46 protein-coding genes and 3 pseudogenes are annotated in these 50,586 nt (G+C 71.7%); 28 read left to right on the top strand and 21 right to left on the bottom strand.

The window, feature by feature from the left end; all coding sequences use genetic code 11:
- Positions 1 to 330 precede the first annotated feature (330 nt).
- Together ACWDA7_RS25320 and ACWDA7_RS25315 are read right to left on the bottom strand one after the other, a co-directional pair.
- Entirely contained in the window at positions 331 to 927 is a 597-nt protein-coding gene (locus tag ACWDA7_RS25320) for a 3'-5' exonuclease (RefSeq protein ID WP_450606473.1), read from the bottom strand.
- Between the two features lie 69 nt (positions 928 to 996).
- Entirely contained in the window at positions 997 to 2,439 is a 1,443-nt protein-coding gene (locus tag ACWDA7_RS25315; protein ID WP_450606472.1) for an MFS transporter, read from the bottom strand.
- Between the two features lie 101 nt (positions 2,440 to 2,540).
- Here ACWDA7_RS25315 and ACWDA7_RS25310 point away from each other — a divergent pair, with 101 nt between their 5' ends.
- Positions 2,541 to 2,942, top strand: a complete 402-nt coding sequence (locus ACWDA7_RS25310; RefSeq protein ID WP_450606471.1) for a winged helix-turn-helix transcriptional regulator — start codon at positions 2,541 to 2,543, stop codon at positions 2,940 to 2,942.
- 10 nt (positions 2,943 to 2,952) lie between these two features.
- Here ACWDA7_RS25310 and ACWDA7_RS25305 read toward each other — a convergent pair whose 3' ends face one another.
- The 4 genes from ACWDA7_RS25305 to ACWDA7_RS25290 all read right to left on the bottom strand — a co-directional run bounded on the left by ACWDA7_RS25305 (position 2,953) and on the right by ACWDA7_RS25290 (position 6,152).
- Positions 2,953 to 3,387: an acyl-CoA thioesterase gene (locus tag ACWDA7_RS25305; protein WP_450606470.1), complete on the bottom strand. Its 435-nt coding sequence runs from the start codon at positions 3,385 to 3,387 to the stop codon at positions 2,953 to 2,955.
- Positions 3,388 to 3,518: 131 nt separating this feature from the next.
- A complete protein-coding gene (locus ACWDA7_RS25300; protein ID WP_432934261.1) occupies positions 3,519 to 4,142 on the bottom strand; it encodes a hypothetical protein in 624 nt (207 codons plus the stop codon).
- Positions 4,143 to 4,196: 54 nt separating this feature from the next.
- A complete protein-coding gene (locus tag ACWDA7_RS25295; protein WP_450606469.1) occupies positions 4,197 to 4,847 on the bottom strand; it encodes a histidine phosphatase family protein in 651 nt (216 codons plus the stop codon).
- A gap of 96 nt (positions 4,848 to 4,943) precedes the next feature.
- On the bottom strand, positions 4,944 to 6,152 hold the full coding sequence (locus ACWDA7_RS25290) for a pyridoxal phosphate-dependent aminotransferase (protein ID WP_359403834.1): 1,209 nt from the start codon (positions 6,150 to 6,152) through the stop codon (positions 4,944 to 4,946).
- Positions 6,153 to 6,238: 86 nt separating this feature from the next.
- Between ACWDA7_RS25290 and ACWDA7_RS25285 the strand changes: the two genes are divergently transcribed.
- Positions 6,239 to 6,865: a winged helix-turn-helix transcriptional regulator gene (locus tag ACWDA7_RS25285; RefSeq protein ID WP_450606468.1), complete on the top strand. Its 627-nt coding sequence runs from the start codon at positions 6,239 to 6,241 to the stop codon at positions 6,863 to 6,865.
- A 120-nt stretch (positions 6,866 to 6,985) separates the two neighbouring features.
- Here ACWDA7_RS25285 and ACWDA7_RS25280 read toward each other — a convergent pair whose 3' ends face one another.
- The 3 genes from ACWDA7_RS25280 to ACWDA7_RS25270 all read right to left on the bottom strand — a co-directional run bounded on the left by ACWDA7_RS25280 (position 6,986) and on the right by ACWDA7_RS25270 (position 11,028).
- Positions 6,986 to 7,795, bottom strand: a complete 810-nt coding sequence (locus ACWDA7_RS25280) for a hypothetical protein (protein WP_450606467.1) — start codon at positions 7,793 to 7,795, stop codon at positions 6,986 to 6,988.
- Complete coding sequence (locus ACWDA7_RS25275) at positions 7,795 to 9,060, bottom strand: VWA domain-containing protein (protein ID WP_450606466.1); 1,266 nt, start codon at positions 9,058 to 9,060, stop codon at positions 7,795 to 7,797. Before ACWDA7_RS25275 ends, ACWDA7_RS25280 begins: the two co-directional genes overlap by 1 nt.
- 459 nt (positions 9,061 to 9,519) lie before the next feature.
- Entirely contained in the window at positions 9,520 to 11,028 is a 1,509-nt protein-coding gene (locus ACWDA7_RS25270; RefSeq protein WP_450606465.1) for an IucA/IucC family protein, read from the bottom strand.
- Positions 11,029 to 11,130: 102 nt separating this feature from the next.
- Between ACWDA7_RS25270 and ACWDA7_RS25265 the strand changes: the two genes are divergently transcribed.
- The 3 genes from ACWDA7_RS25265 to ACWDA7_RS25255 all read left to right on the top strand — a co-directional run bounded on the left by ACWDA7_RS25265 (position 11,131) and on the right by ACWDA7_RS25255 (position 13,896).
- Complete coding sequence (locus tag ACWDA7_RS25265) at positions 11,131 to 12,612, top strand: IucA/IucC family protein (RefSeq protein ID WP_450606464.1); 1,482 nt, start codon at positions 11,131 to 11,133, stop codon at positions 12,610 to 12,612.
- A gap of 73 nt (positions 12,613 to 12,685) precedes the next feature.
- Complete coding sequence (locus tag ACWDA7_RS25260; protein WP_450606463.1) at positions 12,686 to 13,600, top strand: HipA family kinase; 915 nt, start codon at positions 12,686 to 12,688, stop codon at positions 13,598 to 13,600.
- Positions 13,601 to 13,617: 17 nt separating this feature from the next.
- Positions 13,618 to 13,896, top strand: coding sequence for a SelT/SelW/SelH family protein (locus ACWDA7_RS25255; protein WP_450606478.1), 279 nt, complete (start codon positions 13,618 to 13,620; stop codon positions 13,894 to 13,896).
- 1 nt (position 13,897) lies between these two features.
- Here ACWDA7_RS25255 and aceB read toward each other — a convergent pair whose 3' ends face one another.
- Together aceB and ACWDA7_RS25245 are read right to left on the bottom strand one after the other, a co-directional pair.
- The gene (gene aceB / locus ACWDA7_RS25250) at positions 13,898 to 15,517 is read right to left on the bottom strand and encodes a malate synthase A (RefSeq protein WP_450606462.1); all 1,620 of its coding nucleotides are present in this window, start codon (positions 15,515 to 15,517) and stop codon (positions 13,898 to 13,900) included.
- A gap of 198 nt (positions 15,518 to 15,715) precedes the next feature.
- A complete protein-coding gene (locus tag ACWDA7_RS25245; RefSeq protein ID WP_450606461.1) occupies positions 15,716 to 16,315 on the bottom strand; it encodes a nucleotidyltransferase family protein in 600 nt (199 codons plus the stop codon).
- A 186-nt stretch (positions 16,316 to 16,501) separates the two neighbouring features.
- Between ACWDA7_RS25245 and ACWDA7_RS25240 the strand changes: the two genes are divergently transcribed.
- Positions 16,502 to 16,816, top strand: coding sequence for a DUF5955 family protein (locus ACWDA7_RS25240; protein ID WP_359403802.1), 315 nt, complete (start codon positions 16,502 to 16,504; stop codon positions 16,814 to 16,816).
- A 16-nt stretch (positions 16,817 to 16,832) separates the two neighbouring features.
- Here the strand turns inward: ACWDA7_RS25240 and ACWDA7_RS25235 are convergent.
- Positions 16,833 to 17,245, bottom strand: a pseudogene (locus ACWDA7_RS25235) (response regulator transcription factor); the annotation flags it as partial.
- Positions 17,246 to 17,445: 200 nt separating this feature from the next.
- Here ACWDA7_RS25235 and ACWDA7_RS25230 point away from each other — a divergent pair.
- Positions 17,446 to 17,721: pseudogene (locus ACWDA7_RS25230) on the top strand (ABC transporter permease); the annotation flags it as partial.
- A 114-nt stretch (positions 17,722 to 17,835) separates the two neighbouring features.
- On the opposite strand, the gene ACWDA7_RS25225 reads toward ACWDA7_RS25230, so the two are convergent.
- On the bottom strand, positions 17,836 to 18,633 hold the full coding sequence (locus tag ACWDA7_RS25225) for an IclR family transcriptional regulator (protein WP_450606460.1): 798 nt from the start codon (positions 18,631 to 18,633) through the stop codon (positions 17,836 to 17,838).
- A gap of 270 nt (positions 18,634 to 18,903) precedes the next feature.
- Here ACWDA7_RS25225 and allB point away from each other — a divergent pair, with 270 nt between their 5' ends.
- Complete coding sequence (gene allB / locus ACWDA7_RS25220) at positions 18,904 to 20,244, top strand: allantoinase AllB (RefSeq protein ID WP_450606459.1); 1,341 nt, start codon at positions 18,904 to 18,906, stop codon at positions 20,242 to 20,244.
- A gap of 47 nt (positions 20,245 to 20,291) precedes the next feature.
- Positions 20,292 to 21,407, top strand: a complete 1,116-nt coding sequence (gene alc, locus ACWDA7_RS25215; protein ID WP_450606458.1) for an allantoicase — start codon at positions 20,292 to 20,294, stop codon at positions 21,405 to 21,407.
- A 50-nt stretch (positions 21,408 to 21,457) separates the two neighbouring features.
- Here the strand turns inward: alc and ACWDA7_RS25210 are convergent.
- Positions 21,458 to 22,031 (bottom strand): annotated as a pseudogene (locus ACWDA7_RS25210) (SDR family NAD(P)-dependent oxidoreductase).
- Between the two features lie 159 nt (positions 22,032 to 22,190).
- On the opposite strand from ACWDA7_RS25210, the gene ACWDA7_RS25205 reads away from it, so the two are divergent.
- From ACWDA7_RS25205 to ACWDA7_RS25195, 3 genes are all read left to right on the top strand, one after another.
- A complete protein-coding gene (locus ACWDA7_RS25205) occupies positions 22,191 to 23,003 on the top strand; it encodes an AIM24 family protein (protein WP_450606457.1) in 813 nt (270 codons plus the stop codon).
- A gap of 250 nt (positions 23,004 to 23,253) precedes the next feature.
- Positions 23,254 to 23,646 (top strand): ribonuclease domain-containing protein, encoded by a 393-nt coding sequence (locus ACWDA7_RS25200; protein WP_450606456.1) that lies wholly within the window; start codon positions 23,254 to 23,256, stop codon positions 23,644 to 23,646.
- Positions 23,647 to 23,916: 270 nt separating this feature from the next.
- A complete protein-coding gene (locus ACWDA7_RS25195; RefSeq protein ID WP_450606455.1) occupies positions 23,917 to 25,341 on the top strand; it encodes a sensor histidine kinase in 1,425 nt (474 codons plus the stop codon).
- Positions 25,342 to 25,368: 27 nt separating this feature from the next.
- Here the strand turns inward: ACWDA7_RS25195 and ACWDA7_RS25190 are convergent, their stop codons facing one another.
- Complete coding sequence (locus ACWDA7_RS25190) at positions 25,369 to 25,800, bottom strand: N-acetyltransferase family protein (RefSeq protein WP_450606454.1); 432 nt, start codon at positions 25,798 to 25,800, stop codon at positions 25,369 to 25,371.
- A 170-nt stretch (positions 25,801 to 25,970) separates the two neighbouring features.
- On the opposite strand from ACWDA7_RS25190, the gene ACWDA7_RS25185 reads away from it, so the two are divergent.
- From ACWDA7_RS25185 to ACWDA7_RS25145, 9 genes are all read left to right on the top strand, one after another.
- On the top strand, positions 25,971 to 26,642 hold the full coding sequence (locus ACWDA7_RS25185; protein WP_450606453.1) for a response regulator: 672 nt from the start codon (positions 25,971 to 25,973) through the stop codon (positions 26,640 to 26,642).
- 100 nt (positions 26,643 to 26,742) lie between these two features.
- Positions 26,743 to 27,492, top strand: a complete 750-nt coding sequence (locus tag ACWDA7_RS25180; RefSeq protein WP_359403846.1) for a GntR family transcriptional regulator — start codon at positions 26,743 to 26,745, stop codon at positions 27,490 to 27,492.
- Between the two features lie 137 nt (positions 27,493 to 27,629).
- The gene (locus ACWDA7_RS25175; RefSeq protein WP_450606452.1) at positions 27,630 to 28,634 is read left to right on the top strand and encodes a sugar ABC transporter substrate-binding protein; all 1,005 of its coding nucleotides are present in this window, start codon (positions 27,630 to 27,632) and stop codon (positions 28,632 to 28,634) included.
- On the top strand, positions 28,631 to 29,698 hold the full coding sequence (locus tag ACWDA7_RS25170; RefSeq protein WP_450606451.1) for an ABC transporter permease: 1,068 nt from the start codon (positions 28,631 to 28,633) through the stop codon (positions 29,696 to 29,698). Before ACWDA7_RS25175 ends, ACWDA7_RS25170 begins: the two co-directional genes overlap by 4 nt.
- On the top strand, positions 29,695 to 30,507 hold the full coding sequence (locus ACWDA7_RS25165; RefSeq protein ID WP_450606450.1) for an ATP-binding cassette domain-containing protein: 813 nt from the start codon (positions 29,695 to 29,697) through the stop codon (positions 30,505 to 30,507). The genes ACWDA7_RS25170 and ACWDA7_RS25165 overlap by 4 nt, the downstream gene beginning before the upstream one ends.
- Before the next feature lie 127 nt (positions 30,508 to 30,634).
- A complete protein-coding gene (locus ACWDA7_RS25160) occupies positions 30,635 to 31,780 on the top strand; it encodes an ROK family glucokinase (protein ID WP_450606449.1) in 1,146 nt (381 codons plus the stop codon).
- 74 nt (positions 31,781 to 31,854) lie between these two features.
- Positions 31,855 to 32,364, top strand: a complete 510-nt coding sequence (locus ACWDA7_RS25155) for a sugar kinase (RefSeq protein WP_450606448.1) — start codon at positions 31,855 to 31,857, stop codon at positions 32,362 to 32,364.
- A 132-nt stretch (positions 32,365 to 32,496) separates the two neighbouring features.
- Positions 32,497 to 35,301 (top strand): SNF2-related protein, encoded by a 2,805-nt coding sequence (locus ACWDA7_RS25150; protein ID WP_450606447.1) that lies wholly within the window; start codon positions 32,497 to 32,499, stop codon positions 35,299 to 35,301.
- A 452-nt stretch (positions 35,302 to 35,753) separates the two neighbouring features.
- Complete coding sequence (locus ACWDA7_RS25145) at positions 35,754 to 37,985, top strand: SWIM zinc finger family protein (protein WP_450606476.1); 2,232 nt, start codon at positions 35,754 to 35,756, stop codon at positions 37,983 to 37,985.
- 28 nt (positions 37,986 to 38,013) lie between these two features.
- Here the strand turns inward: ACWDA7_RS25145 and ACWDA7_RS25140 are convergent, their stop codons facing one another.
- The 3 genes from ACWDA7_RS25140 to ACWDA7_RS25130 all read right to left on the bottom strand — a co-directional run bounded on the left by ACWDA7_RS25140 (position 38,014) and on the right by ACWDA7_RS25130 (position 42,203).
- On the bottom strand, positions 38,014 to 39,495 hold the full coding sequence (locus ACWDA7_RS25140; RefSeq protein WP_450606446.1) for a multicopper oxidase family protein: 1,482 nt from the start codon (positions 39,493 to 39,495) through the stop codon (positions 38,014 to 38,016).
- Between the two features lie 307 nt (positions 39,496 to 39,802).
- The gene (locus ACWDA7_RS25135) at positions 39,803 to 40,969 is read right to left on the bottom strand and encodes a sensor histidine kinase (protein WP_450606474.1); all 1,167 of its coding nucleotides are present in this window, start codon (positions 40,967 to 40,969) and stop codon (positions 39,803 to 39,805) included.
- A gap of 547 nt (positions 40,970 to 41,516) precedes the next feature.
- Positions 41,517 to 42,203, bottom strand: coding sequence for a response regulator transcription factor (locus ACWDA7_RS25130; RefSeq protein ID WP_450606445.1), 687 nt, complete (start codon positions 42,201 to 42,203; stop codon positions 41,517 to 41,519).
- A 147-nt stretch (positions 42,204 to 42,350) separates the two neighbouring features.
- Here ACWDA7_RS25130 and ACWDA7_RS25125 point away from each other — a divergent pair, with 147 nt between their 5' ends.
- Positions 42,351 to 42,890, top strand: a complete 540-nt coding sequence (locus ACWDA7_RS25125) for a hypothetical protein (protein WP_450606444.1) — start codon at positions 42,351 to 42,353, stop codon at positions 42,888 to 42,890.
- 1,010 nt (positions 42,891 to 43,900) lie between these two features.
- On the opposite strand, the gene ACWDA7_RS25120 is transcribed toward ACWDA7_RS25125, so the two are convergent.
- On the bottom strand, positions 43,901 to 45,175 hold the full coding sequence (locus tag ACWDA7_RS25120; protein ID WP_450606443.1) for a vanadium-dependent haloperoxidase: 1,275 nt from the start codon (positions 45,173 to 45,175) through the stop codon (positions 43,901 to 43,903).
- Between the two features lie 490 nt (positions 45,176 to 45,665).
- On the opposite strand from ACWDA7_RS25120, the gene ACWDA7_RS25115 reads away from it, so the two are divergent.
- A complete protein-coding gene (locus ACWDA7_RS25115; RefSeq protein WP_450606442.1) occupies positions 45,666 to 45,884 on the top strand; it encodes a hypothetical protein in 219 nt (72 codons plus the stop codon).
- A 233-nt stretch (positions 45,885 to 46,117) separates the two neighbouring features.
- Here the strand turns inward: ACWDA7_RS25115 and ACWDA7_RS25110 are convergent, their stop codons facing one another.
- The gene (locus tag ACWDA7_RS25110) at positions 46,118 to 46,618 is read right to left on the bottom strand and encodes a DUF6415 family natural product biosynthesis protein (protein WP_450606441.1); all 501 of its coding nucleotides are present in this window, start codon (positions 46,616 to 46,618) and stop codon (positions 46,118 to 46,120) included.
- Between the two features lie 208 nt (positions 46,619 to 46,826).
- Here ACWDA7_RS25110 and ACWDA7_RS25105 point away from each other — a divergent pair, with 208 nt between their 5' ends.
- The 4 genes from ACWDA7_RS25105 (at position 46,827) to ACWDA7_RS25090 (ending at position 49,177) form a co-directional block, all read left to right on the top strand.
- A complete protein-coding gene (locus ACWDA7_RS25105) occupies positions 46,827 to 48,026 on the top strand; it encodes a helix-turn-helix domain-containing protein (protein WP_450606440.1) in 1,200 nt (399 codons plus the stop codon).
- Positions 48,004 to 48,447, top strand: coding sequence for an N-acetyltransferase family protein (locus ACWDA7_RS25100; protein ID WP_450606439.1), 444 nt, complete (start codon positions 48,004 to 48,006; stop codon positions 48,445 to 48,447). Before ACWDA7_RS25105 ends, ACWDA7_RS25100 begins: the two co-directional genes overlap by 23 nt.
- 92 nt (positions 48,448 to 48,539) lie before the next feature.
- Positions 48,540 to 48,680, top strand: coding sequence for a hypothetical protein (locus ACWDA7_RS25095; protein ID WP_450606438.1), 141 nt, complete (start codon positions 48,540 to 48,542; stop codon positions 48,678 to 48,680).
- Between the two features lie 221 nt (positions 48,681 to 48,901).
- Positions 48,902 to 49,177: a hypothetical protein gene (locus ACWDA7_RS25090; RefSeq protein WP_450606437.1), complete on the top strand. Its 276-nt coding sequence runs from the start codon at positions 48,902 to 48,904 to the stop codon at positions 49,175 to 49,177.
- Positions 49,178 to 49,201: 24 nt separating this feature from the next.
- On the opposite strand, the gene ACWDA7_RS25085 is transcribed toward ACWDA7_RS25090, so the two are convergent.
- A complete protein-coding gene (locus ACWDA7_RS25085; protein WP_450606436.1) occupies positions 49,202 to 49,408 on the bottom strand; it encodes a hypothetical protein in 207 nt (68 codons plus the stop codon).
- A gap of 314 nt (positions 49,409 to 49,722) precedes the next feature.
- Here ACWDA7_RS25085 and ACWDA7_RS25080 point away from each other — a divergent pair, with 314 nt between their 5' ends.
- Positions 49,723 to 50,073: a DUF6233 domain-containing protein gene (locus ACWDA7_RS25080; RefSeq protein WP_450606435.1), complete on the top strand. Its 351-nt coding sequence runs from the start codon at positions 49,723 to 49,725 to the stop codon at positions 50,071 to 50,073.
- Positions 50,074 to 50,586: the final 513 nt, after the last annotated feature.

Raw genomic sequence — 50,586 nt, 5'->3', positions numbered from 1 at the left:
CGGCGGGGTGGTACGGCGCCGGCCCGGTGGCCGTGCACCCGCGCGGGTCATCGGCGCCCGTTCCGGGGCGCGCAGGGACGTGCGCGCCCCGGAACGGACCCCTTCCCCTCGAACGATCCCGTCCCGGTCCCGCACGACCACACGCACCACCTCCTTGACACCCACGTCAGAGCCGACGTGCAACCGACCGGAGGAGCCGCCGTGGCCGCCCACCCAGTTGACGAGAAGATCCCCACCCTCAAGATGGCGACCAGCGGTCTGCAAACGGGTCGGTGCGGGGCGTCCTCGCGGTGGCGCCCGTACCACGGCTTCGGCCGGGTCCCCGGCGCCCTAGGCGCCGGGACCCGGCCACGCCATGAGGTTGGCGAGCAGTTCGGCCTGCTCGACTGCGTCGTCGAGGGCGTGGTGCGTGTGGCGGCGCTTCGACAGGAGGTGACGCGGCATCGTGCCCTTGGCGACCGCCCGCAGGGGCAGGCCCGCCTTCGTCGCGTACAGCGTCTTCATGTCCAGGCAGCCGGAGTGCCCGAAGGGGCTCGCGCCGGTGAAGCGGATCAGGTACCAGTACAGGAACGTCCAGTCGTACGACGCCGGATAGCCGCACATCACCGGCTGCGCACCCGCGCTCACACGGCGCACCCAGTCGGCGAACTCGCCCAGCGCGGCGGCCGGTTCACTTCCCTCGCGCGTCAGCCGCTCCCGGTCCAGACCGCTCACAGCGAGCGCCTCGGGCACGAACTCCGCGCTGATCGGGAGCAGTTCGCGGTAGAAGGTGTGCTCCTCCGGGTCGGCCGCACTGAACCCGACCGCATCCTGGCGCCCGGCCACGGCGGCGCCGAGACTCAGCATGGAGTACGGCCCCGGGATCGGTCCGTCCGCCTCGATGTCCACGGAGATGTACACGCTCGGCTTGATCGTTCGTGGTGCCATGGCTGTGCAGCATGACAGCCGCGGGCGCCCGCTCGCATCCGGGATCCGTGTTGGTCGCCCCCCACGCTGTCACCCCGAACGGGGACGCAGCACGACCGCCGCCAGGACCAGCGCCCCCGCCGCGATCCCCGCCGCCACCCGGAAGGCCAGCCCGTAACCCGCCGCCGTGGCGGGGATCAGCCCCGCTCCCCGCTCGAGCAGTCCGCCGGTCCGGCCCGCCGCCAGCGTCGACAGCGTCGCGAGGCCCAGCGAACCGCCCACCACCTGCGTGGTGTTGAAGAGCCCGGACGCCAGCCCCGCGTCCTCCTCCCGCGCTCCCGACATCGCGAGTCCGGTCAGTGCGGGCATCGCGGCCGCGAACCCGGCGGCGAGCAGCAGCAGCGGCGGCAGTACGTCGGTGAGGTACGAACCGTCGACCGGAGCGCGGCTCAGCAGGCCCATCCCGGTGACGATGAGCACGAGCCCGGTCATGAGCACCCGGTACGCGCCGAACCGGGCGATGGTCCGTGCCGAGAGCCCCAGCATCAGTGCTCCGATCGCGACCGGCGCCGGCAGGAACGCGGTTCCGGTGGCCAGCTCGCTGTATCCGAGGACGCGTTGGAGGTAGAGCGCGCCGAGGAACTGGAAGCCGTACATGGTCCCGATCATCAGAACCTGGATGGCGTTCGCACCGGTCAGCAGCCGCGAGCGGAACAGACGCAGCCGCAGCAGCGGACGTGCGGCCCGTGTCTGCCGAAGGGTGAACGCCACGAAGAGGGTGAGCGCGAGCCCGGCGAGGAGCAGGTCCGCCGTCAGGCCGCGGCCTCCGGAGCCGACGATGGTGTACACGGTGAGCATCAGGGCACCGGTGACGAGGGCCGCCCCGGGGTAGTCGGCGCCGTTGCCGAGTCCGGCACCGCTGTCCGGGGCGAGGACCCGGACCGCAGCGAACCACGCGGCCACCCCGATCGGCAGGTTGATCAGGAAGATCCAGTGCCAGTTCAGGGCCTCGGTCAACGCGCCGCCGAGGAAGGTGCCGAGCGCCCCGCCCGCCGCTCCGACCGCGCTGAACACCGCGATGGCACGGGCCTGTTCACGCGGTTCGGGGAACAGCGCCACCAGCATGCCGAGCACCACGGCCGAGGCCATCGCCCCGCCGACGCCCTGCACGGCCCGCGCCGCGATCAGCACCGCCTGGCCGGTGGCGAGTCCGCACAGGAGGGAGGCGGCGGTGAACACCGCGAGTCCCGTCGCGAACATCCGCTTGCGGCCCACCAGGTCCCCGAGGCGGCCCACCAGCAGAAGCAGCCCGCCGAAGGGGATCAGGTACGCGTTGACGACCCAGGCGAGGCCCGGCCCGCTGAAGCCGAGGTCGCTCTGGATCGCGGGCATCGCCACCGTGACGATGTTGCCGTCCAGGATCGTCATCAGCGTCCCCGCGCACAGGACGACCAGTGACGCCCAGCGGGAGTACGTCCGGTGCGGCGATGTCCGGGCCGGTGACGGCGCCGGTGACTTGATTCCGGTCGACATGGCCTTGTGGCCTCCGCATTCTCCATGGGAACCATAGGTGCACGACTTGTAACGGGGTACATCGTGGGTGACCATGGAGGACGGCGTAAGGAGGCAGTCGGATGTCCCAGGGGAACACCGGTGTTACCGCGCAGGTCGTGAACGCGCATGCGTGCCCCGTCCGCGAGGTTCTTGACAGGGTGGCCGGGAAGTGGAGCGTGCAGATCCTCGTGGCCGCCGCGCACGGGCCGATCCGCTTCACCGAGCTGGAGCGCAGCATCGAGGGCATCAGTCGCCGCATGCTCACGCTGACCCTGCGCAATCTGGAGCGCGACGGACTCGTCACCCGCACCGTCCATCCGACGGTGCCGCCCAAGGTCGAGTACGAACTGACGCCCATCGCCGAGGAGTTGCACGCAACGCTGCTGTCCCTCACCGACTGGGCGGAACGGTACCGGGTGGCCATCGCCGAGGCGCGCGCGGTCTACGACGCCGAGCACCGCCCGGAGTTGCTCGACGCGTAGACCGCGGAACTCACAGGCCGAATGCCCCCGGCTCGTTCGCCATCGCCCGGAAGTGCCCCTGCGGGTCGGACACCAGCTTGCGCAGGTTGAGGTCCATCAGTCCGCCGACCGCCGTGACCTCGGCGGAGACCGTGCCGTCCGTCCTGCGGATCGTCTGCACGACCCGGAACGTCTTGCCCTCGCCCCACTCGAAGGCGCACGTCACCTCCACCTCGTCGCCCGCGCGCAGCTCCCGTAGATAGCGGATCGTCGTCTCCAGGACCACCGGCCCCACGCCCTTGGCGAGCAGCTCGGACGGGCTCACTCCGGCGGCCTGCAGCAGGCTCCAGCGTGCGTGCTCCGCGTACTGCAGATACACGCTCTGGTTCAGGTGCCCGAGGGCATCGGTCTCGTACCCGCGGACGGTGACGGCGACGGAGAACGGCTCCGCGGTGTGCTCGGCCATGCTCTTCCTCCAAGGTGACGGCAACGGACGTGCGAGCGTACGAATGTACGGCAGTGCCCCTGTGTGTTGATCACCCGGCCGCGGTCGGCTCCTCGGTACTCCGCGCGGTTCGCGCCAGGGGCTCATCCGGTTCATGTGCGCCGCGGTGATGCCAGCAGGTACCGCGCCCCGGTGCGCGGCTGCGTGTGCTCGCTCACCTGCCACCCGGCCTTCTCCAGCGTGGCCGCGCAGGCGTGCCGTGCCCCGAGGTCCTGTTCGTACACCGCGACCGCCTCCGGCTGCGGTGTCGCGCGTACCCGGTAGCCGTCGCCGTCGCCCGGGGCGGGCCGGTGTCCGGCCGCCTCCAGGGCGAGCGCCGCGGCCCGCACCAGATGGGCCCGCTCCCAGCCGCACGGGCGGTCCACGGCACCGTCCGGGTTGGTCATCCGGCGCAGTTCCAGCAGTCCTTCCCAGGCGCCGCGCACCTCGCGCAGCCGGGCGGGCCCGGTGTCCGGTGCGTCCTCGCCGCCGACGCGCGCGGCGAACACGCCGGAGTCGGACGGCGCCGGGTCCGCGGTCGGCTGTTCCGGGGGCGACTCGCGTATGCGATGGCCCGAGGGGGTCAGGAAGTGGTCGTGCGGCGGACGCGGATGCCGGAACGCGAGGCCTCGCTTCACCAGCGCGGCTAGCTGGGCGTCCGTCCCCCTGAGCCGGCCGGTCACGGGATCGGCCGCGTCGATGACACGCCGCTGCGCGGCGGTGGGCGGTCGGGTCACGGCGTGTTCCTTCCCCTGGGCGCACCGGGCGGGGGACCGGTGTCCTGGCCCCGGTCAGGGCACGTCCGGCCCCGCCTCTCCTTCCGAGACGGACCCATGGGAACAGTACGCGTCGGGTCTGACATTCCACCCGGCCACGACATGGCGCCGGTGCTCCGTGCCCAGCCGGCTCAGCGTGCCGGTGGAGAGCTGGAACAGCGCGCCCGACGACGCGGGCAGCCCGAGGCGCCGCGCCGTCAGCACCCGCAGGAAGTGGCCGTGCGAGACGACGACCACGCTGCCCTCCGCGTCGCCGAGCGCCGCGTCGATCTTGGCGAGCATGCGCTCCGCGCGCGCCCCGACCTCGTCCGGGCCCTCCCCGGGGTGCTCGGGCGGGCCGGGCGCCACACCGTCCGTGAAGAGGAACCAGTCCGGACGCGTCCGGTGGATCTCGTGGGTGGTGATCCCCTCGTACCCGCCGTAGTCCCACTCGGACAGGTCCGCGTCGACGCGCGCCCCGCCGATCCCAGCCAGCCGGGCCGTCTCGCGGGCCCGCTGCATCGGGCTGACGAACGCGGCGGCGATGTGGTGCCGCGCGATCAGCGGAGCCAGCCGGCGCGCCTGCTCCCGGCCGTTGTCGGTCAGCGGTACGTCGGTCCGCCCGGTGTGCCGCCCGGACAACGACCACTCGGTCTCACCGTGCCGGACGAGAATGAGGTCGCCCACGCCCTGCCCTTCCTGGCCCTTCCGCTTCCGTCTACCGGCACCGTGTCACACGGCCGTGGCGGCGCGCAGGACGAATTGAGCCAGACGGCCGTTCCCCTACTGGCGGTACCCGCTCAGGAACCGCCCGATCCGGCCGATCGCCGCCTCCAGGTCGTCCGCGTAGGGCAGCGTGAGGATGCGGAAGTGATCCGTGGCGGGCCAGTTGAAGCCCGTGCCCTGGACCACCTGGATCTTCTCGCGGAGCAGCAGGTCGAGGACGAACTTCTCGTCGTCGTGGATCCGGTGCACCTTCGGGTCCAGGCGCGGGAACGCGTAGAGCGCGCCCTTCGGCTTCACGCACGTCACTCCGGGGATCTCGTTGAGCTTCTCCCAGGCGCGGTCGCGCTGCTCGTGCAGGCGGCCGCCCGGCGCGGTCAGCTCGTGGATGGACTGGCGTCCGCCGAGCGCGGCCTGAATGGCGTACTGGGCGGGTGCGTTGGCGCACAGCCGCATGGAGGCCAGCATCGTCAGGCCCTCCAGATAGTTCCGCGCGTGCTGCTGCGGACCGGTCACCACCAGCCAGCCGGAGCGGAAGCCCGCCACCCGGTACGTCTTCGACAGGCCGCAGAAGGTGAGGACCACCAGGTCGGGGGCGAGCGCGGCGGCCGAGTGGTGCACGGCGTCGTCGTAGAGGATCTGGTCGTAGATCTCGTCCGCGAAGACCATCAGGCCGTGCCGGCGGGCGAGGTCGAGGATGCCCTCGAGGATCTCCTTCGGGTAGACGGCGCCCGTCGGGTTGTTGGGATTGATGATCACGACGGCCTTGGTGCGGTCCGTGATCTTCGACGCCATGTCGTCCAGGTCCGGGTACCAGTCGGCCTGTTCGTCGCACAGGTAGTGGACGGCCCGGCCGCCCGCGAGAGTCGTCACGGCCGTCCACAGGGGGAAGTCCGGTGCGGGGATGAGGATCTCGTCGCCGTCCTCCACCAGCGCCTGTACGGCCATCGAGACCAGCTCCGAGACGCCGTTGCCGAGGAAGACGTCGTCGACGCCCACCTCCAGGCCGCGCTCCTGATACCGCTGGGCCACGGCGCGGCGTGCGGAGAGGATGCCGCGCGAGTCGGTGTAGCCGTGCGCCTGCGGCAGCATCCGGATCATGTCCTGGAGGATCTCCTCCGGCGCCTCGAAGCCGAAGAGCGCGGGGTTGCCGGTGTTCAGGCGCAACACACTGTGGCCCGCCTCCTCCAGCGCGTCGGCGTGCTCGATCACCGGGCCGCGGATCTCGTAACAGACCTCGCTGAGCTTGCTCGACTGCCGGAACTCCATGCGTCGCTTCCCCTCCGCTAGCTGTGATGCTTGGTTTTACCAAGTGGGAGCTTGGAAAGTCCAACAACGTGTCTAGACTGCGTCGCATGTCACCTCGCCGAAGCTACGACCAGTACTGCTCCACGGCTCGGGCACTCGACGCCGTCGGCGACCGCTGGACCCTTCTGATCGTCCGTGAACTGCTCGCGGGACCGCGCCGCTACACCGATCTGCACGCGGACCTGCCGGGCGTGAGCACGGACGTGCTGGCGTCCCGGCTGAAGGACATGGAGCGCGACGGACTGGCCACGCGGCGCCGGCTGCCGCCGCCTTCCGCCGTGTTCGTGTACGAACTCACCGCTCGCGGCCGGGAGTTGCTTCCGGTGATCCAGGCGCTCGGCGCGTGGGGCGGGCCCGCGCTGGGGGAGCGCAGGCCGACGGACGCGGTGCGCGCGCACTGGTTCGCGCTGCCGCTGCTGGCTTCGCTGGAGGGGGAGGGCCTGGTCGAAGTCCACCTGGACGAGGGCGAGTTCCATCTGCGGCTCGGAGCCGAGGACGGCCCGGTGTACGGCGAGGGAGCCGCCCCCGAGGAGCCCGACGCCCGGCTCTCCCTCGACGCCGGCACCTGCGCCGCCCTGGGCCGAGGTGATGTGACGCTGAATCAGGCCGTACGCGCAGGCCGCGTGGAGGTGTCGGGGGACGGGACGCTGGCCAAGGCGCTGCGCGGGGACTGACCCGCGCGCGTGGCGTTTTCCGGCACCGTCAGCCGTCCGGGTGTGCTGCGCGGGCGTTCAGCGGGAAGGCCCGCCGTGCCGAGACGGCACGGTGGGCCTCCGCTTGCCCCGAATGGTGCCTCAGGCGCCCGGCGGCACCCGGTACGGACGTCCCGAACCACGCGTCAGCGCGTATCCGCCGATGCCCGCGAGGGCCGCGAGGATGCCGCCGACCGCGGTCCACACCCAGCGGTCGGACCACCAGCCGGAGGCCCAGCCGTCGTCGGGCTTCAGCGAGGACAGCACGGCCGAGTCCGACTCGGGCGACTGCTGCTGTGAGGTGGTGGTCGCGATCCCCGGTACCAGCGGCTGCGCGAGCGAACCGTCCACGGCCGCCGAGCCGCCGATCTCCTTGGATTCGACCTGGAGTGCGGCGTTCACCGGCATGCCGAGGTCCGCGGCACCGAGGCCCACGGCCGTCAGCCGGACGTAGTACGTGCCCGGCAGCGGGTCGTCGGACCACTGCTCCGACCAGGCGCGGACCGTGCGCAGCGTGCAGGACAGGTTCGCGGAGGACGCACCCTGCGCCGCCGTGCGCGTCTGCGTGCCGTACTGGCAGGCCTGGCGGCGGCGCAGCCCGTCGTACACGTCCAACTGCCAGGTCTGCGTCCCGCTCTGGGACGCCGAGGGCAGCTTCACCGTCGCCTTCACGGTGGGGCGCTGTCCCGCGTCCGCGGGGAACGACCAGTACAGGTAGTCACCGGTGGAGGCGCTCGCCGTGGCCTGCTGGCCCTGTTCGATCTCCGTCGCCGTACGGAACGACGTGCCCGCCGAGGTGGGCGCGGCGCTGTCGCCGGACGCGCTCGGGGACGGTGAGGAGTCGGCGAGAGCCGGGGAGACGGAGGCGCCCAGCAGCAGGGCCGCCGCGGTCAGAATCGTTCCGATACGCATCAGTTGGTCCTCCAGACCGCGAGCCGCCAGCGGGAAATCCAGCCCCACAGAACACCCGCGAGGAAGCCGGTCAGGACCAGGGCGCCGAGCAGCCACCAGCCACGGCCGAGGCCGAAGGAGGCGACGTCGCCCGCCTGGTCGGGCCCGTCGACGACGTCGACGGTCAGCTCCAGCGGAAACCCGGGCGTCGTCTTCACACCGGCCGCGGGCGAGAAGGAGTTGGCGACCTGGAGACACACCGTCTCGGCGGGTGCGTCCTCCTCGTCGCTCTTCGCCTTCGGATAGCGCAGACCCGTCGACATGACGTCCGTACGGCCGGAGCCCGTCGCCTCGCCGCGCACGATCTCACGCCCGTGCGAGCTGATCGCCCGCAGCGTCACCCCGTAGTCCGGGTTCACCTGCCGGTCGTCGGCCACGCTCACGGAGGCCCGCAGCTCCTGACCGGGCGCCACGTCCACACGGTAGAAGCGGTGCTGACCGATCTCCTCGCGGTCCGTGTAGAGGCCGGACTTCAGCGTGGGCGCCGTCGCGCACTGCCCGGTGCCCTCCACGGCGACCGGTGTGACCACCTTGTCCGCCGTGCGGTCCACCAACTGGTTGACCTTGTCGGAGAGCTGCTCCTTGTGCTGCACCGAGGTGTAGGTGCCGCCGGTGGCCTCGGCGATGCAGCTGAGCTGCTTGCTGAGCTTGGCGTTCGGCACGAGGCCCAGGGTGTCGATGGTCAGCCCGATTCCCTTGGCCGCGATCTCGCGGGCCACTTCGCAGGGGTCGAGCGGGGCGCAGGTGTCCTCACCGTCGCTGATGAGGACGATGCGGCGCGAGCCGTTGCCGCCGTTGAGGTCGTCCGCGGCCTTCAGGAGGGCGGGGCCGATCGGGGTCCAGCCGGTGGGCTGGAGCGTGGCCACGGCCGTCTTGGCCTCGGTCCGGTTCAGCGGCCCCACCGGGTAGAGCTGCGCGGTGTCCTTGCAGCCGGTCTTCTGGTCGTTGCCCGGGTAGTTGGCGCCCAGCGTCCGGATGCCCAGCTGCACCTCCTCCGGTGTCGCGTCGAGCACCTCGTTGAAGGCCTGCTTCGCCGCAGCCATCCGCGAGCCGCCGTCGATGTCCTGCGCCCGCATGGAGCCGCTGACGTCGAGGACGAGATCGACTTTGGGTGCGTCCTGGGCCGTCGTCTCGTCGGCGACGGCGCCGGCCGGGACGGCCATCCCGGCCGCCAGGGCGGCGAGCAGGGCACAGACACCCGTCGCCAACCGTTTTCTTGTGATCATCGGCGGATCCTATTGATCAGAAGCCGCGCGCTTCAAAACGAGCCGTGGAACCTTGGTGGTCTAATCGAACAACCCCGCCAGACGGGCCCGGTAGAGCACCGCGATGGTGAAGGCGTCGGTGATGTCTCCCGTACGCACCATCTCCTCCGCCTCGGCGCAGGTGACGACCTCCGCCCGGCGGATCCCCTCATACTGCTCCAGCTGGCCGAGCTTCCCAGCGCTTCCCAGGTCTGGTCGCCGGTAGTCGCGGAGAACACCGAACCGCCCAGGGTGACCACGACCTCGATGACGGGGACCACCGACTGGTTCCGATCCGCTGCCCGCGCGCCGCCGCGAGTTCCACGATGGCCCGGTCGACCCGGACGTAGTGGTCGCAGACACGTCCCACCTGGTCGTGGAAGGCCAACGGGACGGCGGTCAGCGCGCCGAAGGCCCTGATGTAGGCGCAGGCCGTCGCGGTCACGGACCCGCCCCGGTCAGCGGGTTCGGCAGCAGCGTCCACAGATCGCCGGGCCGCTGCGGGGACAACCGCATCAGGGTCAGGGCCTTGGTGGGCAGAGGCTCCGCACACAGCGCCGTCAGATCGGCCGTGCGCGGCAGGTCCTGCACGGCCGGCTCCAACGCCTCACGCAGCACGGGGGCCGACCCCGCGGCCGAGGCCAGCGCGCCCGCCACGAGCGAGCCGAACAGCTTGCGGCGCAGGGTCGTCTCGTCGTCCGTGACCATCCGGCCGGCCAGGTCCGGGGCCTTGATGCCATGCCGGGCCAGCCGGGCCGGGCTCACCCGGATGTCGGCGAGGTCGCGGTAGACCAGCCGTCGTGGGGCGCCCGTGGGTGAGAGCACGACCAGCAGGTTCTGGCCGTGCGCCTCCAGCGCCACCCCCAGGTCCAGCAGGCGCAGCCCCACGGTCAGGGCGAGACGGGTGAACGCGGCGAACCAGGCCGCGGAGGAGGGCAGGCCGGTGAGCGGCAGAGCGGCGACCGGGACCACCCGTTCACCGATCGCCGTGTCCGTGTGGGTCTCGGGTGACTCGCGCAGCACCGCCGCGAGGTCGGGGGAGTGCGCGCTGACCGCCCCGAGGGTGCGGGTGACGTGCAGCAGGCCGTCGGTGCGCGCGGCGATCGACCCCACGAAGTCGGAGACGGTGAGCGACGTCTCGACGGACTGCACCGAGATGTCCCGCACCGAGGACGTCAGCCGTGCGCTGAGCGCCGTCTTCACATGCGGGCCGTCGTCGGGCAGGGCCAGCGTCCGCAGCGACATCAGCGGATGGGCGGTCGGTCCCTCCTGCGCCGGCATCCCGAGTACGTGCGCGGTCTGCCAGGGATGGACCGGGACCAGTGGGCGCCTGCCGTCCAGCAGCCACTTCGGCCACTCGCCCCGTACGAGACCCCCGTCGTCCAGGGGGACCAGACCGAGGCGTACCAGCGGCCGGTGCTCGGGCCCGTAGGCGAGCTGCTCGGCGACCGAGAAGCCCGGCCGCGACCGGCAGTTGGGGTGGAACGGGTGCCCGTCGACCACCCGCTGCTCCCACGCCCAGCTCGTCACCGGTTCCCCGGTGTCCTGTGGCCGGTCGGCCCGGGACAGTGCGAGCGAGGCGGAGCTGTGGTCGAGTTCGGCGGCGAACGACTCGCCGTGGGGGACGCCGAGCGCCCTGACCAGCGCGCCCGGGCGGTCGTACGCCCGTCCCTCGAGCCGCACCTCGGTCACGTACGCGGCGGTCGCGCAGGGGTCGGCGAGCGGCCCGTGCAGCCTGCGCCCGTCGGTCAGTCGGAGCGTGAGCCCCCCGGCCGCCGGCTCCCGGCGCGCGATCCACGGCAGCGGCTCATGGGCCAGCGCCCGCCACAGGCGCGACAGGACGGCCGAGCGGGCACCGGGGAGCGCGGCCGCGTACGACGCCGACAGGTCGGGCCGTACGGCGTCGAGCTCGGCGGCGAGCTCGGTCTCGGCCGAAGGAGAAGGGGGCACGGTCTGGCTCCTCGGGGGCTGGGTGCGGATCGTGGTCAAGGACCACCAAAGACATACTGATCGCCAGTGCCCGTACGGAACGAATGGACCACCGTGGACCCCATGCACCACAGGGACGAGGTCCCCGAGCGCGCGGACGCCTACGCGGCGGCGCCGCTGCTCAACTGCCTGCTGCGGGAGGCGGCGGAGCCCGCCGGTGAACAGGGTGTCCACCGCCTGCGGGCCGGCGGCCGGCTGCTCCGGGTCCGCGGCGAGCGCCGGCCCCATGACCCCGAGGTGTACGCCGACGGCTGCTGGCACCCGCTCACCCATGCCGAACTGGTCAAACTCACCGCCGACGAGCTGCGCCGCGCCACCGGCCTGTCCAATCCCGAACTGCCGGGCGAGATGCTCGACAGCCGGGAGGCGGTGGCCGCCATCCTGACGACCCGCGCCCGCGCGACGGCGCCGGAGGACCCATATGTGCGTTCCGAACAGTCCCTGATCATGGGACACCCCCACCACCCCGCCCCCAAGGCGCGCGGCGGCGGGCCCGTGGCGAGCTGGCTGCCCTACGCTCCCGAGGCGTACGCCCGCTTCCCGCTCACCCTTCTGGGTGTCCGCGAGGACGCCGTGGTGGAGGAGGGCGACATGACGGCGCTCGACGCCCTCGGCACCGCACCGCGCGGCTACCGGCTGCTGCCCGCGCACCCCTGGCAGCTCGGCCTGGTCGCCGGCCGCCCGGAGATCCAGCAGGCGTTCGCGGACGGGCGCCTGGTCAGGCTCGGCGCGACCGCACGGCCCGTGACGCCGACGGCCGCGATCCGTACGGTGTACGTCCCCGACGACGACCTGTTCGTCAAGTTCAGCCTTGATGTGCGGATCACCAACGACATCCGCCGGCTGTGGCGCCACGACCTGCTCGAGCTGCGGCGCACGGACGAGGCCGTGGCCCGCGCGTTCGCGGCGACCCAGGGCCCGGCGGCCTGGCTGAGCGACCGCGGCTACCGCACGGCCGATTTCGCATTCGAGGAACTGGCCGTGCTGGTCCGTGACGGCCTGCGTCGGCACGTCCTGCCCGGCGCCACCCCGCTGCTCGCCGCCGGCCTGGTGGAGGGCTTCGAGGGCAGCCCGCTCGACGCGCTCAGCGACCCGGAGGCCTGGTGGACGGCGTATCTGCGCCAGGTCGTCCCGCCCACCCTGGAGGCGTTCGAGCGGCAGGGTGTCGTCCTGGAGGCGCACCTGCAGAACACGCTCGTCGCGGTGGACGCCTCCGGTCTGCCGGTCCAGGCGCTGTTCCGGGACGCGGAGGGCGTGAAGCTCCTGACGGACGTGTCGCGTCAGGCGGGCTGGGAGCGGCTGGTCTACTGCCTGGTCGTCAACAACCTCTCGGAACTGGCGGCGCTGCTGACCGAACGCCACCCCGGGTGGAACCCCTGGCCCGCCGCCCGCGCCGAGCTCGCCCGCCACCCGGTCCCCGAGATCCCCGGCCTGCTGGCCGCGCCCACCCTCCCCGGCAAGACCAACCTCCTGCTGCGCTGGACCGGCGCGGACGGCGCCGACGCGCGCTATCTGCCACTGCCCAACCCGCTGGCCTGCCGGTGAACGCCCGCCGGCGGGGCCGGCGGGCAGGCGATCTCCGCGGGCCCCTGCGAGCGGCTGTCCTACAGTGGCCGGTGTGCTGCGCGACGTGACTGCTGTTCGATACGTGAACCCACTCCGGTCCGGCGGCTCCGTGCCCGGAGTCGTCGAGGCCGACGACCTGGGGACGTACGTCGTGAAGTTCACCGGTTCCGCGCAGGGCGTGAAGGCGCTGGTCGCCGAGGTGATCGTCGGGGAGCTGGCCCGCAGGCTCGGACTGCGCGTGCCCGAACTGGTCCTCGCCCACTTCGACCCGGCCATCGCCGCGCACGAACCGCACCAGGAGGTGCGCGACCTGCTGAACGCGAGCCCCGGTCTCAACCTCGGCATGGACTACCTCCCCGGCGCCCGGGACTTCACCCCCGAGGTCGCCCGGGCCTGCACCGTCGACCCGGTGGAGGCGGGCAGGATCGTCTGGCTGGACGCGCTGACCGTGAACGTCGACCGCACCGTGCACAGCTCCAACCTCATGGTCTGGCCCACCTTCGGCACCGCACCCCCGCGGCTGTGGCTGATCGACCACGGCGCCGCCCTCGTCTTCCACCACCGCTGGGACGCCTCGGCGCCGGACAAGGCGTACGACTTCCGGCACCACGCCCTCGGCCACTTCGCCCCGGACATGCGGGCCGCCGAGGACCAGCTCGCGCCCAAGGTGACCGAGGAGCTGTTGCGCGAGGTCACCGGGGAAGTGCCGGACGCCTGGCTGGCCGGAGAGCCGGGCTTCGCGACGCCCGGAGAGGTCAGGGACGCCTACGTCGACTACCTCCTGGCCCGGGTCAAGGCCTCGGAGGCCTGGCTGCCCACCGACTTCCCCACCCGGGAGGAGCTCGCCGCCGAGGAGGCCCGGCGCGCGGCGCGGACCCAGCAGGGCCGGCCGGACTGGCTGAAGCGGGTCCCGGACCTGCACGGCAAGCCGGCCGCGGAACAGGATTGGTCGGTGCATCTGGGATGACGGACACCGCCGGCGCGATGACCCATCGCGTCCAGATCGAGTACTGCACCCAGTGCCGGTGGCTACCCCGCGCGGCCTGGCTGGCGCAGGAACTGCTGACCACGTTCGAGAACGAGCTGACGGAGCTCGCCCTCAAGCCGGGCAAGGGCGGTGTCTTCGTCGTCCGGGTGGACGACGAGGTCGTCTGGGACCGCCGTGAGCAGGGCTTCCCCGAGCCCACGGCGGTCAAGCGCCTGGTGCGCGACCGAGTGGCCCCGGGAAAGCCCCTCGGCCACTCGGACAGGGCGGCGGAGTAGGTCAGCCGGCGAGCTGCTCGTACGCGGGGAGGGTGAGGAAGTCTGCGTAGTCCTCGTCGAGCGCCACCTTCAGGAGCAGGTCGTGGGCCTGCTGCCAGTGGCCGGCCGCGAAGGCGTCCTCGCCGATCTCGGCCCGGATGTTCGCGAGCTCCTCGGCGGCGACCCTGCGGGCGAGCTCGGCGGTCGCCTTCTCGCCGTTCTCGAACTCGACGCCCGCGTTGATCCACTGCCAGATCTGCGAGCGGGAGATCTCGGCGGTGGCCGCGTCCTCCATCAGGTTGAAGATGGCGACCGCGCCGAGACCCCGCAGCCAGGCCTCGATGTAGCGGATGCCGACCTGGACCGCGTTGACCAGGCCCGCGTACGTCGGCTTGGCGTCCAGGGAGTCGACGGCGATCAGATCGGCCGCCTTGACGTCCACGTCCTCGCGCAGCCGGTCCTTCTGGTGGGGCCGGTCGCCGAGGACCCGGTCGAAGGACGCCATGGCGATCGGCACCAGGTCCGGGTGGGCGACCCAGGAGCCGTCGAAGCCGTCGTTCGCCTCGCGGTCCTTGTCGGCCTTGACCTTCTCGAAGGCGACCCGGTTGACCTCCTCGTCGCGGCGGGAGGGGATGAACGCCGCCATGCCGCCGATCGCGTGGGCGCCGCGCTTGTGGCAGGTGCGCACGAGGAGTTCGGTGTACGCGCGCATGAACGGGGCCGTCATGGTGACCGCGTTGCGGTCCGGGAGGACGAACTTGGGGCCGCCGTCGCGGAAGTTCTTGACGATGGAGAAGAGGTAGTCCCAGCGGCCCGCGTTCAACCCCGATGCGTGGTCGCGGAGTTCGTAGAGAATCTCCTCCATCTCGTACGCCGCTGTGATCGTCTCGATCAGGACGGTGGCGCGGACGGTGCCCTGCGGGATACCGACGTAATCCTGCGCGAAGACGAAGACGTCGTTCCACAGGCGCGCCTCCAGGTGGGACTCCGTCTTCGGGAGGTAGAAGTAGGGGCCCTTGCCGAGGTCGAGCAGGCGCTGCGCGTTGTGGAAGAAGTACAGGCCGAAGTCGACCAGGGCGCCGGGCATCGGCTGTCCGTCGACCAGGAGGTGACGCTCATTCAGATGCCAGCCGCGCGGACGCGTCACGACCGTGGCGAGCTCCTCGGCCGGGCGCAGGGCGTAGGTCTTCCCGCTCGCCGGGTCCGTGAAGTCGATGTTCCGGGTGTAGGCGTCGATCAGGTTGAGCTGGCCGAGGACCACGTTCTCCCAGGTGGGCGCCGAGGCGTCCTCGAAGTCCGCGAGCCACACCTTCGCGCCCGAGTTGAGGGCGTTGATGGTCATCTTGCGGTCGGTGGGGCCGGTGATCTCGACACGGCGGTCGTCGAGGGCCGGGGGCGCGGGGGCGACCTTCCAGGAGTCGTCCGCGCGGATCGCCGCGGTCTCCGGCAGGAAGTCGAGGGCCGAGGTGCGGGCGATCTCGGCGCGGCGCTCGGCCCGGCGGGCCAGCAGCTCGTCACGCCGAGGTGTGAACCGGCGGTGCAGCTCGGCCACGAAGGCGAGGGCCGCTTCCGTGAGGACCTCGTCCTGCCGCGGCAGGAGCTCGGCCTCGACGACGACCGGCGACGGCGCTGATGCGGACATGAGCTGTCACTTCCTTCGGCTGACGTGAGTTCGCCGCGGCACTGGGTGCCAGATGGCGCGGATGCGGCTGACGGCACCCGGTGAGCCCGTCAGGCGCTTCTGATCAGTGGATAGTAGTTTCCTCATAGTGGAAGTTCAATGATTTGTTGACGTCGAGATTGTCCGCATCGAGCCAAGGTGGCGCTCGGTGCCACGCCCTCACTCGAGGTGGACCAAGTCGCCCCGGGTGTCGATGTCGTAGTCCTGCGCCACGTCCCCGCACTCCACGAGGGTGATCGCGTCCTCATGGGCTTTGAGGTAGTCGCGCGCCCCCCGGTCGCCCGTCGCCGCCGCCGCGATGCCCGCCCAGTGGCTCGCGCCGAACAGCACCGGATGGCCGCGTACCCCGTCGTAGGCGGCCGAGACCAGCGAGGTCCCGTCCGTGTACGCGGCCAGCACCCGGGCCACCGCCTCCGGACCGATACCGGGCTGGTCGACGAGCAGGACCAGGGCCGCCGACGCCCCCGTCCCGGCGAGCGACGCGAGCCCCGCCCGCAGCGAGGAGCCCATGCCTTGCTCCCAGTCCGGGTTGTCCACCAGTGCGCAACCGGTGAGCTCCGCCCGCTCACGTACGACTTCGGCCGCCGCTCCCAGCACCACGTGCACGCGGGCGCACCCGGCCGCCCGCAGGGCCTCGACCGCGTGCTCCACGAGCGGCCGCCCGCGGTGTTCGAGCAGCGCCTTGGGCCGTCCGCCGAGCCGCCGGCCTCCGCCCGCCGCGAGGAGGAGCCCGGCGATGCGGTCTTCGTTTCGCGTCATACGTCCTGCATACCTGACCCGTGCCGGGCGTGTGGTTTCCAAGGGCTGAATTTCGGTCCGCACGGTGGCGCCCGGCGCACCGATTGGCGTTTACTGACCCGCGTCCCCCGGCGCCTGACCGACGCCACGGGGCACCGGGCGATGTACCGAGGCCGTGCGCACAAAGGGGTGCGAGGGGGGAGAGCTGTGTTGCGGAGCTTGGGGCAAAGGCCAGTGACCGGCAGCGATGAGGACCCGCGAGTGGCGGGACTGCGGACCGCGGTGTACCAACTGCGCCGCGAACTCGCCATGCTCCCGGCCGAGTTCCCCGACCGCGGCATAGCCGAGGACGAACTCGCCGCGCTCGCCTCCATGGCCGTGAGCGGCGCTCCCGAGATCCCGCGCCTGCGCCGGTCCCTGCTGCTGGTCGCCGGTGCGATCGGCTCGGTCAGTGCCCTGGCCCGGGGCCTCGCGGACGTCCGCAGCGCGGTGGAGCTGTTCGGGGAGCCGCCCCGCGACTGAGCGCTCGCGGCCGGGGCTACCCCCGGCGGCGGATGCCTCCCCGCTCCGCGGCCACCGCCACCGCGGCCGTACGCGAGTCGACGCCCAACTTCGCGTAGATGTGGACCAGATGGGACTTCACCGTCGCCTGGCTCAGAAACAGCCGTTTGCTGATCTGCAGGTTGGACAGTCCGTCCCGGACCAGCTCCAGGACCTCCAGTTCGCGGCGGCTCAGTGCGGCCGTGGGCATGCGCATGCGCTGCGTCAGACGGTCGGCGACCGCCGGGGCGAGGGCCGAGTGGCCGGCGGCCGTCGTGCGGACCGCGGCCGCCAGTTCCTCGGGCGGCGCGTCGGGCTGAGCGCCCCCGCCGCGAACACCGCGCCCGTGCCGAGCGCCGCCGCCAGCGGCGCGGGTCCGTCAGCCCGCACCGCGGCGAGGACGAGCAGGCCCGCGAAGAACGCGTACAGGCAGAGGCGGAGGACGGTGACGGCGGGGGAGTGGGGGCGGAGGTCCATGGCCCGTCCAGCCTGAGCGGACCCCCGGGCGGCACCGGTCAACCAAAAGGTTGAAAGACGGCTCGCCCCTGCGATCCGGGAGAAGCCCGCCCGGGAGCGACGCCCGTGCGGCCGTGCGGCCCGAGGGTTGAGGCATGTCCGTCGCATGGAGAGACCTCCGGTTCGCCAAGGGGCGGTTCGCCCTGATGGGAGCCGTGGTCGTGTTGATCACTCTGCTCGTGGGGCTGCTGTCCGGGCTGACGACCGGGCTCGCCCGGGAGAACACCTCGGCCGTCCTCGGGCTGCCCGCCGGCCACCTCGCCTTCGCCGTACCGCCTGGGTGCCGTCCGGTGTCCTTCACCGACTCCGCGCTCCCGTCGGCCGCCTGGCGCACCTGGGCGGGGCGGTCCGGCGTCCGCTCGGCGCAGCCACGGTCCTGGTGACGCACGACCGCGCCCATCCCGAAGGAGTGGACGCGGTGCGGGAGATGACGGACGGGCGGCTGACCTCCCGGGTGGACGGGCGGCCCGTGTGACGGCCGTGGGTCAGGCGGCGGGGCCCGTGCTCGCCAGTACCTCCGACAGTTCGGCGGCCACCTGCTGGAGCACCGGCACGATCTTCTCCGTCGCCGCGTCCGTGACCCGGCCCGCCGGCCCGGAGATGGAGATCGCCGCGGCCGTCGGGGAGCCGGGGACGGACACCGCGAGACAGCGGACCCCCATCTCCTGCTCGTTGTCGTCGACCGCGTACCCGAGCCGGCGTACCTCGGCCAGTGCGGCGAGGAAGGCGTCCGGAGTGGTGATCGTCTTCTCCGTCGCGGCGGGCATGCCCGTGCGGGCGAGCAGCGCGCGCACCTCGCCGTCCGGCGTGTTGGCGAGCAGCGCCTTGCCCACACCCGTGGAGTGCGGCAGCACCCGCCGGCCCACCTCGGTGAACATCCGCATCGAGTGCTTGGACGGCACCTGCGCCACATACACGATCTCGTCGCCGTCGAGCAGGGCCATGTTCGCGGTCTCGCCGGTCTCCTCCACCAGGTGTGCGAGGTGGGGGCGGGCCCAGGTGCCGAGCAGCCGGGACGCCGACTCGCCGAGCCGGATCAGCCGGGGGCCGAGCGCATAGCGGCGGTTGGGCTGCTGGCGGACGTAACCGCAGGCCACCAGCGTGCGCATCAGACGGTGGATCGTGGGCAGCGGCAGTCCGCTGCTCACGGACAGCTCGCTCAGGCCGACCTCGCCGCCCGCGTCGGCCATTCGCTCCAAAAGGTCGAAGGCACGCTCGAGGGACTGGACGCCACCGCCCGCGGCGGACTTTGCGGGGGCGTCGCTGGCGCTGGACGTCGGCACGGCGCGTTCCTTTCGGGGCGGACAGGAAGGGCAGAAGCCTACCCGGCGGCCGGTCCACCGCCCGGTGGTGCGTAGCTACGCCTGCCGTTACGAAAGTCTAATTCCGCTTTGTGGAAACGTCCAGAACGGCCGTGCCGGAGGCGCCGGGAGGGGGCGCACCCTTGACGGTGCGGGAGCCGGAGTGAAGACTCCTTCAACAGAACGTTGAATTCGTTCCGTGGAGGCAACTCCCGTTTCCCGTGGGCAGGACGTCGGCAGAGAGGGGCCGGGGTGTCCGACGCTGAACTGGTGCTGCGCTCGAGGCGCGTTGTCACTCCCGAAGGGACGCGCCCGGCGGCGGTCGTGGTCGCCGGAGGCACGATCTCGGCCGTACTGCCGTACGACGCGGACGTGCCGGCCGGGACCCGACGGGAGGACTTCGGCGACGACGTCCTGCTGCCCGGCCTGGTCGACACCCACGTCCACGTCAACGACCCGGGCCGCAGCGAGTGGGAGGGCTTCTGGAGCGCCACCCGCGCGGCGGCGGCCGGCGGCATCACCACGGTCGTCGACATGCCGCTCAACTCGCTTCCGCCGACCACGACGGTCGGCCACCTGCGCACGAAGAAGGAGGCCGCGGCCGGCAAGGCGCACATCGACGTCGGCTTCTGGGGTGGCGCCCTGCCGGACAACGTCAAGGACCTGCGGCCGCTGCATGACGCCGGTGTCTTCGGGTTCAAGGCGTTCCTCTCCCCGTCGGGCGTGGACGAATTCCCCCCGCTCGACCAGGAGCAACTGGCCCGTTCCCTGGCCGAGATCGCCGGCTTCGGCGGACTGCTCATCGTGCACGCCGAGGACCCGAGGCGGCTCGCCGCCGCCCCGCAGCGGGGCGGCCCCAAGTACGCCGACTTCCTCGCCTCCCGGCCCAAGGACGCCGAGGACACCGCGATCGCCCACCTCATCGCGCAGGCGAAGCGCCTCGACGCCCGTGTGCACGTGCTCCACCTCTCGTCCGGCGACGCGCTGCCGCTGATCGCCGAGGCCAGGGCCGAGGGCGTACGGATCACCGTGGAGACCTGCCCGCACTATCTGACCCTGACGGCCGAGGAAGTCCCGGACGGGGCGAGCGAGTTCAAGTGCTGCCCGCCCATCCGCGAGGCCGCCAACCAGGACACGCTGTGGCGGGCGCTGGCCGACGGCACGATCGACTGCGTGGTCACCGACCACTCGCCCTCGACGGCCGACCTCAAGACCGGCGACTTCGCGACCGCGTGGGGCGGCATATCCGGACTCCAGCTGAGCCTGTCCGCGGTCTGGACCGAGGCCCGCGGGCGCGGCCACGGACTTGAGGACGTGGTGGGCTGGATGTCGACGCGCACGGCACGACTGGCGGGACTCGACGCACGCAAGGGCGCCATCGAGGCCGGCCGCGACGCCGACTTCGCGGTGTTCGCCCCCGAGGAGACCTTCACCGTGGACCCGGCGGCCCTCCAGCACCGCAACAGGGTCACGGCGTACGCGGGCCGGACTCTGCACGGCGTCGTCAAGTCCACCTGGCTGCGCGGCGAGCGCATCGTGGCGGACGGCGCGTTCACCGAGCCGAAGGGACGACTGCTCTCCAGAACCGACTGACCTCCGCACTCGCTGCGGCCGACTCCCGAAAGGAAGACCTGATCACTGTGACGGCGATTCCCACGTTCACCGGCGACGCCGGCCCCTACGGAGGCGGTGACCCGTACGCGGACTACCGCACCGCCGACTTCCCCTTCACCCGCCACGCCGACCTCGCCGACCGGCGGCTCGGCGCCGGGGTCATCGCCGCCAACGATGAGTTCTTCGCCCAGCGCGAGAACCTGCTGGTGCCCGGGCGCGCCGAGTTCGACCCCGAGCACTTCGGGCACAAGGGCAAGGTCATGGACGGCTGGGAGACACGGCGCCGCCGCGGCGGCTCGGCGGAGCACCCCTGGCCCGCGGCGGACGACCACGACTGGGCGCTGATCCGCCTCGGCACGCCCGGCGTCGTACGCGGCATCGTCGTCGACACCGCCCATTTCCGCGGCAACTACCCGCAGGCGGTGTCCGTCGAGGGCACGGCGGTAGCGGGCTCCCCGTCCCCGCGGGAATTGCTGGGCGACGACGTGAAGTGGACGACGCTGGTCCCGCGCACCCCGGTCGGCGGTCACGCGGCCAACGGGTTCGCGGTCGCCGTCGAACAGCGCTTCACGCATCTGCGGGTCAACCAGCACCCCGACGGCGGCATCGCGCGTCTGCGCGTCCACGGCGAAGCGGTGCCGGACCCGGCGTGGCTCGAGGCTCTCGGCACCTTCGACGTCGTCGCCCTGGAGAACGGGGGCCGGGTCGAGGACGCCTCGAACCTCTTCTACTCGCCCGCCACCAACACCATCCAGCCGGGCCGCTCCCGCAAGATGGACGACGGCTGGGAGACACGGCGCCGCCGGGACCACGGCAACGACTGGATCCGCTACCGGCTCGTGGCCGAGGCGCAGATCCGGGCGATCGAGATCGACACGGCGTACCTCAAGGGCAACTCGGCTGGCTGGGCCTCCGTCTCGGTCAAGGACGGCGAGGACGGCGAGTGGCGGGAGATCCTCGCGCGCACCCGCCTCCAGCCGGACACCAACCACCGGTTCGTCCCGCCGGCACCGGCGGTCGGCACGCACGCGCGCGTGGACATCTTCCCGGACGGCGGCATCTCCCGGCTGCGCCTGTACGGCTCCCTGACCCGGGAGGGTGCGGCCCGCCTGGGGGCACGCTTCCAGGAACTGGGCGGCTGAGGCCCCGGCACCCATGGGGCGCACCGGCCACGGGTGCGCCCCATGGGTGTTCAGGCGGCGTGCCCGCCGTCCACGGTGAACTCGGCGCCGGTGACCTAGGCGGCGTCCGCTCCGCGCCAGGTACGCCACCGTCGACGCCACCTCGTGCGCCGTGCTGAAGCGGCCCAGCGCCGTCATCGCCCCTTGGGCGGAGGCGTGGGGGCCGTCCGCGGGATTCATGCCAGCGTCGATCGGACCGGGATGGACGATGCCGGCGCTGATCCCGCGCCCGCCGAGCTCCCGTGCGAGGGCCTTCGTCAGGCCGCCGCCTCGCGCGGGGAACGCGGCGGGCGGATGATCAGCGTCGGCACCGGTATGACCCAGCGCGTGCCGGGTCCCGGGCCGAGCACTCCGACGCCGGCGTTGTCGACCAGGACGTCCAGCCCTCCCAGTGCCTCCCCGGCACGGCCCACCGCGCCCGCGGCCTCGCCCGCGGCGCCTGCGTCCGCGCGCACGGCCACCTGCCCGGCGGCGGCCCAGCGCCTCGACGGCCCGGACGACCTCGGCCGCCTCCTCGCCGCTCGCACAGGTGACGGCCCCGTCCGCCCCCTCGCGGGCCGGCCGCCGTGCCGTCGCCGCGCCCATGCCGCGGTCACCGCCGGTGATCAGGGCCGTCCTGCCGGCAGGGTTCCTTATGGAGTCATGAGCCCGTTCCAGCGTCCCGGCGCGCGGAACACAGGCGGTGGACGGACATCGACTTGGCGTGCCCGGAACTCTTTCACCCGTCCGCCGCGTTCTCCCCCCGTGACTCTTCAGCAAGAAATCGTCGGCAACGCCATGCAGATGGCGGTCGTCAACCTGCATCCGGGACAGACCGTGTACTGCGAGGCGGGCAAGTTCCTCTTCAAGACCACGAACGTCACCATGGAGACCCGTCTGTCCGGCCCGTCGAACAACGGCGGCCAGCCCCAGGGCGGGGGCAGTGGCATGGGCGGCTTCCTGCGCCAGGCCATGGGCACCGCCATGCAGGTCGGCCAGCGGGCGCTCGCGGGTGAGTCGCTGGCGTTCCAGTACTTCACCTCACAGGGCGGCGAGGGCACCGTCGGTTTCGCGGGTGTCCTGCCCGGCGAGATGCGCGCGCTGGAACTCGACGGCGGGCGCGCGTGGTTCGCGGAGAAGGACGCATTCGTGGCCGCCGAGTCGACGGTGGACTTCGGCATCGCCTTCCAGGGCGGCCGTACCGGGATGAGCGGCGGCGAGGGCTTCATCCTGGAGAAGTTCACCGGTCACGGGACGGTGATCATCGCCGGTGCGGGCAACTTCATCGACCTCAACCCCGCCGACTTCGGCGGCCGCATCGAGGTCGACACGGGATGCGTCGTCGCCTTCGAGGAAGGCATCCAGTACGGCGTCCAGCGCGTCGGCGGCCTGAACCGCCAGGGGATCATGAACATGGTCTTCGGTGGCGAGGGCCTGTCCCTGGCCACCCTGGAGGGCAACGGCCGCGTCATCCTGCAGTCCCTCACCATCGAGAGTCTCGCCAACGCCCTCAAGAAGGCACAGGGCGGCGACAAGCAGGGGCCGACGGGCGGACTGTTCTCGACGAACGTGGGCTGAGCCGAGGAGTTCCGGGTGCCGACGGGGCCTTCCGCCGACACCCGTAGGATCGGCGCGTGCGCCGGCTTCCACCCGTACGACCTGGAGGGCCGCCCGCGACACGGCTCCCGCGCGCCTGTGCGACACGCCCTGCCCGAGATGGTCCGCGCTGCGGCGGCAGGTTAACTACGCGAAAATTCAAGGGACTTGACAGGAAACTCTGTCCACTTGTCATTGACATGTCATCGTCTACGCGCGTCATCATGACGGCATGAGATTCCCCCCACGCGCAACACGAATCGGCGCCGCGGCCGCGCTCGCGTCGGCCCTGCTCATGGGCGCCACCGTCACCACCACCGCGGAGGCCGCTGCCACGTCCGTCGGCAGCATCTGCTACGGCGACCTGCCCTCCCAGGCGTACACCACGCTCCGTCTGATCGACTCGGGCGGTCCTTTCCCGTACCCCCAGGACGGGATCGTCTTCCAGAACCGCGAAGGCGTGCTGGCCCGGCAGTCGACCGGCTACTACCACGAGTACACGGTCAAGACGCCCGGCTCCTCCACCCGTGGGGCCCGCCGGATCGTCACCGGCAGGCAGTACGAAGAGGACTACTACACCTCGGATCACTACGCGACGTTCGATCTGATCGACTTCGACTGCTGAGCGAACAGCGCCACCACTGCTGAGCGGACAGCATGACCCTCCAGGCTCCGACCGGCGTCCGGACGGACCTCCGCTCGCAGTCCGCTCCACCGCGGCACAGAACCCGCCCCGCGGCTCCCCCGGAAAACCGGCCGCGGGGCCGGCCGCGTCCTACGGAAGTCCCGCTCCGCCCCGAGGCCCGCTCCCAAAGTCTGCGGCCCCGCGACTTTGGTCTCGGATCGGGTCGGCGGGGGAGGTGCCCAGGGCCGTTCCCGCATAGATTGGCCGACCGTGAGCGGAGACGAGTCGGCACGTCCCGCGGGGACGTCGCCGCCCCGCCCAGAGACGGCCATGGAAGGCGTCCGAAGCGCCCTTGGCCTGTTGCGGACCGGCCGGCTGCGGCGGCCGGGGGCTCCTCTCGTCCCCGCCGCCCGGCCCGCGCCCCAGTCGGTGCCCGCTCCCGCTCCGGTCTCGCGACCGGCGACGGGGCAGGCGGGATACGGGCTGCCCCGGCACCGATGGTTCCTGCCCTCCGCCGTGATAGCGGAGCTGGATCCCGGCACCGGGCGCGAGCGGCCCCGGCGTACCGTGCGGGACTGGGTCGTCGACTTCGGGTGCTTCGTTCTGGCGGTGCTCATCGCTTGTGCCGCCGGAGCCACGGTGGGACACGACCACCACATCTCGCAGGGCCTCGCGGCGGCCGACAGGGGACTCGGCGGGCTCGCCTGCCTCGCCGTCTGGCTGCGGCGCCGCTGGCCGCTCGGTCTCGCCGTGACGATGCTCCCGGTGGGCCTGGTCTCCGATACCTCGGGCGGCGCGTGCATGATCGCCCTCTTCACCGTCGCGGTGCACCGGCCGTTCAAGTACGCCGTCTGGCTCGGCGGCGCGCAGTTCGCGCTCATCCCGGTCTTCTACTGGCTGCGCCCGGACCCGGGCATGCCGTATCTGGCCAGTGTCGCCGTCACCGCCCTGTTCACGGCGGCGGTCGTCGGCTGGGGCATGTTCGTACGGTCCAAGCGGCAGCTCATGCTGAGCCTGCGGGACCGGGCACGGCGGGCCGAGACGGAGGCGGCGCTGCGGGCCGAGCAGGCCCAGCGACTGGCCCGGGAGGAGATCGCGCGGGAGATGCACGACGTCCTCGCGCACCGTCTGACGCTGCTGAGCGTGCACGCGGGCGCCCTGGAGTTCCGGCCGGACGCGCCCCGCGAGGAGATCGCACGGGCGGCGGGGGTGATCCGGGAGAGCGCTCACGATGCACTGCAGGACCTGCGGGAGATCATCGGGGTGCTGAGGGCGGGCGACTCCGACGACGCCGGCCGCCCCCAGCCGACGCTGGCCGCGCTCGACGCCCTGGTCGCCGAGTGCCGTCTGGCCGGCATGAAGGTCGTCCTTGTCGACCGCCTCGCCGATCCCGCCGCCGTGCCGGCCTCCGTAGGCCGCACCGCCTACCGCATCGTGCAGGAGGGCCTGACGAACGCGCGCAAGCACGCCCCCGGGGCCGAGGTCACGGTCACGGTCGTGGGCGGGCCCGTTGACGGCCTGACCGTGACGGTGCTCAATCCGGCGCCGCCCGGAGAGGTCCCGCACGTGCCCGGATCCGGGCAGGGCCTGATCGGCCTCACCGAACGCGCGACCCTGGCCGGCGGCACCCTCGACCACGGCATCGGGGACGACGGCGGCTTCCGGGTGTGGGCGTGGCTGCCCTGGCCCGGGTGAGCGCGGGCCGCGTGGTGTGCGGCCGGTTCAGCCGAGCCGCAGCGTGTGCCACACCTCGTCGACGGCCGCCACATGGCGGTCGACCTCGACGAAGCCGTGCCGACGCGCGAACCGCAGACCGTCCGCGTTGATGCCGAGCACGATCGTCTCGATCACCTCGGCGCCCAGCCCCCGCGCCCGCTCGACGCCCCGCTCGTAGAGCTGCCCGCCGAAGCCCTGCCCGCGGTGGGCGGGCAGGATCCGGGCGATGACCATGGCCGTGCCGTCCTTCGGCGGGCGCACCGTCGAGCAGCCCACGAGGACGTCGCCCAGGTACGCGACCTCCAGGTGATGGCGCGTCACCCGCTCGCGGACGTCGTCCGGGGAGAGCGGGTCCGCCGGGATGATCTCGTTGTGGACGTGACGCCAGTCCTCAAGCGTGGCGTCGTCGTGCGGCTGTTCGAAGCGAAGGCTCGGCATCGCAGCAGAAAACCGGCGGCCCTTCGTCGGCGTCAACCGAATTCCCGCCCCGCACGGCACCTCGGGCCGGGCATCGGAGGTGCGCGGCACCACCGGCTGCCCGCCCCGCCGCCGCGCCCGGCGCGGCAATCCCCTCATCGACGGGGCCGTGCGGTCAATACCGTAGGGCCATGACCGCGATCCGACTGCTCCTCGTCGACGACGACCCCCTCGTACGAGCCGGCCTGTCCTTCATGATGGGCGGTGCCGACGACATCGAGATCGTCGGCGAGGCCGCCGACGGCAGCGAGGTCGAGCGGCTCGTCGAGCGCACCAGGCCCGACGTCGTCCTCATGGACATCCGGATGCCGACCGTCGACGGACTGGCCGCCACCGAGCTGCTGCGCCGCCGCGCGGACGGACCCCAGGTCGTGGTCCTCACCACCTTCCACGCCGACGAGCAGGTGCTGCGGGCGCTGCGTGCGGGCGCCGCCGGGTTCGTCCTCAAGGACACCCCGCCCGCCGAGATACTCGACGCGGTACGCCGGGTCGCGGCCGGCGACCCGGTGCTGTCGCCCGCGGTCACCCGGCAGCTGATGGCGCACGCCGCAGGGGCCGGGCCCGGCACCCGGCGCCATGCCGCACGCGAGCGGATCGCGGCACTGGGCGAACGCGAACGGGAGGTCGCCGTCGCGGTCGGCCGGGGCGCCTCGAACGCGGAGATCGCCGCCGAGCTGTACATGAGCGTCGCCACGGTCAAGACGCAAGTCTCCCGGCTCCTCGCCAAGCTCGGCCTCAACAACCGTGTGCAGATCGCCCTGCTGACCTACGACGCGGGACTGCTGGACGAGCCCGGGCACTGAGCGCGACGCAGGTGTCGATTCCGTTTGTCTGGACAATCGGACTACACAACTTCCCGTCAAGGAATGCCGGAGCTACGCTCGGGCCGTGCCGAAACCACTTGTGGATCCGACCGTCTCGCTCCAGCTCAGCGTCGACCGGAACAGCCCAGTACCGCTGTACTTCCAGTTGTCCCAGCAGCTGGAGGCCGCGATCGAGCACGGGTCGCTGACGCCGGGCAGTCTGCTGGGCAACGAGATCGAGCTGGCCGCACGGCTCGGGCTGTCCCGGCCCACCGTCCGCCAGGCCATCCAGTCCCTGGTCGACAAGGGCCTGCTCGTGCGCCGCCGGGGTGTCGGCACACAGGTCGTGCACAGCCAGGTCAAGCGTCCGCTGGAGCTCAGCAGCCTGTACGACGACCTGGAGGCGGCCGGGCAGCGGCCCGCGACCCGTGTGGTCGTCAACACTTTCATGGCGGCCTCCGCCGAGGTCGCCGCCGCGCTCGGCGTGCCCGAGGGCAGCGAGGTGCACCGGCTCGAGCGGCTGCGTCTCGCGCACGGCGAGCCGATGGCGTACCTGTGCAACTACCTGCCGGCCGGCCTGCTCGACCTCGACACCGAGCAGCTTGAGTCGACCGGCCTGTACCGGCTGATGCGGGCCACTGGCATCACGCTGCACAGCGCCCGGCAGTCCGTCGGGGCCCGCGCCGCCACCGCGGTCGAGGGCGAACGGCTCGGCGAGCCTGAGGGCGCCCCGCTGCTCACCATGCAGCGCACCACGTTCGACGACACCGGCCGTGCCGTCGAGTTCGGCACCCATACGTACCGCGCCTCGCGCTACTCCTTCGAGTTCCAGCTGCTCGTCCGCCCCTGAATTCGGGCCGAATCCGCCCCCGAGCCCGCCCCTGAGACCGTCCTCCCACCGTCCACCAGGCCCCTGACCTGCGGCGTCGATCCGCCGTCGGCGATACTTGGTAGTTCAAAGCAACTACGCAAGAAGGGCACGGCCTCGTGGCACGGACCAGGACCTGGGCAACCATCGCGCTCGCAGGAGCGCTCGGCCTATCCCTCGCGGGGTGCAGCAGCCACGGCGGCAAGCGTGCCGAGGACGCCCGCAATGCCGCTTCCGCCCAGGGCCGCGCAGCGGTGGACACGCCCCGGTGGACCTTTGCGATGATCACCCATTCGGGTGATGGTGACACCTTCTGGGACATCGTGCAGAGCGGCGCGAAGCAGGCCGCTGTAAAGGACAACATCGACTTCCTGTACTCGCACGACGCCAACGCGCAGCAGCAGGCGCAGCTCGTGGATGCCGCGGTCGACCAGAAGGTCGACGGCATCATCGTCACGCTGGCCAAGCCCGAGGCGATGAAGGCCGCCGTGGCGCGGGCCGAGAAGGCCGGCATCCCGGTGGTCACGGTCAACTCGGGCTCCGCTCAGTCCAAGGCGTTCGGTGCGCTCACCCACATAGGCCAGGACGAGACGATCGCCGGCGAGGCGGTGGGCCAGGAGCTCGACAAGCGCGGCAGGAAGAAGGTCCTGTGCGTGCTGCACGAGCAGGGCAACGTGGGTCACGAACAGCGCTGCGCGGGCGTCAAGAAGACCTTCCACGGCACCGTTGAGAACCTGTACGTCAACGGCACCAACATGCCGGACGTGCAGTCCGCCGTGGAGGCCCGGCTCCAGTCGGACAAGTCCGTCGACGCGGTCGTCACCCTCGGCGCCCCCTATGCCGACACCGCCGTGAAGGCCAAGGCCGACGCCGGCAGCGGGGCGGAGATCGACACCTTCGACCTGAACGCCAAGGTCGCGGCCGGGCTGAAGGACGGGACCCTCGGCTTCGCCGTCGATCAGCAGCCGTACCTGCAGGGTTACGAGGCGGTCGACCAGCTCTGGCTCCACAAGTACAACGCCGATGTCCTCGGCGGCGGCAACCCGGTCCTCACCGGACCGCAGATCGTCACCAAGGACCAGGCCGCGGCCCTCGAGCAGTACACGAAGCGGGGGACACGATGACCGTCACGGCACCGGGCTCCGCGCCCAAGACGCAGCAGGAGCGGACGGCGGACGAGCGGCTCCTGAGGACCTCGCCGCTGAAGCGAGTCCTCGGCAGGCCCGAGCTGGGCTCGGTGGTCGGCGCGCTCGCCGTCTTCCTCTTCTTCTCACTCGCCGCCGACAGTTTCCTGCGGGCGTCCAGCCTCAGCACCGTCCTGTACGCGGCCTCGACGATCGGCATCATGGCCGTGCCGGTCGCCCTGCTGATGATCGGCGGCGAGTTCGACCTGTCCGCCGGTGTCCTGGTGACGACGTCGGCGCTGGTCTCCTCGATGTTCAGCTACCAGATGACGGCCAACGTCTGGGTGGGCGTGGGCGTGTCCCTGCTGGTCACGCTGGCGATCGGGGCCTTCAACGGAGTCGTGCTGACCCGCACGAGACTGCCGAGCTTCATCGTCACGCTCGGTACGTTCCTGATGCTGACGGGGGTGAACCTCGGCCTGACCAAGCTGATCAGCGGCACGGTCTCCACCAAGTCGATCTCCGACATGGACGGCTGCTCCTCGGCCAGGGCGGTCTTCGCCTCCACGCTCACGATCGGCGGAGTCCCCTTCAAGATCACCATCCTGTGGTGGTTCGCCCTGGTCGGCCTCGCCTCCTGGATCCTGCTGCGCACCCGGGCAGGCAACTGGATCTTCGCGGTCGGCGGCAACAAGGACGCGGCCCGCGCGGTCGGTGTCCCGGTCGGCAGGACCAAGACCGGCCTGTACATGGGCGTCGCGCTCGGCGCCTGGGTCTCCGGGCAGCACCTGCTGTTCTCGTACGACGTGGTGCAGTCCGGCGAGGGCGTCGGCAACGAGCTGATCTACATCATCGCGGCGGTGATCGGCGGCTGCCTGATCACCGGCGGCTACGGTTCCGCGGTCGGTTCCGCGGTCGGCGCGTTCATCTTCGGCATGACCGGCAAGGGCATCGTCTTCGCTCAGTGGAACCCCGACTGGTTCAAGTTCTTCCTGGGAGCGATGCTGCTCCTCGCGACCCTGCTCAACGCCTGGGTCCGCAAGCGTGCGGAGGCCACGACATGACGACGGACGTCACGGAGCGCACCGCGCTCGTCCACCTCGAAGGCGTCGGCAAGCAGTACGGCAACGTCCGTGCGCTCGACGGCGTCGGGCTGGAGGTCCACGCGGGCGAGATCACCTGCGTCCTCGGCGACAACGGCGCGGGCAAGTCCACCCTCATCAAGATCGTCGCCGGGCTGCACCGGCACGACTCGGGGAGCTTCCGTATCGAGGGCGAGGAGACCCGTCTGTCCTCCCCGCGCGAGGCGCTGGACCGGGGGATCGCCACGGTTTACCAGGACCTCGCGGTGGTCCCCCTGATGCCCGTGTGGCGCAACTTCTTCCTCGGCTCCGAGCCGCGCAGGGGCATCGGCCCCTTCAAGCGCCTCGACGTCGACTTCATGCGGCGTACGACACGCGAGCAGCTGCTGCGCATGGGCATCGACCTGCGCGACGTCGACCAGCCCATCGGCACCCTGTCCGGTGGCGAACGTCAGTGCGTGGCGATCGCGCGGGCCGTGTACTTCGGTGCCAAGGTGCTGGTCCTGGACGAGCCGACGGCGGCACTGGGCGTCAAGCAGTCCGGCATGGTCCTCAAATATGTGGCGGCCGCAGGGGGCGAGGGCCTGGGTGTTGTTTTCATCACCCACAACCCACATCACGCCTACCTGGTGGGCGACCGTTTCGTGCTGCTCAAGCGCGGCGAGATGGTGGGCAGCCACACCCGCCAGGAGATCACCCTGGAGGAGCTGACGCGCCAGATGGCGGGCGGAGAGGAGCTCGACGATCTCCGCCACGAGCTGGAGAACCGCGCCTCTCAAGAGGCGGGCTGAAGGGGCACCGGGCTCCGCCGCATGCGCGCGACGAGCCACGATGCACCCCTACCCGGAGGCCGTGCCGCACCGCCCGCTGCTCCCCCTGCGGAGCAGCGGGCGGCGGCGTGAGGCAGAATCGGGGCCGATGAGCACCTACCGCGACTTCACCCACCGTGGGTCCGCCCGGGCCACCGTCCTGCGGACCGTCGGCACGCGCGAGCGCCGCTCCCATCTGACGGCGCCACGCGTTCCCACGGTCGGCATCGACATCGGCGGTACGAAGGTGATGGCGGGCGTCGTCGACGCCGACGGCAACATCCTGGAGAAGCTCCGCGCCGAGACGCCCGACAAGTCCAAGAGCCCCAAGGTCGTCGAGGACACCATCGTCGAGCTCGTCCTGGACCTCTCCGACCGCCACGACGTGCACGCCGTCGGCATCGGGGCGGCCGGCTGGGTGGACGCGGAGCGCAACCGAATCCTGTTCGCCCCGCACCTGTCCTGGCGCAACGAGCCCCTGCGCGACCGGCTGGCGGGGCGGCTCGCCGTGCCCGTCCTGGTCGACAACGACGCCAACTCCGCCGCCTGGGCCGAGTGGCGCTTCGGCGCGGGCCGCGGCGAGGACCATCTGGTCATGATCACCTTGGGTACCGGGATCGGCGGCGCCATCCTGGAGGGTGGCCAGGTCAAGCGCGGGAAATTCGGCGTCGCCGGCGAGTTCGGCCATATGCAGGTGGTGCCCGGCGGCCATCGCTGCCCGTGCGGCAACCGCGGCTGCTGGGAGCAGTACAGCTCCGGCAACGCCCTGGTCCGGGAGGCCAAGGAGCTCGCCGCCGCGGATTCGCCGGTGGCGTACGGGATCATCGAGCACGTCAAGGGCAACATCGCCGACATCACCGGCCCGATGATCACCGAGCTGGCCCGCGAGGGCGACGCGATGTGCGTCGAGCTGCTCGAGGACATCGGCCAGTGGCTGGGCGTCGGCATCGCGAACCTGGCGGCGGCCCTCGACCCCTCCTGCTTCGTGATCGGGGGCGGCGTCAGCGCGGCCGACGACCTGCTGATCGGTCCCGCCCGGGACGCCTTCCGGCGCCATCTGACCGGGCGCGGCTACCGCCCCGAGGCGCGTATCGCGCGCGCCCAGCTCGGCCCCGAGGCCGGCATGGTCGGCGCCGCGGACCTCGCCCGGCTCGTCGCCCGCCGCTTCCGGCGCGCCAACCGGCGCCGCGTGGAGCGGTACGAACGCTACGAGCGGTACGCGCAGGCCCGCCGCACCGCCAAGGGGACGCTGTGACGGCCGCCGCCTCGATACCGCGTCAGTCGTCGCCGCCGGACGAGCCCTCGAGGCCTCCGGAGAGCCGGTGGCACATGATCCGCCGCCGGGCGCTGACCCTGCTGACCATCGTGTTGCTCATCGGCGTCCCGGCCGGCTACCTGGTGATCTCCGCGAACCAGAGCCGCAACAGCGGCAAGGACAAGGAGGCCAAGTACTCGGCCACCGGCCTCACCGTCGGCTGGCCCTCGCGCGTCCAGCGCCGTATCTACCAGGTGACGATTCCGATGGGCGCCACGAACGTCGCGTACTACGAGACGAACAACTGGAAGACCAGCAGGCTCTACGTCCAGTTCGACACCGACGACGCCGGCCTGACCCGGTTCCTGGGCCACCTGAAGACCACCCAGGCCGCGCTGAAGCAGGACGACATCGCCATCAGCGGGCGCGACCAGAACATCGTCAGCTGGGACTTCACCCGGCCCGGTTCCTGGTACGGCCTCGTCCACAAGCAGAAGAACCCGGCGCCCACCCTGGACATCGTGGTGAACAAGTCCCACCCCCTGCAGCCCACGGTGTACGTGGTGTCCCGCACCATCCCCTGACGCACCGCTCCAGGGGACCCCGGCTCAGGCCCGCCCGTCCGTGCTCCGGCCGGAGTCGGAGCCGATTGTCGGACCCCGCCCGTACAGTCGAAGACGTCTGACGCGACGCGACGGCGGGAGGTGACCGGACGTATGGGAGAGCAGGTGGCCGAGGCCGCCGTGCCCGTGAGACTGGCCGCCGTCTTCCTGCCCGCGCCACTGCCCCGCGAGAGCCGGGTCGCGTTCTGGGACCCGGAGGGCGGACCGCCGCCGTCGGGCGCCATGGAGGAACTGACGGTCGTCCGCCCTCACGGGTCCGGAGTGCGCCGAGGTGGCGTGCCCGCGCTGCTGCTGCCGATCGCCGACGCGCTGCCCCTGCTCGCCCGTGCCCGCCGCGATCCCGCCGCCCACCCGGCCACCGCCTGCTGGGGCGCGGCCACGCTGCACGCGCTGCGGCTGGTCGCGCGGGGGCGCCTGCTGCCCGGGCTCACCCCGGACGGATACGACGCCTGGCGGGCCGGGCCGCTGGAACCGGACGACATCACCCACCTCAGGGCGATCGCCGCCGCGCTTCCGTACGAGGGCCATGCCGTCCCGCTCCCGGGCCGAGGACCCCTGCTGCTGCCCGAGCCCGAGGCTCTGGTGCGCGCCTTCCTCGACGCGGTGGCCGACGCCCTGCCGCGCACCCCGGCCGCCGCCCATACCGCTGGCGGCCCGTTCGCCGGGCGCGAGCCGCAGCGTCTGCCGCACGCGCACGACTGGGCGGCCGAGGTCGCGGCGGGGATGGACGCGGGCGTACGGATCTCGCTGCGCCTGGACCTGTCGGCGTACGACCTGTTCGACGACGGCGAGGGCGCCCACCGCGCCGGGGCTGCCGTCGTGCAGGTGCACAGCCTCGCCGACCCGACCCTCGTCGTCGACGCGGCGGCGCTCTGGGCCGGTGAGGCGGACGCGGTCTTCGGCCCACGTACCCGGGTGGACGCCGCCCTGGCCGTACGGCGCGCGGCCCGGGTATGGCCGCCGCTGGACCGGCTGTGCGAGCAGGACGTGCCGGACGTCCTGGCGCTCTCCGAGGAAGAGCTCGGTGATCTGCTGGGCGCCGCGGCCGGCCGGCTGGGCGCGGCCGGGGTCGCGGTGCACTGGCCCCGCGACCTGGCGCAGGACCTGACCGCGGCCGCGGTCGTACGGCCCGCTCCCGGCTCGGCGACCGACGGCACGGGCTTCTTCGAGACCGAGGACCTGCTCCAGTTCCGGTGGCAGTTGGCGCTCGGCGGCGAACCGCTCACCGAGGCCGAGATGGACGCTCTCGCGGAGGCCCACCGCCCGGTCGTCCGGCTGCGCGACCGGTGGGTTCTGGTCGACCCCGCGCTCGTCCGCAAGGCCCGCAAGCGCGAACTGGGCCTGCTCGATCCGGTGGACGCGCTCTCCGTCGCGCTCACCGGCACCGCGGAGGTGGACGGCGAGACGGTGCAGGCGGTGCCGGTCGGCGCGCTGGCCGCACTCCGGGACCGGTTGACGGCGGGCACTGGCCCCGCGGAGCCGCCCGCCGGCCTCAGCGCACGCCTGCGGGACTACCAACTGCGCGGCCTGGCCTGGCTGGACCTGATGACCTCCCTCGGCCTCGGCGGCTGCCTCGCCGACGACATGGGCCTCGGCAAGACGGTCACGGTCATCGCCCTGCATCTGCGCCGGGCGCGCCGCGAGCCGACCCTGGTGGTCTGCCCGGCCTCCCTGCTCGGCAACTGGCAGCGGGAGATCACCCGGTTCGCCCCCGGAGTCCCGGTCCGCCGCTTCCACGGCGCCGAGCGGATCCTGGACGACCTGGACGGCGGCTTCGTGCTCACCACGTACGGGACGATGCGGACGGCGGCGCCCCGGCTCGCCGAACAGAGCTGGGGCCTGGTCGTCGCCGACGAGGCGCAGCACGTGAAGAACCCGTACTCGGCGACCGCCAAGGCCCTGCGCACGATCCCGTCGCCCGCCCGCGTGGCCCTCACCGGCACCCCTGTGGAGAACAACCTCTCCGAGCTGTGGGCACTGCTCGACTGGACGACCCCGGGACTGCTCGGCCCGCTGAAATCCTTCCGCGCCCGGCACGCACGCGCCGTGGAGAACGGCGAGGACGCGCAGGCGGTGGAGCGGCTGGCCCGCCTGGTCCGCCCCTTCCTGCTGCGCCGCAAGAAGTCCGACCCGGGCATCGTCCCCGAGCTTCCGCCGAAGACGGAGACGGACCACCCGGTGCCGCTCACCCGCGAACAGGCCGCGCTGTACGAGGCGGTGGTACGCGAGTCCATGCTGGCGATCGAGACGGCGCAGGGCATCGCCCGCCGTGGGCTGGTGCTGAAGCTTCTCGGCGCGCTCAAGCAGATCTGCGACCACCCGGCGCTGTATCTGAAGGAGGACACGGGCACGGCCACCGGCCTTATCGCCCGGTCCGGCAAACTCGCGCTGCTGGACGAGCTGTTGGACACACTGCTGACGGAGGACGGCTCGGCGCTGGTCTTCACGCAGTACGTCGGCATGGCCCGGCTGATCAGCACACATCTGGCCTCGCGCGCGGTACCCGCCGACCTGCTGCACGGCGGCACACCGGTGCCCGAGCGTGAGCGGATGGTGGACCGCTTCCAGAGCGGAGCGACCCCGGTTCTCGTCCTGTCCCTCAAAGCGGCGGGCACGGGCCTGAACCTCACCCGGGCGGGCCATGTCATCCACTTCGACCGCTGGTGGAACCCGGCGGTGGAGGAGCAGGCCACGGACCGGGCGTACCGCATCGGCCAGACTCAGCCGGTCCAGGTGCACCGCCTGATCACCGAGGGCACGGTGGAGGACCGCATCGCCGAGATGCTGGAGTCCAAGCGGGCGCTTGCCGACGCGATCCTGGGCTCCGGCGAGTCCTCCCTGACGGAACTGACCGACCGTGAGCTGGCCGACCTGGTGTCGCTGAGGAGGACCGAGTGACCGCCCGGCCCGGACCCGGCGAGGAGTCCCACACCGGCGCCGCGGGACCTCCGGGAGAGACGGCACGTCCAGCGGACGTGGCACGCCGCGCGCTACGGGACGCGCGGGAACGGGCCGGTGAGCTCCCCACAGGCGACGTCGAGATCGCCGGTTGTGAGCGGGATGGGCGGGAGCGGGTCGGTGAGCCTCTTGCAGGCGGTGCGGATGTCGCCGGTCGCGAGCGGGATGGGCGACCGGGGGACGCGGCGCGCGCGGCGTTGCGGCGGGCGAACGCGGAACGCCGGAGCGGCGAGGCGGCCGGGGCGGCCGCCATCCGGGCCCCGGAATCCGGCGCGGAGGATGGGGCCGCAGTGAGTGAGGCGGGTGCGCTCACCGGGCCCGTCCGTGCGAGTGGACCGGCGGCGCGTCCCGGTGATGCCGCGCGCGAGGCGTTGCGGGCGTCGCGAGCAGAGGTGGAAGGTGAGCGAACGGACGCCGGGGAGAGGGATTTTGAGCCTCGGTCTGGTGCTGGGACATCGGCGTCCGGGGCGGAGGACGCGGCCGCCGAGAGCGAGGCGGGTGCGCCTACTGTTCCGGCGCGCGCGAGTGGACCTGCGGTGCGACCCGGTGAGGCCGCTCGCGAGGCGTTGCGGGTGTCGAGAGCAGAGGTGGAAGGTGAGCGAACGGGCGCCGGGGAGAGGGATTTTGAGCCTCACTCCGGCGCAGGCACCTCGGAGTCCGGCGCGGAGGACGCGGCCGCCGAGAGCGAGGCGGGTGCGCCTACTGTTCCGGCGCGCGCGAGTGGACCTGCGGTGCGACCCGGTGAGGCCGCTCGCGAGGCGTTGCGGGTGTCGAGAGCAGACGTGGAAGGCGAGCGCACGGGCGCCGGGGAGAGGGATTTTGAGCCTCACTCCGGCGCAGGCACCTCGGAGTCCGGCGCGCAGGACGCGGCTGCTCTGGGCGAGGCTGGTCCGCTCACCCGTCCCGTCCGTGCGAGTGGACCGGCGGCGCGTCCCGGTGATGCCGCGCGCGAGGCGCTGAGGGCGGTGCGGGAAGAAGCGGGGGGTGAGCGAACGGATGTCCGGGAGAAGGGCGTTGAGCTCCGGCCCGGTGCAGGGACCTCGCATTCGTCCGCCGCTCATGGGAGGAGCCGTGACCGGGAGCGCCGCACCCTCCGCACCGGTACACCGGGCGCCCCCCGGCTCCGGGACCTACGGGAACTGCTCGCCGGGGCCTTCGAGGCACCGGCGCCGTCGGCCTCCCGGGACAGGGGGGTCTCCGGCGAAGGGGAGCGCGACGACCGGCGGGAGCCCGGGCGCGCGCGGGCGCGGCAGCCGTCCGCACGGCCCGTGCCCGACACGCCGAGCCGCTCCTGGCAGGACCTCCCGGACCAGGGTCCCGGCTCCGCGGAGTCCGAGCCGCCCCCGGCAACCTCACGCTATCCGCGTTCCATGGCGGCTCCAGGGCGCGACGGCGAACTGCGGCGGACCTTCGCGGCGCTCCCCGCAGGGCCGGTGGCGCAGCGCGACCGGTTCGCCGGGACATGGTGGGGCAATGCCTGGGTCGCCGCCCTGGAGGAGGGGGCCCTCGATGCGGCCCGGCTGGCGCGGGGCAGGGCGTACGCGGGCCGGGGGAACGTGGACGCGATTACCGTCACACCCGGTCTTGTGCTCGCCTACGTGCAGGGGAGCCGTCCGCGCCCGTATCGCGTACAGGTGAGGTTGCGGACGTTCTCCGACGACGAGTGGGAGCGCTTCCTGGACGCGGCCGCCGAACGCCCCGGGCACATCGCCGCGCTGCTGGACAAGCAGGTCCCGCAGTCCCTCGCCGAGTGCGGTGTCCGGCTGCTCCCGGAGGCCGGCGATCTCGAACCGCGCTGCAGCTGCCCCGACTTCGGGCATCCCTGCAAGCACGCGGCCGCCGTCTGCTACCAGACCGCGCGCCTGCTCGACCAGGACCCCTTCGTGCTGCTTCTGCTGCGCGGCCGCGGCGAGCGCGAGTTGCTCGACGCGCTGTCCCGGCGCAACGCGGCGCGCGCGGCCCGGGCCGCGCAGGACCGGGAGGTCCCACCCGTTCCCGGCGTACGCGCCCGTGACGCCGTGGCCCGTGGGGCACTGCCGCCGCTCCCCGCTCCGCTGCCGCCGCCCGCCCACCCCGAGCAGCCGCCGGTCTATCCGGGAGCGCCGGGCGGTCCGGACCCCTTCGCGCTGGACCAGCTGGCCACGGACGCCGCGGCCCGTGCACACGCGCTGTTGACCAGGGGGTACGACCCGGTCGCGGAGCTGACACTGTGGCAGGACGCGGTACGGCTCGCCGCGGCCCGCCCGGGTTCGGGTCTCACCGCGGGGACGCGGGCGCTGTACGCCTCGCTGGCCGCCGCCACCGGACGGACCCCGGCCGACCTGGCGCGGGCGGTCGCCGCGTGGCGACAGGGCGGCCGGACGGCACTGGCCGTACTGGAGGAGCCCTGGGATCCGCCGGCCGGCCGCTTCGACCGGGCCCGCCCCCTGCTGCTGGCGGCGGACCTGCCGGCCTTCCGCCCCTGGCGCAACCGCCTGACCCACCCGGACGGCCATGTCCAGCTGCGCCTCGGTCAGGACGGCCTCTGGTACGCCTACGAGTCGGAACCGGGCCACGAGGACTGGTGGCCCCGGGGCACCCCGGACCTGGACCCGGTCGGCGCCCTGACGGGTCTGGGGGCGTGAGCGCCGTCGGTCCTCCCGCCGGCGGCGGTCACTGACTCTCCGGCTCGTGCTTCTGGTCGACGATGTCGAGGACGGCCATCATGCCGCTGTCCTTGTGGCTGAGGATGCCGCAGTGCAGGACTGTCTTTCCGGGGAAGTCGGCGAAGCGGACCCGGACGACGATGTTGCCCTGCGCGGGGACATTCACCGTGTCGTACCAGCCGTGGGTCGGGTCGTAGGGCTTCCCGTTGACGCTCATCAACTGCAGGCCGTTGGTGTGGAGGTGGAAGGACTGGTCCTCCTCCGTGGCATTGCGGATGTTCCACTCCTCGACGGTGCCGAGTACGGCGGTGAAGTCGGTCCTCTGCGGGTCGTACGTCCGGCCGTTGATGAAGTACTGCGAGCCCCAGTAGTTCTCCGTGAAGACCATGGTCTTGCGGTCCGCGATCGTCGCGTCGGACAGGTCCTCGTGTGGGGCGAAGTCGGTCGGGATGGCGGCCGGAGTCGTGCTCGGGCCGCTGGTGACGACGGTGGCCAGGTTCGCCTGGGGGAACTTGTACCCGGCGGACCCGGTGTCGTACGAGAGGGTCTCCAGTTGGGTGGTACCGGTGTTGCCGCCCTGGACGAGGACATCGAACCGGGCGCCGGCGGGCATGAGCAGGGTGTCCTGGGAGTAGACCTTGATGACGGGGATACCGTCCTGGGCGAGCACATGGAATCTGGTGCCGTTGAGATGGACCTTGTAGTAGATGTTGGCGCCGATGTTGGCCAGACGCCACAGCTGGGTCTCGCCGGGCCGGATGCTGATCACGGGGTTCTGCTGGCCATTGACGGTGCGGTTGGTGGGCGCGCCGATGCTCAGGGGACGGGTCTTGATCGAGTCGCCCTGGATCTGGTTGTCCTTCAGCGCGATCGTGTGCTCGGTGATGTCGCGCAGTGACGGCGGCAGGTACCGCTGGAGCCCGTCGACGATGATGACGCCCGACTCTCCGCCGGCGACCTGGGCGGTGGACCGCAGGTCGGCCTGCGAGTGGTACCAGTAGGTCCCCATGGGCTGACTGCGCGGAATCCAGTACTTGTAGTGGTACGACTGCTTGTACTTGATGGCGGTGAACATGTCGTCGGCGGGGGCGGTCGGTGACACGTGCAGGCCGTGCAGATGCAGCCTCGTGCTCTCGTCGACGTTGTTGGTCATGGTGATGTCGATGTGGTCACCGGGCCGCACCCGCAACGTGGGCGGCATGTACGCCCCGTTGTACGTGGTCGCGTACAACTGACGGTCGCCGACCTGGACCTTGTGCCGTTCCACCTTGATGGTGGTCTTGAGCAGGCCGTCGCGGCTGACCACTTCCGGGGGGTCCTGCAGAGCCGGACCCTGGCCGGTGTCCGCGCCGCTCTCCTTGGGCCCGGTCTGATGATGGCCGTGCTCGGCCGGGTCTGGGCCCGCGCAGCCGGCCAGCACGGCGGTGGCGAGGACCAGGCCGGCAACCAGCCAGGTCAGCGGAGAACGACGAGTAGTAGGCCTGGTCACATCTCTCCCCAGGGAAGCTGCGCCGGGCGGGCGAGGCCCGGTTGCGGAGTCACGACGACCGCCGACGGTCCGTCCTCCGGAGCCTAGGGCGACGGAGGACCACAGCCGGCTGGTGCGCGACCCGGGGCGGCGGCATCCGCTCAAACGGCAGTACGCCGAGCACCTGAATGGGTGTGTCCGATCGGCGGCCCCGTGCGCGAGCGGGCGGCCGATCGGCGGCACTCGTCGCGTCGGCGCGGGCCGTGCTGCCGACCGCTCGTGCGGTACGGCACGGAGGACCCCGCGGGGACGTGCACCGTACTCGTCGTCACTTCGCGCGCGGAAGCCGGGCTCGGAAGACCGCTCCCTCGCCGGGGTCACCCCCGACGGTGAGCGAGCCGCCGTGCCGCAGCACCACGTCCCGGGCGATGGCCAGTCCGAGCCCGGCACCGCCTGCATCGCGGCTTCGGGCCTCGTCCAGGCGGACGAACCGCTCGAAGACCAGCTCCCGGTCCTCCGGAGCGACCCCGGTACCGTCGTCCGCGACGGTGAGGACGATGTCGTCGCCCTCGACGGCCGAGGTCACCAACACCGCACCCTTCGCGTGCCGTTGGGCATTGTCCAGGAGATTGGCGAGGACGCGGACGAGCTGCGTCCTGCTCCCGGTCACCGCGAGCGACTCGCCCTCCAGCGTCACGGCGGGGGCGAACCGGTCCGTCGCCGCTCGCGCGGCCACCTCCTCCCGCACCAGGTCCGCGAGGTCGACACGCGCGTGGGCCGGACTCTCCCCGGCGTCCAGCCGGGCGAGGAGCAGCAGATCGGTGGCCAGGTGCTGCAGGCGTACGACGTCCTGGACGAGGTCGTGGGTGTCCAGCAGCTCCGGGTGCGCGTCGGCGACCTCCAGTTGGGTGCGCAAGTTGGCGATGGGGCTGCGCAGTTCGTGGGAGGCGTCGGCGATGAAGCGGTGCTGCCGCTCCACCGAACTCTCCAGGGCGGCCAGTGTCTGGTTGGTGGTGCGGGCCAGCCGGGCGATCTCGTCCCCCGACCGGGGATCGGGCACCCTGCGGGACAGGTCGCCGCTCCCCGTGATCTCCGCCATCTCGGCGCGGATACCCTCCACCGGCCTCAGCGCGTGCCGGGTGACCAGCCAGGTCACGATCGCCACCACGGCGAGCAGGAACGGCAGACCGGTCAGCAGTGACTTCGTGACCTGGTCAAGGGTGGCTTGCTCCTCCTCCAGGGAGACCCCCGCATAGACGGTGTAGGTGCGGCCGTCGTAGGTCGTGCCCTGTACGGCGGCGAAGCTGTAGTCGTGGGTCGCGCCGGCCACGGTGGCCCGGATCGTGCGCCGCTGCACGTCGGTGCCGACCTTGCCGCGCGGAGGGCTGCTGGTGGCTCCGCCGTGGTCGTCGCCGGTCGGCTCCTCGGTCTTCCCGTCCGGCGTGGCGGAGCCGTCGTCGCTGCCGCCCCGGCCTCGGCGCCCGTGGTCGTCCACGGGGACCACGGTCCGGGCGATCCCGCCGCGGACGGGGACGTACACGGCGGCGAGCACGCTCCCCGGAACGCCCGCACTGGTATTCGCGTGCGTGGCCCTGCCGGTCACGCCCGCCGTCCCGGACGCCGACGGGGAAGGCGGTAGGAATGCCGCTCCCGACCCCGACGGGGAGAGCGGTGCGGACGCCGGTGCCGTAGGAGTGGAGGAGGCGGTGGACGCGGGCGCTGCGGAGCTGTCCACAGCCGGGGCGTAGTCGGCGACGGGGGCACGGCCCGCGAGGGCGGCACCGGCACCCAGCACGTTTCCGGCCGAGTCGACGACCTGGACCACACGTCCGTCCTCGGGCAGGTCCAGCCGGTCGAACCGGCCGTTCAGCGCGTCCTGGGAACCGGCCACCGTACGGGCGGTGACCTCGGCCTCCAGGCCGGCCCGTCCGGTGAGGTTGTGCCGGAGCACCGTGACCACGCCGAAGCCCGCCACGACCAGCGCGAGGCAGACCACCGCGGTGGCCGCGAGCGCCGCGCGCGCCCGGACCGACGCCAGCGGTCTAGACATCGCGTCCCCCTTCGGCCTGAAGGCGGTATCCGGCGCCGCGCACGGTCTTGATGGAGCGGCGTCCGAAGGGGACGTCGATCTTGCGGCGGAGCGCGCTCACGTAGACCTCGACGATGTTCGGGTCGCCGTCGTAGGCGAAGTCCCAGACGTGCGTGAGGATGTCCGCCTTCGAGACCACCTCACCGGCGTGCCGCGCGAGGTGTTCCAGTACCGCGAACTCCTTGGTGGTCAGGGTGACTTCCTCCCCGTCACGGGTCACGCGCCGGGCTCCGGGATCGAGATGCAGGCCGCCGACGCGCAGGACCGGGGAGCCGGTACGGGCGCGGCGGCGCAGCAGGGCGCGTATGCGGGCCTGGAGGACGATGTAGGAGAACGGTTTCGTCAGGTAGTCGTCCGCGCCGGTGTCCAGGCCCTCCGCCTCGTCGTATTCGCCGTCCTTGGCGGTCAGCATCAGGATGGGCGTGTCGTCGCCCTCGTCCCGGAGCGAGGCGCAGACCCGGTAGCCGTTCATGCCGGGGAGCATGATGTCGAGCACGATCAGGTCGTACTCCTGCTCACGGGCCAAGTGCAGCCCGTCGACACCGTCATGGGCCACGTCCACGGCGAAGCCCTCGGCGGCCAGTCCGCGCGCGAGGGCGGTGGCGAGGCGTCGTTCGTCCTCGACTATCAGCAGGCGCATGCCGTCAGGGTGTCAGAACCTTCCTGAAGCCGGGTTCAGGAAGGTTCAGCCTGGCTTCAGGATGCGTGGAGCACGGTGGTTCCCGTCCGACTGAACACGTCGGGCGGGCTCCGCGGACCGGCCGCGGAGCGAAGGAAGGGACACGTCATGAGCATCTTCCGGCTCACCGGCCGCCGTCGTACCGTCGCAGCCGTGTTCGTCGCGGCGGCCGTGATCGGCGCAGGCGCCGTCACCGCCGCGGCCGTCACCTCACCACCCGGCCACCAGGCCCCCGGCCCGGCCGCCTCGTCGGCGCACCACCAGCGGCACGGCACGGACGACCGGGGCCACTCCGGCTCGGACGACCGGGGCTCGGACGACCACGGCCGTCACTCGGGCACGGACGACGGCGCCCGCAACGGCCGGGACGACTCCCGGACCGCATCGCCGCCCCAGGGCACGCCGGGCGCCGCCGTGGCGGACCGGCCGCACGCCGACGACCACCCGACCGCGCATCACGGCGGCTCCGGCGACCGGAGCCCCGAGGTTCGGCACCACGCGGACGACCCGGCGGGCGACGACCGCGGCGGTGTGCGGGGTCGCGGCGTGGACGACCCGATTGGTGACGACCACCATGGGCGTGCCTCGCACGACGGCGGGGACGACCACCACGGCGGCGGCTCGCACGGCGGCCGCGACGACCGCTGACGCTCCGGACGACGAAGTCGACAGGCCGACAGGCCGACAGATCGACAAAGCTCGGCCGTCTGGCGGTCGGCAGATCGGTGAGATCGGCAGCCGGGCCCGTCCCGTGGGTCAGTTGACCCGCAGGGCGGGCTGTCCGGCTGTCCGGCGAACGGGCACAGGCAGACGCGAGACCGACCGGGGCGGGCCGAGGCCGTGCGGGTCGCCACCGTGGCAGCCACGGGCCGCGGCCGGTGGGACTCCCCGGGCAGGGCCACCCACCCCCAGCCCCTGCCCGGGGACCGCCGCCCGGAGTGCCGACGGCGGTCCGGACTCCGCCAGGTGAGGACCGCGGGAAGCACCTGTGAAGGCGGCCGTGAAAGATCTCCGCCAAGCGGCCACGAAGTGGGACGGCTCGCATGGGGTTGCGACCCCCGCACATGAGAAATGGTCGGATGTGAGAGCGTGAGTCGAGTGAGTGAGACGACTGCCGCACCCCTGCAATACCGCTTTGACGGGCCAGAAGACGCCCCGGTCCTGATCTTGGGGCCGTCGCTCGGGACAACATGGCACATGTCATAAGGGCAGTTCAGGGGAGTTGTTGAGCGTCCGTGGCGTCCACTGAGTCCAGGTCAGAGCGCGCGAGTCGCCTGCCTCTCGTCGCGTCTGTGAGACGTTCGTGAGACGGCGGTGAGCCCTCCGCGGCGGCCACGGACGTCGCAAGGCCCCGGCTGATAGAGGTTTCCGGTCCTCTACCCTCCGGGGCCTTACTACTATCGACGATAGTAGAAGGGTTAACAGACCGCTAGGTTTGTTCCTGGCATATTCGCGCCACCTAGCGAACTGCGCCGCCACGTCGAGGCCAGCGGACACACTGCTGACCGCGGCACGCAAAAGCCCAAGGCCGTGAAATTACGGTTGCGCAGGTGGTGGCAAGGGGTTTAGAACGGCGTTGTTACCCAAGACGGATCGTTGGGAGCTCCGCGGTCCGGTCACCTAGGCTGGCGGGGTAGCCCTCGGGGAGAAACACCAGGTCAGAGGTGACCTGCCACGAAGTCGGCCACTTGGGTGCCGAGTTGCTGGCCGGCGCGGTTGTCGAGGGAGGTGTGCTGGCCGGACCAGATCCGGCTGAGCCACGCTTCGGTGGCGGCGTCCTGAAAGCCGGCAAAGGTTCGCGTGACGCCCTTCGACGTCACCGCCAGATGATGCTGCGCCCCGTAGAACCCGGCGAGCGTCGTTGCGGCCGCCTGGCTGAGGGCGCCGTGAGCTCCGGGATAGGACGGATCCGGGGCGGTCGGCAGCAGTGGGGTCCAGTTGGGATCGCCGATGATGCCAGGGTTGTAGCTACCGCCGAGCCGGATGGCGGTCACGGGCCGCCAGACGCGGTAGGCGTACTTGGCGTCGTACATCGCGATCGCGGTGTCGGCGAGGGACAGGTCGAGCCGGGCGAAGACCTTCACCGCCTCCTCCAGGCTCGCGTTCTGGGAGGTGACAAGGTCCTGCGCGACCTCGTTCCAGACGTTCCAGACGGGCGCCGCCGCCCAGAACTTCGCGGCCGCGGTCTGATCGGGGGTGCGGGTGGTACTGGTCTTGCTCCCCAGGCTCTTGACCTCGTTCAAGGCGGCGGCGTACGCGGCGGTGCTCACGGCCGGCGGCGCTGCCGGGCGGAACTGGCGTCCGCTGGCCAGCACGAAGGGCTTGACCGAGCCCCAGTTGGTGAACACCGGTGCCGGGAAGTCGGGAGGGGTGGGCCGGTAGTCACCGGCCTTGTCGCCAGGGCGGAACCGCGGCGGCTTCGCCGAGGACCCGTCATGGGACCGCAGGCTGATCAGTTGGCGGGCGACCGCTGCTCCCACACCAATGCCCGCCTGCTTGCCCGGGCCATTGGGAATCGCGGACAACTGACTGCTCAGCCGCTGGTCCACGCCTGCGCGCTTGGCCGGGTACAGGGCGACCAGCACATCGTGGGCTGCCTGGTCCGCTGCGGCATCCGCACGAGCGCCTCGCGGCGCGGACACCGAGAACTCGTAGGCGGGGCCGGCCCGGGTGATCGATACCACCGCGTCGTACTCGGCAGCCTGGAGGAGCGCGAAGCTGCGCGTAGGGTGGACGGTGGACGGCTGCGCCTTCGGATCGCTGAGGATGGTGATGAGCTCGCGGTTCCACTCCACGACCGACGTCCCCGACCTCGTGGTGGTGGTGCGCAGGGCCGGCGAGTGAGGGGCGGTGGACCCGAAGGCCGGGCTGGTGAGTCCGGCTGCCAGCGCGGTTCCGGTCAGTATGGCGAGTGTTTTCTGCTTTCCACCCATGCTCTGTGACTCCTTGTCGCTGGTGGCGGGCTGCGGCGCCGGTGGTCATGCATGTCGCCCATTTGGGCCACGGCGGACCACACGGTCAGCGGACACCACGGATCGAGCGGGGAGGCCCGCAGCGCGTGCCGCAAAGAAGTACTCCGGACACCTGCTCCGGAGCAGGACGGGGATTGCGAAGCCGGTTCCCGTCCAACTGATGCCTGTGCTGCGCCGGTCGTTGAAGAATCACGACTGGACTCACCGGGATACCGGCTCGTGAGGCGGCACGCGTCACCCACACCAACGTTTCGGAGGGCTGACCGGGCGCGCATGGTCCTGCAACCCGATCACCTCGTTACGTCATCAAGGTCGCTTGCCAGATACAGCCTGCAAGGACCCGATCCCCGCCGCAACTCCGGCATTGTGGTCATCTGCTCGCGTTGGGTACGGCGGTAGCCGACGCGGACCCTGCCTTCGCGTGCTGACAATGGCGTGTTCTGGAAATGGCATGTTGTCGCGCCGGGTGAGGTCGTACGCGAGCAGCCCGCTGCGACGAACGGCGAGCCCCGAATTCGCTACACTCGACCCGGACGGGGCTACGCCTCGGCTGAGCTTCCACCGGGTTCCCGAGCCGAAGTCGGTGAAGAACCGGCTGCGCGTCGACCGCCGCACCTACAAGGCCACCATCAGCATCGACATCCTCTCGACAGAGGCAATCAGCCCGTAACTTCACGGCCTTGCGCAAAAGCCCGCCCCGCCGGAGGTTTCCGGTCCTCCGACAGGACGGGCGATCAGGGGGCGCATCGTTGCAACGCTCAACTTGGCGACCTCTGATCAGAAGTTCTTACCTGGACAGGTAAATCTCGCGATCAAGATCACGCAATTGTTGGTCGGCTGCCAGGGCGGGCCCGCCCCGCCGCGGTTTCCGGACCGCAGCAGGACGGGAGTCTGGTGGGGCCGTCAGCGACGGCGCGTGCCCTTGCAGCGGGCGTGGATACGGCCAGCTCCGGTCGCACCGTCGGAGGGGCTGCCGTGGTCGTACGGCAGCGATGCCTCGTCGCGGATCGGCTGGTCGCAGACCAGGCACATGGCCACCCCGGTCAGCGCCTCGTAGTGGTCGCAGACGGCGTGCAGCGCACGTGCCAGGCGGCGGGCGTGAGCGATAGCGCCGCCCGGTACCGGGCTCGGCGACTCCCTGAGCCTCTGGCGGGCCTCGCCCAGGCACGCGAGTGCGCAGTACCGGGGAATGTCGTTGCTCGGCATCCGCGACGCGGCTGCCTCGACCTCCGGAATGAGCAACTCCAGGTGCCCGCGCAGTAGGAGGGTCAGCGCCTCGAGTTCGGCGCCCTCGGGCGCCGGGCTCTCATCGGGTGGAAGCAGCCGGCAGATCGTGGCGCGCATCGTCACGACGTCCACCGGATGGGTGTCGCTCGCAGTCTTTGGGGCCGTATGGTTCGGCACGTCGGCGCTCCCTCTCAGCGTTGAGCGTTGGCCACACCCGGGGGCGGTCACGCGGTCGCCGGGTTCGACTCACTCCAGGCCATGTCCGTTTCACTGACTTCGCCTGCTGTTGTGAGTAGCGTTTCCTCTACGGGCCGTCAGGCACAGCAGCACAGCGTCCGCTCCAGTCCGCACGCCTGCGGACACCGCGGACAAGGGAGCACCCCTCATGCACCGAGAGACCTTCGGCCAGGCATTACGGCGCCTCCGCGGCAGCCGCTCCGTCCGCGACGTCGCCCAACTCGCCAGCTGCGGAAAGAGCTACGTCTCCGACCTCGAAAACGGCAAGCGATGGCCCACCCCCGAGATCGCCGCCGCCCTCGACCAGGCCCTCGGCGCTGATGGAGAACTCACCGCCCTCGCCGAGGCCCGGCCCGGAGAGAGCACACTCGGCAAGGCAGACGCCCTCCAGCGCGGCCTCAACGAATCACTCGCGGCCGGCCCCATGACGGACGCCAGCCTCGACGAATGGGCCTACACCGTCGGCATGTACGGGCGGGCCACCCGCTACCGGCCGGAATCCGAGCTCCTGGCCGATCTGGTGGATGACTTCAACGACTTACGGTTCGTCATGTCCCACCGCCACACCACGCCGACGCGTAAGAAGCTGAACATCGCCGCCGCGCAGATGTGCGGACTCATGGCGCTCACCCTCCTCAAACTGGGCGACGACCGGGCCCGCTCCTGGTGGCGCACCGGCCGAGCCGCAGCAGCTGCAGCCGACGACCGTGCCACCCTCGCCTGGATCTACGCGCAAGAGGCCTACCAGCTGTACTACGGCGGCGACCTCTACGGTGCCGTCGAACTGGCCTGCCGCGCCCAGCAGCTCGCCGGAGGGCTCCCGTGCGTCGGAGCCGCCCTCGCCGCACCCCTCGAAGCCCGCGCGCACGCCCAACTCGGCGCCCCCGAGCCGAGCACCGCGGCCCTCGCCGCGGCCGAGACGGCCCTGGACCGCCTGCCCGCCGAGGAACGCATCGGGTCCGCCTTCGGGTACAGCGAGAGCCAGCTCCGTTTCCATGCAGGGAACGCGTGGACGCACCTCAGCGAGACTGCCCGAGCTGCTGCAGAGCACGCCCGCGCGCTCGAGTTGTACCCCGCGTCTGACCGTATGGACATCGCTCTCGTCCGTCTCGACCAGGCCATGTGCCGCGCCCTCGACGGCGACCCCGTCGGCGCCGCAGCCAGCGCAACGCAGACCATCCTCGGCCTGCCCCAGCAGCACCGCTCCGCGCTGATCATCTACCGGGCCCGAGAGGTTGCCGCTAAGGTGCCGGAGGCACGGGCGGTGTCAGAAGTGCGGGTGTTGCGTGAGGCGTTGGCGCTGCCCGCTGGTGAAAGGGGCGGCAGTGAGGATCCAGGCGGCGACTGAGGCGGACACCGAGCTCCTGGCCCAGCTGCTCGGCGAAGTCGAGGCCTACTACGGAGGTCCCGACACCCCAGCCGATCCGCACCAGATTCGCGCCGCCCTCTTCGGCGACTGCCCGGTCGCGACCGTCCTCATCGCCCGCGACGGCGACGACGTCCTCGGCTTCGCCTCCTACAGCTTCCTCTGGCCCGCCGCCGGCGCCGACACCTCCATCTATCTGAAAGAGCTGTTCGTGAGGGAGCAGCACCGGCGCGGCGGTGTCGCTAGGCAGCTGATGGAGGCCGTCCGAGACGCGGGCCGGGCCGCCGGCTGCTCGCGTCTTGAGTGGACGGCGGACGCCGACAACCCTCTGGCGCTCGACTTCTACATGGCGCTGGGCGTCGAGCCGCGTGAGGACAAGCCCTTCTACCGCGCTGCCCTGTAGCCGGAGCAGGCCCCGCTGTCAGTGGCCGCCAGTACGCTTGTCCCATGTCCCCCGAGCCTGCGAGCCCTGGTTCCGCACGGTCCGCTGCGGCTGTGAACGAAGACATCCGCCAGCTGCTCCGCCGGGCCTTCGCCCGGCCCCTCACCGACGAAGAACGCACCGAATACCAGCTGCTCGTCACGCAGTGGGCGGCCGCGATCCGGGCCGAGACGGACATCGTCGAGGCGGCGTGAGCCGCCCCGGGTCCCGCCGTCCGACGGCCGCTGAGGCGGGCGCAGCACAGCTCTGATCGTTCAAGCCCGGCCACCGCCGGGACCCCGGGACTCCGCTCTTGAGGGCGCGCGCTGGCCAGTCACGCGCGGGATGCCCCGACCACGAGGAAACGCATGGCGTGTCGTTCCGTCCGGCTGCGGCTGAGCGCGCCGAGATGACGACCGCCGCATAGGATCCATGTGTGGTGCACAGTTTCGATGAACTCGTAGAGATTCAGCGAGCAGCCGACCAGGCACACAACCGGGTCGAGGAGCTCCGCGACAGCTACGGGCCGCCCACCGCCAGCCAGTGGACGGAAGAGCAGACCCAGACCTGGGAGACCGCCTGGCGTGCGTGGCGGGACCTCGCCCGCGACGTCCAGACCGCCGTCACAGAGCACGCGCAGGAGCAGGGCGAGTCCCGCCAAGAGGTCGAGGCCGCACTCCGGAAGGCCGCACGGCACGCGGACGAGGGCTGACCCAGCAAAAGTCCGAGGTCAGCGCTACGACTCCCCAATCCAGCTCGCCAGCAGCTCACCCGTCTCAGTGTCGACGAGGACGACGCGGGCACCAGGGCGGCCGTGCTTGCCGACGATCCCCCTGAACTGATCGACCGCCGTGCTCTCGCGCCACCACCAGCCGTCCATCACCCGACGGTCATCCAGGGCGAGGGTGAGGTGATAGCGGCCCGCGTCATCCACGAGCGGCACCTCTCCTCTCCCGGGGCGACATCGGCGTAGCTGGTTCGGACAGTACGCCCGGCGTGTGGCCGCGGCACAGATCGACCCACCGGGGCCCGCTCCCCATATCGATCACCCAGGCGGTGAGGCAGATGCCGCCGCAGAGCGTGCACCCGGGCATGAGCGCGATGCGGTCCCTGACCTCCGCCCACGTAGGGAGAGGCGGTGCAGGATCGAGCCGGCTGACGTCGACGCCGCGGCGTTGCAACAGCCCGTCCACGTCCATGGCGTCTCCTCCTGTTGCCGGAGATGGCAGGGGAATCCTACGCCGTAATATCGAACACGTGAACGATCTCTCGCCGTCCAGACTCGACCTGCTGCACTTCGCACGCCGCGTCGTCGTGCAGCAGGCGACCGCAGCCCTCGTGCAAATCGACGGATGGATCGCGGCCGAAGAACAGCGGGAAGCGGCCCGCCAGCGCGCCGAGGAGATGCGGCCACCCTCGCCCGACTGGATCATCGAGCAGGGTCTCAACCGGGAGTCGCCACCCGTCTACGTTCACATCGGCGGATGCTGGAGCATCGGGAAACGCCACCGCGGCATCAACCGCGAGCAGGCCCGAAGGGCTCTCGCCGAGGGCGTCGACCCGTGCCCGCACTGTCGGCCGGACAGCGAGCTGGGCGTACTCGACTAGGGTCTGTTGCGAAAGTGGATCAAGGTCGTAGATGATCAGCGGTCGTGGGACGTGGTGATCTGGCGGGCGGCCAGTGGGAGCGACTGGAGCCGCTGCTGCCGGTGGGCAAGAAGCCGGGGCGTCCGCGGACCTGGACCCATCGGCAGCTGATCGATGGCATACCGACTACGCACCTCTCCGACCCGACCTCATCGTCTCCTTCCACGACCTGTGCCTCGTGAGAGCCGACGAGGAGTGGTTCATGGGCCAGCTCGACACCGACGGATCAGTCGTTTGCTGGACCTCTTGCGGCCCTGACCTGGGGGAAGCCATCCGCGGGTTGTGACCTGTCAGGGAGCTGCCCTGACTACCTGTTTCTGAACCCGGAAGCTGCAGGTCAACCGGATAGTGTCCGAACGCGAAGTTCGTGGAAGGGTTCGCCGAACGGTCACCGTGACCGCTCGGCGAACGGAACTCGTGGGGTCCATGGGGCCCGTGGTTCTCCGGGGCACGGTCTCCGTGGAAACCGTGCCC

The organism is Streptomyces sp. NPDC001156 (genome assembly GCF_053598275.1).
Note: the sequence above shows the minus strand (reverse complement) of the source record. Positions and strands in the feature narration are given on the sequence as shown.

Coding starts and splice junctions, on each gene's coding strand:
- ACWDA7_RS25320 (WP_450606473.1), bottom strand. CDS start 927: ATGGCACCACGAACGATCAAGCCGAGCGTGTACATCTCCGTGGACATC.
- ACWDA7_RS25315 (WP_450606472.1), bottom strand. CDS start 2,439: ATGTCGACCGGAATCAAGTCACCGGCGCCGTCACCGGCCCGGACATCG.
- ACWDA7_RS25310 (WP_450606471.1), top strand. CDS start 2,541: ATGTCCCAGGGGAACACCGGTGTTACCGCGCAGGTCGTGAACGCGCAT.
- ACWDA7_RS25305 (WP_450606470.1), bottom strand. CDS start 3,387: ATGGCCGAGCACACCGCGGAGCCGTTCTCCGTCGCCGTCACCGTCCGC.
- ACWDA7_RS25290 (WP_359403834.1), bottom strand. CDS start 6,152: ATGGAGTTCCGGCAGTCGAGCAAGCTCAGCGAGGTCTGTTACGAGATC.
- ACWDA7_RS25285 (WP_450606468.1), top strand. CDS start 6,239: ATGTCACCTCGCCGAAGCTACGACCAGTACTGCTCCACGGCTCGGGCA.
- ACWDA7_RS25280 (WP_450606467.1), bottom strand. CDS start 7,795: ATGCGTATCGGAACGATTCTGACCGCGGCGGCCCTGCTGCTGGGCGCC.
- ACWDA7_RS25275 (WP_450606466.1), bottom strand. CDS start 9,060: ATGATCACAAGAAAACGGTTGGCGACGGGTGTCTGTGCCCTGCTCGCC.
- ACWDA7_RS25265 (WP_450606464.1), top strand. CDS start 11,131: ATGCACCACAGGGACGAGGTCCCCGAGCGCGCGGACGCCTACGCGGCG.
- ACWDA7_RS25255 (WP_450606478.1), top strand. CDS start 13,618: ATGACCCATCGCGTCCAGATCGAGTACTGCACCCAGTGCCGGTGGCTA.
- aceB (WP_450606462.1), bottom strand. CDS start 15,517: ATGTCCGCATCAGCGCCGTCGCCGGTCGTCGTCGAGGCCGAGCTCCTG.
- ACWDA7_RS25245 (WP_450606461.1), bottom strand. CDS start 16,315: ATGACGCGAAACGAAGACCGCATCGCCGGGCTCCTCCTCGCGGCGGGC.
- ACWDA7_RS25200 (WP_450606456.1), top strand. CDS start 23,254: ATGAGATTCCCCCCACGCGCAACACGAATCGGCGCCGCGGCCGCGCTC.
- ACWDA7_RS25190 (WP_450606454.1), bottom strand. CDS start 25,800: ATGCCGAGCCTTCGCTTCGAACAGCCGCACGACGACGCCACGCTTGAG.
- ACWDA7_RS25185 (WP_450606453.1), top strand. CDS start 25,971: ATGACCGCGATCCGACTGCTCCTCGTCGACGACGACCCCCTCGTACGA.
- ACWDA7_RS25170 (WP_450606451.1), top strand. CDS start 28,631: ATGACCGTCACGGCACCGGGCTCCGCGCCCAAGACGCAGCAGGAGCGG.
- ACWDA7_RS25165 (WP_450606450.1), top strand. CDS start 29,695: ATGACGACGGACGTCACGGAGCGCACCGCGCTCGTCCACCTCGAAGGC.
- ACWDA7_RS25160 (WP_450606449.1), top strand. CDS start 30,635: ATGAGCACCTACCGCGACTTCACCCACCGTGGGTCCGCCCGGGCCACC.
- ACWDA7_RS25155 (WP_450606448.1), top strand. CDS start 31,855: ATGATCCGCCGCCGGGCGCTGACCCTGCTGACCATCGTGTTGCTCATC.
- ACWDA7_RS25150 (WP_450606447.1), top strand. CDS start 32,497: ATGGGAGAGCAGGTGGCCGAGGCCGCCGTGCCCGTGAGACTGGCCGCC.
- ACWDA7_RS25130 (WP_450606445.1), bottom strand. CDS start 42,203: ATGCGCCTGCTGATAGTCGAGGACGAACGACGCCTCGCCACCGCCCTC.
- ACWDA7_RS25125 (WP_450606444.1), top strand. CDS start 42,351: ATGAGCATCTTCCGGCTCACCGGCCGCCGTCGTACCGTCGCAGCCGTG.
- ACWDA7_RS25120 (WP_450606443.1), bottom strand. CDS start 45,175: ATGGGTGGAAAGCAGAAAACACTCGCCATACTGACCGGAACCGCGCTG.
- ACWDA7_RS25115 (WP_450606442.1), top strand. CDS start 45,666: ATGTTGTCGCGCCGGGTGAGGTCGTACGCGAGCAGCCCGCTGCGACGA.
- ACWDA7_RS25105 (WP_450606440.1), top strand. CDS start 46,827: ATGCACCGAGAGACCTTCGGCCAGGCATTACGGCGCCTCCGCGGCAGC.